The following is a 57,671-nucleotide window of genomic DNA, read 5'->3' on the forward strand; positions in this document are numbered from 1 at the left end:
GGTTAACCGTATAGGGGAGCCGAAGGGAAACCGAGTCTTAACTGGGCGTTAAGTTGCAGGGTATAGACCCGAAACCCGGTGATCTAGCCATGGGCAGGTTGAAGGTTGGGTAACACTAACTGGAGGACCGAACCGACTAATGTTGAAAAATTAGCGGATGACTTGTGGCTGGGGGTGAAAGGCCAATCAAACCGGGAGATAGCTGGTTCTCCCCGAAAGCTATTTAGGTAGCGCCTCGTGAACTCATCTTCGGGGGTAGAGCACTGTTTCGGCTAGGGGGTCATCCCGACTTACCAACCCGATGCAAACTGCGAATACCGAAGAATGTTATCACGGGAGACACACGGCGGGTGCTAACGTCCGTCGTGAAGAGGGAAACAACCCAGACCGCCAGCTAAGGTCCCAAAGTCATGGTTAAGTGGGAAACGATGTGGGAAGGCACAGACAGCCAGGATGTTGGCTTAGAAGCAGCCATCATTTAAAGAAAGCGTAATAGCTCACTGGTCGAGTCGGCCTGCGCGGAAGATGTAACGGGGCTAAACCATGCACCGAAGCTGCGGCAGCGACACTATGTGTTGTTGGGTAGGGGAGCGTTCTGTAAGCCGTTGAAGGTGTATCGTGAGGTATGCTGGAGGTATCAGAAGTGCGAATGCTGACATAAGTAACGATAATGCGGGTGAAAAACCCGCACGCCGGAAGACCAAGGGTTCCTGTCCAACGTTAATCGGGGCAGGGTGAGTCGACCCCTAAGGCGAGGCCGAAAGGCGTAGTCGATGGGAAACAGGTTAATATTCCTGTACTTGGTGTTACTGCGAAGGGGGGACGGAGAAGGCTATGTTAGCCGGGCGACGGTTGTCCCGGTTTAAGCATGTAGGCGGAGGTTCCAGGTAAATCCGGTACCTTTTAACGCTGAGGTGTGATGACGAGGCACTACGGTGCTGAAGTAACAAATGCCCTGCTTCCAGGAAAAGCCTCTAAGCATCAGGTAACACGAAATCGTACCCCAAACCGACACAGGTGGTCAGGTAGAGAATACCAAGGCGCTTGAGAGAACTCGGGTGAAGGAACTAGGCAAAATGGTGCCGTAACTTCGGGAGAAGGCACGCTGATATGTAGGTGAAGCGGTTTACCCGTGGAGCTGAAATCAGTCGAAGATACCAGCTGGCTGCAACTGTTTATTAAAAACACAGCACTGTGCAAACACGAAAGTGGACGTATACGGTGTGACGCCTGCCCGGTGCCGGAAGGTTAATTGATGGGGTTATCCGTAAGGAGAAGCTCTTGATCGAAGCCCCGGTAAACGGCGGCCGTAACTATAACGGTCCTAAGGTAGCGAAATTCCTTGTCGGGTAAGTTCCGACCTGCACGAATGGCGTAATGATGGCCAGGCTGTCTCCACCCGAGACTCAGTGAAATTGAACTCGCTGTGAAGATGCAGTGTACCCGCGGCAAGACGGAAAGACCCCGTGAACCTTTACTATAGCTTGACACTGAACACTGGTCCTTGATGTGTAGGATAGGTGGGAGGCTTTGAAGTGTGGACGCCAGTCTGCATGGAGCCATCCTTGAAATACCACCCTTTAATGGCTGGTGTTCTAACGTGGACCCGTAATCCGGGTTGCGGACAGTGTCTGGTGGGTAGTTTGACTGGGGCGGTCTCCTCCTAAAGAGTAACGGAGGAGCACGAAGGTTAGCTAATCCTGGTCGGACATCAGGAGGTTAGTGCAAAGGCATAAGCTAGCTTGACTGCGAGAGTGACGGCTCGAGCAGGTGCGAAAGCAGGTCTTAGTGATCCGGTGGTTCTGAATGGAAGGGCCATCGCTCAACGGATAAAAGGTACTCCGGGGATAACAGGCTGATACCGCCCAAGAGTTCATATCGACGGCGGTGTTTGGCACCTCGATGTCGGCTCATCACATCCTGGGGCTGAAGTAGGTCCCAAGGGTATGGCTGTTCGCCATTTAAAGTGGTACGCGAGCTGGGTTTAGAACGTCGTGAGACAGTTCGGTCCCTATCTGCCGTGGGCGCTGGAGAATTGAGGGGGGCTGCTCCTAGTACGAGAGGACCGGAGTGGACGCATCACTGGTGTTCGGGTTGTCATGCCAATGGCATTGCCCGGTAGCTAAATGCGGAAGAGATAAGTGCTGAAAGCATCTAAGCACGAAACTTGCCCCGAGATGAGTTCTCCCTGACTCCTTGAGAGTCCTGAAGGAACGTTAAAGACGATGACGTTGATAGGTCGGGTGTGTAAGTGTAGCGATACATTGAGCTAACCGATACTAATGAACCGTGAGGCTTAACCTTACAACGCCGAAGATGTTTTGGCGAAGAGACGACATTCAGCTTGATACAGATTACATCGACATGCCAAAGCGTGTTGATAAACAGAATTTGCCTGGCGGCTGTAGCGCGGTGGTCCCACCTGACCCCATGCCGAACTCAGAAGTGAAACGCCGTAGCGCCGATGGTAGTGTGGGGTCTCCCCATGCGAGAGTAGGGAACTGCCAGGCATCAAATAAAAGCGAAAGGCCCGGTCGAAAGACCGGGCCTTTTGTTTTATCTGTGGTCTGTCGGTGAGCGCTCTCCTGAGGAGGACAAATCCGCCGGGCTGAACGTATTTGCAGGCGCTGATAAGCGCAGCGCATCAGGCAGATCACGACATCGCACCATCGGGTGCAAAGCAATATCCAGAGCCTGCATAACACAAGCCATTCTGCGGCATACGCGATAAACACCCAATCTGAATTATCTGTATTACCTCCCGAAAATATCAGGATCTCCTGCGGCAGTTACGTGTACCTTTATCTATTAGTAAGGGTCAATCCGGAGAATAAAGTGTTCGGAAAAATGGTATTAAACTACATGCCGGGTCTAAAAAATTTATTAGCGTACGATAAAAGCTGGCTAAAACATGATGTTAAAGCCGGGTTATCCGTTGCTGCCGTAGCACTACCGGTTGCGATTGCTTACGCTGAGTTGGCGGGAGTCGGGGCTATCGTCGGGTTATATTCCTGCGTTTTGCCAATGCTAGCTTATGCACTGTTTGGTTCTTCCCGCCAATTGATTGTTGGCCCTGATGCCACGACCTGCGCGGTAATTGCGGCAGTTGTGGTTCCTCTTTCTGCCGGAAATCCAGAACTCCACTGGCAGTTAACAATCGTCATGACCGTGATGATGGGAGGATGGTGTCTACTTGCCAGTAAGTTTCGCCTGGGTGCGCTTGCTGATCTGCTTTCTCATCCCATTCTAACGGGGCTGCTTAACGGCGTTGCCGTGACGATTATTGTCGGGCAACTCGGTAAGGTGCTGGGGATTACGCTTGATGAAGAGCAAGTGATTGAGAAGATTATTGCCCTGCCAGGCCGACTCTCAGAAATTCATTTATTAACCTTAGGGATCTCCATCCTAACGTTAGCGATTTTAATAGCTATCAAAACGTTTCGTAGCCAATGGCCAGCACCGTTGATTGCAATTGTGATAACAACGGCGCTGGTATGGGTCACATCTGCACAGCAGTATGGTATTGCCACTATTGGGGGATCGGGCTTCCAGTCTGGTTTGCCTGTTGTTCACTGGGGCTCATTTCAGCCTGGTCTGGCGCGTGATTTATTGATCCCTGCGCTGAACCTGGCATTAGTCAGTTTTGTTAGCCTGATGCTAACCGCTCGCAGTTTTGCCGCGAAAAATGGATACGAAATAAATGCTGATGCTGAGTTCAGGGCTTTGGGTGTTGCGAATCTGATGTCTGGCTTATCTCAGGGGTTTGCGATTAGCGGAGCCGATTCCCGGACTGCGGTAAATGACTCCACCGGAGGGAAAAGCCAGCTGGTTTCCGTTGTTGCAGCCTTAATCATCGGAATTGTCGTGGTATTTTTCACGCAGCCATTACCATTTATTCCGGTATCTGCATTAGGCATTGTTCTAATTTATGCATCGTGGTCATTGATTGATTTACGCGGACTCTGGAATCTGAGGCGAAGAAATAAACCCGCATTTCGCCTGGCGTTCTTCACCTTTGGCTGTGTTCTGATTATTGGTGTTATTCAGGGGATCGGCCTTGCGGTATTGCTGGGTCTGTTGCAGTTCCTGCGCACAGTTTTTCGTCCTACTGAACACTTATTGGGAATTGACGAAAATGGGATGATTCACTCATTAGGTAATTCAACTGATGTGAAAATGATCCCTGGCGTGTTGATGTACCGATTTAACTCACCGCTGACCTATTTTAATGTGGCCTATTTTAAGCGCCGCGTTTTGAATTTAGTCGATGGTGCCGTACTACAACCTAAATGGGTGGTCATTGACGCCGTTTCTTGCTTTACCTATTCAGATATCAGCGTCCTGGCAACCATTAATGAGTTAAAGCGGGACCTGAAGGGGCGGCAGATTAAGTTAATTCTTGCGGGCCGGAAAACGGAGTTAACACGCTGGTTTAAAGAGAGTCGACCGACAATGAAGGACGACGACATGATTATGGCACCAGACCTTTATTTGGCGCTGCGGTTTATTCAAAGCAAAGAAAGCATGAGTGAGGGTGAATCTGGCGTTGTTGAATAAAGCAGATTTAGGTAGATGATCAGGCTGGATGGAAGGCGCTGAGGACGGATTTTTCGTCCAGCAGGACCTGACATCGACCAGAACCCCATGTTGCTAAAGGGGGGATCAGCATCCGCGCGGGGACGGTGAGTTCCCCGGCAGAGCATTGATATCGGCAAACTACCTGAAATATAAGCAGTGTGACTGTTGTTAACCTTACGCTGTGAATGCGACAGATCGCTTAAATAATATCCTTCCCATTGCTGGCTTCGAGCTCCCGAATCAGGCGCTTGTTGATCTTGCCAACGCTGGTTTTGGGAATATCCGGGACTATCCTTATCTGTCGTGGGATCGCCCATTTAGTGATGTGGCCGCGGTCGACGAATCCTTGTAGATGTGTCGCTATGGCTTGCGGCTCCAGGTCCTCCCCTTCCTTGCAAACCACCAGAGCCAGGGGGCGTTCGCCCCACTGCTCATCAGGTATCCCGACGACGGCTACCGACCTGACCGCCGCGTGTGAGCTGATGAGGCTCTCCAGCTCCAGTGTGCTTATCCACTCACCACCCGTCTTGATTACGTCTTTGATGCGATCCTTGATTTCCACTATCCCATGGGGATCGATAGAGGCTATGTCGCCGGTGTGCAGCCAACTGCCATTCCATAGCTCAGCCCCTTTCTCGGGTTCCTTCAGGTAGCCCTGAGTCAACCAAGGGGCTCGCACCACTATTTCGCCCAGGGCTTCTCCGTCGTGCACCACCTCCCGACCTTCGCCATCGACGATACGCAGATCCACCAACGGGACAGGCAGGCCGGTCCGAATCCGCAGGGGTAACTGTTCATCCATGGGAAGGGCCAGCTCGGCATCGCTTAAGTGGGTCATACAGAGCAGGGGACAGGTCTCAGACATGCCATAGCCGGCGTGAATGCGTATGCCCCTATGGTGGGCTTGTGTCGCCAGTCCAAGGGACAGTGAACTGCCACCCAGTAACATCTTCCATCCTGACAGATCAGTCTGCGTGGCTTCTTCGCACTCAAGGATCATCTGCAAAATGGTTGGCACACAATGCGAGAAGGTCACACCCTCATCGTGATAAAACCGCACCAGTTTGTTGGGTTCGTAACGACCGGGATATACCTGCTTCACACCCAGCATTGTTGCGACATAGGGAGCGCCCCAGGCATGCACGTGGAACATAGGGGTGATCGGCATGTAGACATCGTTCGATCGTAGCAGCGACTGTCCCTCGTGGGCTGCCAGGAGACCCAGCTCATTGAGCGTGTGCAGGACCAGCTGGCGATGGCTGAAGTAGACTCCCTTGGGATTGCCCGTGGTTCCAGTGGTATAGAACAAGGTAGCTATCGAGTTTTCATCGAAGTCGGGGAAGTCAAAGAGTTCTCCCGCTGCGGCCAGCAGGGTCTCATATTCCCCTAGCACCGGCAGGCTGGTCGCCTTCGATTCTTCGTCACTAAGCTGGATGTATCCCCGGACAGTGGTCAGTGTCTCTGCCAGTGACTCGACAACCGGCAAGAAGTCGTCGTGCACCAGTACCAGGTTGTCCTCGGCATGATTCATGGTGTAAGCGATTTGGTCCACCGAGAAGCGGACGTTCACCGTGTGCAGCACGGCACCAATCATGGGTACCGCGAAGAAACACTCGAGGGCACGATGGCTGTCCCAATCCAGCAAGGCGACGGTGTCTCCAGGCATGACACCGGCCGCTGTCAGCATGTTTGCCAGGCGATGAATGCGCTGTTTGAGGGTACGATAGTCGTAACGGAACTTATCGGCGTAGACGATTTCTCGCTCGGGATGAGAACGCCCACCCGACAGCAGTAGGCTCTTGATCAGCAACGGATAGGCATGGGCCCCCTGTGCTGACTGTATGATTCTTGTTTTCACCATCCAGATTCCTCGTTGACTCACTATTTGCTCGGTATGATGGCAATTGTAGATGAAGGTTGGCTTTTACTCCCTGGCGTTTGCTTCAGATGTCGAGGCGGAGACCAGTTCCAGCCCCTGGGGATGAATGTGCGTACCTTGCAACGCGATCGGGTTATTCGCTACCTGCAGAATCCAGGCTACTCTATGCCCAGTTCCTTCACCCGCTGGTTCAGTGCCCAAGGTTGTTCAGATAAATTACTCAAATCTGGCCTACGGTTAAGCACGCCAGAAAAAGAGGTGTTCCTGATACCGCTATATTTTTTGCAGTACCATCGTGGTCTCACTGAAAGGTTTAGCTGGCGTGATGAGGTAGGGTAGGAGTCGCAGTGGACAGAACGATCAGAAATCTAGCAGAACCCTGAAAGCAAAAAACCCGCCATAGGCGGGTTCTTCTGAATAGTGGTGCCCGGACTCGGAATCGAACCAAGGACACGGGGATTTTCAATCCCCTGCTCTACCGACTGAGCTATCCGGGCAACGGGGCGCATTAAACCGTATTCACGTCTGTCAGTCAATCAAATTTCTGGAAACATTGTTCAACCGCTTAATATTGCGGCAATCTGCATGGTTATGCCTGAAGTTTGCACAAATCATCCCCGACAGATGCGGCTAAAACAGATAATGCTCGCTTAGGTCAGCGCACCGCCCATTCGGCACTGGGCAAAGCGTAGGATATCTTCAGCCAGGTGGTGTGCCGTTTCGACATCAGCATGACTACGATTAACCAGCATGCGGCTCAGGCAGCCTTCCAGCACCAGTTCCATCTGTTTGGCGACCATTGCCGGGTCGTCAACTTCCAGCGTCGTGAGCAGTTCATGGGTGAAGTCATGTGCTGCCTTTTTTTGCTGATCGGCTAACTGATGGATCGGATGCCCGGGATCGGGGTAAAACGTACAGGCGGCGATGAACAGACAGCCGGGATAGCGATTATTGCTCACGCATTCGGACAGTGCGGTGTAGCGCGCCAGTAATTTCTGCTCAGCGCTCAGGGTGTCATCCAGCAAAAGCTGACGCCGCCAGATATCCACCCGCTGGCTGAGGTAACGTAGCGCATCGTACAGAATGGCCTCTTTATCGGGCCAAAAGCGCTGCAGTTCATCCAGAGGATAATCGATACGTTCGGCCACCATTTCCAGCGTGGTATTGGCTATCCCTTGCACCTCAAGTAATTTCAGGGCTTCTCCCAGGACATCTTCACGTTGCACGGTATTCTCCTCCGTATTTCCTGTTGCAAGTGTCGCTCACGGTTGGCGATCGCGCAAATGTGCGCTGAAGCTAGCGGCATCCATAAAACCCGTTACCCGGGCCTCCGGATGCTCTTTTCCCTCGGCATCAAAGAACAAGATAGTCGGCAAACCTAAAACCTGTAGATGTTTCAGCAGAGCGACATCCTGGGCATTGTTTGCTGTCACATCCGCTTGCAACAGCACCGTGTTGCCTAGCGCTTGCTGAACCTGCGGATTACTGAACGTGTACTTTTCAAATTCCTTACAGGCTACACACCAGTCGGCATACAGATCCAGCATGACTGGCCTGCCTTTAGCTTGCTCCAGCGCTTGATTTAACGCATCTACCGATGCCACCGGCGTGAAGTTAAGGTGTGCCTGGGGTTGAGTATGCGGCGCGCCGAACGCCCAGTCTTGCAGTGGACGCACGCATACCAGTGCTGCGGCTAACAGGACAATCTGCACGATACGCATCCAGGCGCGCTTTGCCTGCAGGCTGGTAATGAACGCCCAGCCAAAGAACGCGACGCCTAACAGTGACCATAAGCGAACGCTCCACTCGTCGCCAACGATACGTTCGAGTAAGAAGACGGGAAGCGCCAGAATGACAAAGCCAAAAGCGGTTTTGACATGTTCCATCCATGGGCCGCTTTTAGGCAACAGGCGATTGCCAAATACGGTAATCAGCATCAGAGGTAATCCCATCCCCAGCGCGTACAGATACAGCGTGCCGCCTCCCAGCCACATGTTCCCGCTCTGAGCGATATACAGCAAAATCGCGCTTAGCGGGGCCGTTGTGCAAGGAGAACAGATGAGGCCAGCAATCGCCCCCATCGCAAAGACGCTGCCGGGAGCTCCGCCTTGCTGGCGGTTACTCATTAGCGTGAGGCGCGTTTGCAGCGATGAAGGCAGTTGCAGTGTGAACAGGCCAAACATCGACAGAGCCAGCAGCGTAAAGATGACGGCAAGGCCAATCAGGACGTAGGGATGCTGAAGCGCAGCCTGGAACTGTAAACCGGCGGCTGCAACAACCAAACCCAGCGCGGTATAGGTGAGCGCCATCCCCTGGACATAGATAAACGTCAGCAACAGTGCGCGCCCGGTTGATAAGCGCTGCTTGCCGCCCAGCACGATGCCGGAAATCAATGGATACATCGGTAATACGCAGGGCGTAAACGCGATGCCTATTCCGATCAGCAATGCCCACAGTGCGGTAAAGGGAAGTTGAGCCGCGGGCTGCGGTTTCTCTTGCGGATCGACAGTGGCTGGCACCGGCGCAGGTGTCGCCTGGATATCGGCAGACACTTCACTTAACGGTACAGTTTTGGTTTCTGGCGGATAGCAAAATCCGGCGTCGGCGCAGCCCTGGTATGTGATCGTTAATGTTGCGCCAGACTTAGCCTGATTGACCGTGATCGGGATAGTCAGCTGTTTACGGTAAATCTCACTTTTGCCGTAAAACTCATCTTCATGCCAGACGCCTGGCGGCAGTTTTATCTCGGCAATATCGGCCTGAGATGGCGTAATGCTTATCTGTTTGCGATACAGATAGTAGCCATCTTTAACCTGCCATGTGAGGTTCAGATCGTGTTGGTTTTGCTGAAAATCAAAAACAAACGCCCGATCGGCAGGAACAAACTGCGAGCGGCCAGGCGCGTCAAATAATCCAGCAAAGGTAGATGTGCTGCACAGCAGCAGGATCAGCGTAAGGATGCGTTGAGCCATGAGCGGTAATCAAAGTCTCCGTGAGTGACGGGTAAAACCAGAAGTTCAGGCGTTTGATACGGATGATGTGACTTCAGGCAATCGAGAAGGGCTTGCTGGTGTGTGACGGTGGTTTTTAAAATCATCTGGACTTCATATTCCTGTTCCAGTTTACCTTCCCAATAGTAGAGGGAGGTCGCACCGGGTAGCAGGGTTACGCAGGCAGCCAGCTTTTCCGCCAGCACTTTGGCGGCGAGATCCTGGGCGGTTGCTTCATCCGGGGCGGTACAGAGCACCACAACGGTATCGGGGATGGAAATATCCTGACTCTTTACATCAAGCATAAACACCTCGAAAGAACAGAGTAACCAGCAAAAGAATGGTCACTATACAACGGACGAGGGAAGGATGTTAGTTAAAGCGGGGTGGGGAGTAGGAACTGCAGGGCGCCCAGGCACCCTGCAGGAAAAACTTACAGCATGAAGCTACCCAGCAAGAAGCCGAAGCAGACAGCCAGAACCACACCCAGAGTACCAGGGATGAAGAACGGATGGTTAAAGACGAATTTACCGATGCGGGTTGTACCGGTGTCATCCATCTGAACCGCCGCAACCAGAGTTGGGTAGGTTGGCAGAATGAACAGGCCAGAAACCGCGGCGAAAGATGCAACAGCCGTCAGTGGGGAAACGTTCAGAGCCAGAGCCATCGGCATCAGTGCTTTAGCGGTTGCAGCCTGAGAGTACAGCAGCGCAGAAGCAAAGAAGAAGATGACAGCCAGCAGCCACGGATGACCCTGAATTACGCTACCTGCAGTATCTTTGATCCAGTCAATGTTGTGAGATACGAAGGTATCACCCAGCCATGCAACACCCAGGATACAAATACAGGCGCTCATACCGGCTTTGAAGGTGCTGGAGTTCAGGATGGAGTCAGTTTCAACGCGGCAGACGATCGTTGTCAGCGTCGCGACGCTCAGCATGATGATCAGGATTGCGTTGGTGGTGTTCATCAGCGGTTTAGCCACCAGGCCAAGGCTTGGGCTGTTGATGATGGCGTATACAACTACGCAAACCACGCCCAGCAGGAACAACCAAACGGAGGTTTTCGCGCCAGCTTTGATTTCAACTTGTCTTTCACCGCGCAGTTCAACCAGGCCTTCTTCCAGACGCTTACGATAAATCGGGTCGTCAGACAGTTTGGAGTTGAACAGTGCGGTGATCAGGAAGGACATCACCAGAACGGCCAGCAGGGTGGACGGAATGACCACGGACAGCAGGTGAATGTAGCTGATGCCATGACCTTCCATGACGGAAGACATGTAAACCACGGCTGCGGAGATTGGAGACGCCGTAATCGCAATCTGTGCAGAAACCACTGCGGTAGAGAGCGGACGGCAAGGCTTGATACCTTGTTCCTTCGCAACTTCAGCGATAACCGGCAGCGTTGCCAGAGAGATGTTGCCAGTACCGGCAAAGATAGTCAGGAAATAGGTCACGATAGGTGCAAGGATCGTGATGTATTTCGGGTTCTTACGCAGCAGTTTTTCAGTTTGATGAACCAGATAGTCCAGACCACCTGCAATCTGCATAGCTGAAATGGCAGCGATAACCGCCATGATGATGGAAATAACATCGAACGGGATATTACCGGGTTTTACGCCGATAGCGGCAAGAACCAGAACACCCAGCCCACCTGCAAATCCAATACCGATACCCCCAAGTCTGGCACCTAAAAAGATTGCCAGCAAAACGATGATAAGTTCTAAAACTATCATATTAGCCTTCCTTGTTGTTTAACAAGTTGATATTAAATTGTTGTTTTTAAGTAACTTCGAGTAAGAAAAAAGGCACGTCATCATGACGTGCCTTCTCCGGTACTACCCTACACGATTACTGTTCGCTTTCATCAGTATAACGTTTTGCTTTATAAGCAGGGTGCATCAGGTTCTGTGCAGAGAAGATATCGTCCAGTTCAGACTCGGTCAACAGACCGCGTTCCAGGACAACTTCACGTACGCTCTTACCAGTTTCGGCACAAATTTTACCGACGATGTCGCCGTTGTGGTGACCGATGAACGGGTTGAGGTAAGTAACGATGCCGATGGAGTTGAATACAAACGCTTCACAGACTTCTTTGTTAGCAGTGATACCACTAACGCATTTTTCCAGCAGGTTGTAGCAAGCGTTGCTCAGAATGTGAATGGATTCAAACATTGCCTGACCAATGACCGGCTCCATTACGTTCAGCTGCAGCTGACCAGCTTCAGATGCCATGGTAACAGTGATGTCGTTACCGATGACTTTGAAGCACACCTGGTTTACGACTTCCGGAACAACCGGGTTCACTTTAGCTGGCATGATAGAAGATCCAGCCTGCAGTTCCGGCAGGTTGATCTCGTTCAGACCCGCACGCGGACCAGAGGAGAGCAAACGCAGGTCGTTACAGATTTTGGACATCTTCACAGCCAGACGCTTCAGTGCGCCATGCACCATAACGTATGCGCCACAGTCAGAAGTTGCTTCAATCAGGTCTTCTGCCGGAACACAGGCGAAGCCAGTGACTTCAGCCAGTTTCTGTACTGCCAGCGGAGAGTACTCTTTCGGCGTGTTCAGACCAGTACCGATTGCTGTTGCGCCGAGGTTAACTTCCAGCAGCAGCTCAGCGGTACGCCCAATGTTTTTCACTTCTTCTTTCAGCAGTACGCTGAAAGCACGGAATTCCTGACCGAGAGTCATCGGTACAGCATCCTGCAATTGGGTACGACCCATTTTCAGGATGTCCTGGAATTCATCGGCTTTTTTCTCAAAGCCTTCACGCAGCTGGTTCAGTGCATCAATCAGTTTGATGATGGATGCGTATACAGCGATACGGAAGCCAGTTGGGTATGCATCGTTGGTAGACTGACATTTGTTAACGTGGTCGTTCGGGTTCAGGTACTGATATTCACCTTTCTGGTGACCCATCAGTTCCAGACCGATATTGGCCAGAACTTCGTTGGTGTTCATGTTGACGGAGGTACCCGCACCACCCTGGTAAACGTCTACCGGGAACTGATCCATGCATTTTCCGTTATTCAGGACTTCATCACACGCCGCGATGATGGCATTTGCCACACTCTTAGGAATGGTTTGCAGCTCTTTGTTGGCCATTGCCGCTGCCTTTTTAACCATTACCATACCGCGAACAAATTCAGGAATATCGCTGATTTTGCTGTTGCTAATGTAGAAGTTTTCAATCGCTCTCAGAGTGTGGACACCGTAGTAGGCGTCCGCTGGAACTTCCCTGGTACCCAACAAGTCTTCTTCGATACGAATGTTGTTTAACATGTGAACCTTCTTTTTCAAGCTGCCAATGATTTGACTAAACACACAGGATATATGTGATTTCGATTGTTTCTCGACCGACGATTATCCCCTGCATCGGTCTGATACCCGAGATCATATGCTGGTTAAGGATTTCTACCGTAATCTGGATCACTTAAAGCGTGGAATTTACCCCTTATTTATTATTCTGTGAAATGGATCACCCCTTTGTGATTAACCCTAAATATTAGTGTACAAGCCACTTGAAATTTTGCTAACCACCACAATATCAAATCGATGCGATTAACATAATTTTTCGAACAGAAGTTGAACAAAACGGCTGTTATTAACAGGAGATCCCTTTGCGCTGGATACCATTACTTGCCATTTTTCTCTATGTTTACATAGAGATATCTATTTTTATTCAGGTTGCCCATGTGATGGGCGTCCTGATGACACTGATTTTGGTTATTTTTACGTCGGTTATCGGTATGTCTCTGGTTCGTAATCAGGGATTTAAGAACTTTTTACTGATGCAACAAAAAATGGCGGCTGGTGAAAGTCCGGCTGCAGAAATGATCAAAAGCGTATCGCTGATTATCGCTGGCCTGCTGTTGGTGCTGCCTGGCTTTTTCACCGATTTCCTCGGTCTTCTTCTTTTATTACCCCCGGTGCAAAAACATCTGACGATGAAACTGCTGCCACATTTACGTTTTTCGCGTATGCCTGGCGGTGGTTTTAGCGCCGGAACCGGTGGCGGTGAGACTTTTGATGGTGAATTTCAGCGCAAGGATGACAAGCGCGACAGCATCGAACATAAAGACGATCGTCGGGATTAAGCCTCAGTATGTAGGCCGGATAAGCGTTAGCGCCATCCGGCAAAAGTGTTTATAGGCCGGATGATGGCGTCAACGTTGCCTTATCCGGCCTGCGGGGTAAAAACAGCCACAGCCCTGCCAGCATAATCAACGCGTACAAACTCTTCCAGCCGACCATTGCCAGTAGTAGTAGGCACAGCAGACCACCAATGATCGCCAGTGCGCGGTAATGCCCTTTCAGTAATCGACAACCCGCCAACATGCACAGCAAATAAATCATAATAAAGATGCCGTTGGCGTAGACGATTAACGCATCGAGATTGATTTGCAGCATATAGATACACAGAGTACTGACTACGCAGCAGCCTAAGACGGCGTTTAGCGCATTGCGCGGAAGGTGGCGGGGGGACAGGCGAGCCAGATAACTCTCAGGCTTATACTGCGCTTGCGACCAGACCAGTCGAGCGAAACTTTGAATATAAATGTTGAGGCTGGCAAAACAGGCCAAATAACCAATGATGCAGGCGACCCACAGTGCCTGTACACCAAACAGTTGCACGACGATTTCTGGCAGCGATGCTGCGGCGGCCATTTGCTCGCCGTAGGCACCAAAATGGAGAACGACGACGGTGCATGCCCAATAAACAGATCCAGCCAGCAGCAGGCCAATCATCAGCGCGCGTGGGAAGTCTCGTTCCGGATTTTTGAATTCAGACGCCAGGTGAGCAAACGCTTCGAGGCCAACAAAACACCAGAACATCACCGACAGCGCGGCGAACAGACCGGGGAGTTCAATATCGCTAATTGCAGGGAAGGGGATTTCGCCTGGTTTCAGATCGCCCGCCCACCAGATAGCAACAATGAGGGCAACAATCAGTCCGGCAATGACCGTTTGCAGATTAGCGCTTGAGCTTGCGCCGCGGGAGCCGATGTACCAAACCAATGCCAGCGTACCCAGCTCAGCCAGCAGAAGCTGCTCGTCATGCCAGCCAAACATCGCCTGACCGAATCCGGCGGCGATGTGCAATGCCGCAGGCAAGCCGACAGGAATGACCGACAAAAATAGCCATCCGGTGACGCGCTCCAGTCGTGAACCAAAGGCCATGCCGACAAAATGCGCCACACCGCCTGCGCTGGGGAAATGACGACCCAGTACGGCGAAGACAATTGCCACCGGAAAGACCAAAACAATCAGCACCGGCCAGGCCCACAGGCTGTTATTGCCAGCCACCAGCGCAGCCAGCGCGGGGACGGCGAAAACGCCTGTACCTAACAATGATGTCGACAACAGGCCAACGCCCTGAGCCAGTCCCAGCTCTTGTTTCAGTCCGCTCATAAGTGGTTATCCGATTATGCCCATTGACCGGGCTACAACGCAGATTTTTGATGGTATCACAATCGGATTTGCTTATGACGACGTGACTGAAATCGTTATGGAATGTGAGGCAGGTCGGCATTTTGACGGGATTTTCTGCTGATAAAAAATTTTTTTCGCTTGCCCCCTTGAAGGCACAAAACCCCATCCCCATCTCTCTGGTCACTAGCCGGGAAACCGTTTACGGGCCGGCGTCACCCATAACTGATAAAGACTTTCTCAAAGGAGAGCTATCAATGAGTATTCGTCCGTTACATGATCGTGTGATCGTCAAACGTAAAGAAGTTGAATCCAAATCTGCTGGCGGCATCGTACTGACTGGTTCTGCAGCAGGTAAATCAACTCGTGGCGAAATCATCGCTGTCGGTAAGGGTCGCATCCTGGACAACGGTACCGTACAGCCGCTGGACGTGAAAGTCGGCGATATCGTTATTTTCAACGATGGCTACGGTGTTAAATCTGAGAAGATCGACAATGAAGAAGTGTTGATCATGTCTGAAAGCGACATCCTGGCAATTGTTGAAGCCTAATCCGCGAACGACACTGAACATACGAATTTAAGGGAAAGAGAAAATGGCAGCTAAAGACGTAAAATTCGGTAACGACGCTCGTGTGAAAATGCTGCGCGGCGTAAACGTACTGGCAGATGCAGTGAAAGTTACCCTCGGTCCAAAAGGCCGTAACGTAGTTCTGGATAAATCTTTCGGTGCACCGACCATCACTAAAGATGGTGTTTCCGTAGCACGTGAAATCGAACTGGAAGACAAGTTCGAAAACATGGGTGCGCAGATGGTGAAAGAAGTTGCCTCTAAAGCGAACGACGCTGCAGGTGACGGTACCACCACCGCAACCGTACTGGCTCAGTCCATCATCACTGAAGGTCTGAAAGCCGTTGCTGCGGGCATGAACCCGATGGATCTGAAACGTGGTATCGACAAAGCTGTCGCTGCTGCTGTTGAAGAACTGAAAGCACTGTCCGTACCGTGCTCCGACTCTAAAGCTATTGCTCAGGTTGGTACCATCTCCGCTAACTCCGACGAAACCGTAGGTAAACTGATCGCTGAAGCGATGGACAAAGTCGGTAAAGAAGGCGTGATCACCGTTGAAGACGGTACCGGTCTGCAGGACGAACTGGACGTGGTTGAAGGTATGCAGTTCGACCGTGGCTACCTGTCTCCTTACTTCATCAACAAGCCGGAAACTGGCGCAGTAGAACTGGAAAGCCCGTTCATCCTGCTGGCTGACAAGAAAATCTCCAACATCCGCGAAATGCTGCCGGTTCTGGAAGCTGTAGCGAAAGCAGGCAAACCGCTGCTGATCATCGCTGAAGATGTTGAAGGCGAAGCGCTGGCGACTCTGGTTGTTAACACCATGCGCGGTATCGTGAAAGTCGCTGCGGTTAAAGCACCTGGCTTCGGCGATCGTCGTAAAGCAATGCTGCAGGATATCGCTACCCTGACCGGTGGTACCGTTATCTCTGAAGAGATCGGTATGGAGCTGGAAAAAGCAACTCTGGAAGATCTGGGTCAGGCGAAACGCGTTGTTATCAACAAAGATACCACCACCATCATCGATGGCGTGGGCGACGAAGCTGCAATCCAAGGTCGCGTGACTCAGATTCGCCAGCAGATCGAAGAAGCAACTTCCGACTATGACCGTGAAAAACTGCAGGAGCGCGTAGCGAAACTGGCAGGCGGCGTTGCGGTTATCAAAGTTGGTGCTGCGACTGAAGTTGAAATGAAAGAGAAGAAAGCCCGCGTTGAAGATGCCCTGCACGCTACCCGTGCTGCGGTAGAAGAAGGCGTGGTTGCTGGTGGTGGCGTTGCGCTGATTCGCGTAGCGTCTAAAATTGCCGGCCTGAAAGGTCAGAACGAAGACCAGAACGTAGGTATCAAAGTTGCGCTGCGCGCAATGGAATCTCCACTGCGTCAAATCGTACTGAACTGCGGCGAAGAGCCGTCTGTAGTGGCTAACACCGTGAAAGCTGGTGACGGTAACTACGGTTACAACGCTGCAACTGAAGAATACGGCAACATGATCGACATGGGTATCCTGGATCCAACTAAAGTAACTCGTTCTGCTCTGCAGTACGCGGCTTCTGTTGCGGGTCTGATGATCACCACCGAGTGCATGGTTACCGACCTGCCGAAAGGCGATGCGCCTGACTTAGGTGCTGCTGGTGGTATGGGCGGCATGGGTGGTATGGGCGGCATGATGTAATTGCCCACACCCTGCATCCTTCAGGCTGCAGATGCGTTGGCTGCGTTTGCTAACCCCAGTCACTTACTTGAGTAAGCTCCTGGGGATTAACAAACTGGCCGCCTTCCTGCAACCAGAATGATTTGGGTGCTCATCTCCCAGAATTGAGAAACCCTCGGGCAGAAATGTCCGGGGGTTTTTCTTTTGGTCATCTTTTTAGTATATGATTCAGCTACGGACATAACGTCCAACTAATTGATCATGGGGAATGACATGCACGTGAAATATTTAGCAGGGATCGTTGGTGCCGCGCTACTGATGGCGGGTTGTAGCTCCAGCAACGAACTGAGTTCAGCCGGGCAAAGCGTACGCTTTGTCGAAGACAAGCCTGGCGCAGAGTGCCAACTGATAGGCACGGCAACCGGTAAGCAAAGCAACTGGCTTTCTGGCCAGCACGGCGAAGAGGGCGGCTCAATGCGTGGCGCAGCAAACGATCTGCGTAACCAGGCTGCGGCAATGGGCGGTAATGTGATTTATGGCGTCAGCAGCCCATCGCAGGGAATGCTGTCCAGCTTTGTTCCTACCGCCAGTGAGATGATTGGGCAGGTTTATAAGTGCCCTAACTGATTACACTTCATCCTTCAACCAGCCTCTTTGTTGGCTGCGCTGTGAAACCCCAGTCACATAGTTATCTATGCTCCTGGGGATTTTCTTCGCTTGCCGCCGCGATGCAGATTGAATGATTTTGTGTAATAAAGTGGCCTGGACAGGCTCATGCAATCGTAGGCCTGATAAGCGCAGCGCCATCAGGCATTCTGAGTCTTATGCGCAGACTGAACGCGTAAATGATGCAGCGCGCGCAGGCACTGATCCTGATTGAGCTTTTGCGTCTTATCACCCGTCAACGTTCTGACAAACACCTGGCACGGCACGCCGGCAAGTTTTTTCAGCCGTGGGCTGAAATCAAGAAGACGACGGGTAATGGCTTCGGCCTCTTTACTGCCGGAAGCAGCGCGAGTTTTTACTACCGAACCACAGTATTGGGATTTTCCTTTATCATCCGTATAGCGGTAAATAATCGCCAGATAATGATTAAACAGGTTATGTTTCCATTCGGGTTGTGTATAAGAGTCGTATTCCAGATTGTCGTTTTGCTGGCAATCCACATCGTACAGCGGCAGGAAATCCAGCAGCGATGTAATTCGTAGCGCTAAATCCCGCATGCCAGCATTATTTATTGTATGAATAATTGCATGCGCCAACACCTGAATCTGTAATTCATTAACCAGTAATTCATCTGTTTTCCCGTCATGCAACGTCAGAGAAAATGCTAAGTTCTCCCCTTTATCATCCACTAACGTCAGTGAATTTATGCGACGGTTAATATCCGCATTTTTTAGCTCATCTTCCTGAATTAACGGAATATTTTCGTGCATCTTTTTGCTGGCTTTGTCACGTTCTTTTTCATATTGCAAACGTGCGTCTTCGCTAAGCTGGTGCTTCTTATAGAGCCTGCTCTCGAGCGCGATAAGCAGATCTCTTAGCCCAAGCGGAGAGAGAAAAAACAGCGACTCTTTATTTCTTGGTTCTTTAATCTTCAATGCCAAAGCAACAAATTCATTCTTCTGACGAATAACACCGGTATTAATACCTTTAATACTTATAGCCATCAAAGGTTCTCCCTAACCATATATTTATTGAAAATCTAGATTTGACTTTATTTATGTTTTTTGCAAATAACTAATTGCGCGCTGCGAGTTAAAATAGCACATATTAAAAGTGCGGCTCCACCTGCAGGGATATTAAATAATCGTGATCGATAGCGAGTGTCCGGAATCGGACACTCAATAATGGTTATTGTTGGCGTAACTGCAGGTCCAACGGCGTTTTACTTGGCTCTCCACCAATTTCACGCGCCAGTTTGGGGACCATGTAACCGGAAACCAGTGTCAGCAGTTCACGCATAATGTGACGCGCTTCATCATCGCTGACCATAAAGTGGGCGGCACCCTGTACTTTATCCAGCACGTGCAGGTAATAGGGCATCACACCGGCATCAAATAGTGCGTTGCTAAGGTTAGCCAGGGTTTGTGCGTTATCGTTCACGCCACGCAGCAATACGCTTTGGTTGAGTAGCGTAACGCCCACGGCGCGCAGACTACCCATCGCCTGGCGAAACGTCTCATCAACTTCATTGGCATGGTTAATGTGATTGACCAGCAGAATCTGCAGAGAGGAGCGCGCAAAACGTTCGACCAGTCCTTCGGTAATGCGCGCAGGAATCACTATCGGCAAACGGCTGTGAATACGCAGGCGTTTAATGTGCGGAATGGCTTCCAGTTGCGTGAGCAACCAGTCCAGTTCGTGGTCTTTGGCCATTAACGGATCGCCACCAGAGAAGATGATTTCATCCAGCTCAGGATGCGCGGTAATGTAGTCGAGAGCGACCTGCCAGTTGCGCTTATTGCCTTGGTTTTCGGCATATGGGAAGTGTCGACGGAAGCAATAGCGACAATTCACCGCACAACCGCCTTTGACCAGCAACAGTGCCCGATTGCGATATTTATGCAGCAGACCGGGAACCACACTGTGCTGTTCTTCCAGCGGATCGGTTGAGTAGCCTGGCGCGGCAACAAACTCTTCCTGGGAGGTAAGTACCTGACGCAAAAGCGGATCGTCCGGGTTACCTTTCTGCATGCGGGCAATAAACGCGCGCGGCACGCGCAGGGCGAAAAGCCGTCTCGCATCGCGTCCGGCCAACAGTTTTTCATCTGCGTCTATATTCAAAAGATGCAGAAGTTCATCGGGATCGGTCACAACATCGGCAAGTTGCGATAACCAATCTTCTCTGGATGGGGTATTTAGGGTTACAATATGCGCCATTTTGTGGCTTAGCTACCAGTTAACAATTTTCAGAGGGCCTTATGGCAACGTACTATAGCAACGATTTTCGTGCTGGTCTTAAAATCATGTTGGACGGCGAACCTTATGCGGTTGAAGCCAGCGAATTCGTTAAACCAGGTAAAGGCCAGGCGTTTGCGCGCGTTAAGCTGCGTCGCCTGCTGACCGGTACTCGCGTAGAGAAAACCTTCAAGTCTACTGACTCCGCTGAAGGCGCAGACGTAGCCGACATGAACCTGACTTTCCTGTATAGCGACGGTGAGTTCTGGCACTTTATGAATAACACCACTTTCGAACAGCTGGCTGCTGACGAGAAAGCGGTAGGCGATAACGCTAAATGGCTGCTGGACCAGGCTGAATGTATCGTGACCCTGTGGAACGGTCAGCCGATCTCCGTAACTCCGCCGAACTTCGTTGAGCTGGAAGTTGTTGAAACCGACCCAGGTCTGAAGGGCGATACCGCTGGTACTGGCGGCAAACCGGCTACCCTGTCTACCGGCGCAGTCGTTAAAGTTCCGCTGTTCGTACAGATCGGCGAAGTGATCAAAGTGGATACCCGCTCCGGCGAATACGTTTCTCGCGTAAAATAAGTCTTCCATTTGATCTTATGGCGCAGGTTGCTGCGCCATACTTTTTCCAGGGCAGGAATGATGAAACGTCTTCTCGGTCTTGTAATGCTACTCCTTTTCACCAGCACCCTCCTGACGGGATGCAATACCGCGCGCGGCTTCGGTGAAGACATCAAACATCTTGGCAATTCAATCTCTCACGCTGCCAGCTAATCCTTTCATATAGTCTTAAAAACGATTGTTTATCCATCACACTCCCAGATCTTGTCTATTATTAAGTAGCTATACACAAACAATATTGGCTAGAAAAGGAAGACGTTATGGTTAAGAAGACAATTGCTGCGATCTTTTCTGTGTTGGTACTTTCTTCCGTTTTAACCGCGTGTAATACCACACGAGGCGTAGGACAGGATATTTCTGAAGGCGGTAGCGCCATTTCTGGTGCAGCGACAAAAGCTCAGCAATAATGAAGAACGGTACGACGTCGTGTCGTACCGTTAATCTCCCTTCCCTGGGAGTGACAGAAACGGCGAGAAGCGGTTCCCCAGGTGCAGTTTCATACGGATATTCCGCTTATAGGTGTAGACCGTTTTGCCATGAATACTGAGTGCGGCGGCAATGGCATTGTTACTCACACCATCCATCCACATTGATAATACTTTCTCCTCCTGCGGCGTAAGCAAAGGCGTGGCGTTTTTGGGTATTTCTAATGCGGGGCGAACCTGAAGTGCTTCCTGAATTGTGTGGGAGAGTGTGTTCAGCGTGGTGTGCTTGGTCAAGACCGAATGGGCGACGGATTGAGAGGGCGCGATGGGGGCATGCTGTCTATCTGCTGATTGCAGTAAAATCAGTGGGATGACGCCACAACTCATAAAAAAAGGGTTAATTGGCGGACTGGAGTGCGTCTCGCTAATAAAACTGTATAAATCCGCGATCACCAGATGCGGTTTCCATTGCAAAATATGCTCTTTTGCTAACAGGAGATTATTGATTCCTGATACCAGAAATGAAGAGCTGAACCTGCCAGAATGATTAAGCAAGGCCTCTATCCCTGTGCGGGTAAAGTGGCACCGGTCAATCACTAAAATTTTAAGCATAAACGTTTCGCATTCAGAAGAGGGGCAATCGACTTTCCGGTTTCAGAAAGCCCTTCATCATAGAGAACTCCGATGAGTGCCAAATGCGGGAACTACGCCGCTAATTATGCTTAATTCTTGCTTTTAGCAGGCAGTGAATAAAAAGGTTGAAATTCATTTTCTTCCGGGCAAAAATGCCATTTCACACATCAGTTTTGTAGGACGACCTGCAAACGCTTCTTTCACCGGGGACGGCCCCATTGTTCTGGAGCCTGATATGTCCTGGATCGTTTTATTAATTGCAGGTTTGCTCGAAGTCGTCTGGGCGATTGGCCTGAAATATACCCACGGTTTTACGCGTCTTACGCCAAGCATTATCACTATTGCGGCGATGATCGTTAGTATTGCCATGCTCTCCTGGGCAATGCGCACATTACCTGTAGGAACCGCTTATGCGGTCTGGACCGGCATTGGCGCCGTAGGGGCGGCCATTACAGGGATTTTGCTGCTGGGTGAATCTGCCAGTCCGGCACGTTTGCTGAGCCTTGGGCTGATCGTTGCTGGCATTATTGGTCTGAAGCTGAGCACTCACTAAGCGCCAGGCTGTTTCACCCAAATCAGCTTATTCACCTCAAACCCTTCCCGGGTCGCGATGGCTAACATTTGCTGTTTCATTTCATCTGAAATAGTTGGAGTCCGTGAAAGGATCCACAGGTAGTCGCGATCCGGACCACAAACCAGCGCGTGACGATATTCCCGGTCGAGTGCAATTACGTTATACCCACCATAGAAGGGGCCGAAGAATGATACTTTAAGCGCGGCCGTGCTTGGGTCGCCGGTGAAATAGGCTTTCCCTTCCGTTTTCTGCCACATCTCCCTGTCAGGGTTATAGCCCTTGTTAATAACGTTGATGCCGCCGTCGTCGCGCAAGCTGTACGTTGCGGTCACTTTATCCAACCCGCGCTCGAAACGATGGTCGAAGCGCGCAATTTCATACCATGTTCCCAGATAGCGTTTGGCATCAAAGTTATTCACCACGGTAACGCCTTTCGGCGGTGTTGGGGAGCTGCAAGCGACAACCAGGAATGCAGCCGTAACTGCAGCAACGACGGGCAGAATGCGCATAGTGTTTTCCTTACTGTTTTTTGTTAAGTGTAGATGACAGCAGGGAAAAAAGAGCAAGAAAGGAGGTCCGATTTACCGGACCCCTCTGTCAGTTATTGCAGTTTTTCAAGAATGCGCCAGGCCGCCTCGACGCGAGCCGGGTTGGGGTAGCTTTTGTTTGCCAACATTACGATGCCAAGGTTTTTTTCTGGAACGAAGGCAACGTAGCTGCCAAATCCGCCTGTGGATCCTGTTTTATGCACCCATGAGGCTTTCACGGCAGGTGCTGGCGGGTTTACCTCAACGGCGGGAAGCGCTGCCAATGCCACTTTGCTGTCGCTGCCGTTGATGATCGAATCAGCTTTCAGCGGCCAGTTCAGCATCTCCCAGCCTAATCCCTGGTACATATCACCAATACGCCAGTAGCGAGACTGCGCAAGCTCAATGCCCTGCTGGAGCGTTTTCTCCTGAACGAGGCTGGCGTCCATGTTGGCCTGAACCCAGCGGGCCATATCGATAACGCTGGATTTCACGCCATAGGCTTCGGCGTCAAGTTGCCCCGGAGAAACGTGTACAGGCTTCCCTTCGCGATAGCCCCAGGCATAATTTTTTTGTTCGCTTTGCGGAACCGTAATCCAGGTATGCGCCAGTTTTAATGGTTGCAGGACGCGTCTGGTCATTGCCTCTTCGTAGCTCATACCTGAAGGTTTTACTACCAGCGCACCAAACAGACCAATGCTGGAGTTAGCGTAAAGACGCTTAGCGCCCGGAGTCCATTGTGGTTGCCAGTTTTGATAAAAGCGCAGTAATTCGGTTTTATCCGTAACGTCATCGGGGATCTGCAGCGGCAGGCCACCCGCTGTATAGGTGGCTAAGTGCAGCAGGCTGATACCCCGCCACTGTTTGCCTGTCAGTTCTGGCCAGTATTTCGTGACCGGATCGCTGAGCTTAATTTCGCCGCGGGCGATAGCGTCGCCGCCCAACACGCCGTTAAACGTCTTACTGACCGACCCTAGCTCAAACAGCGTTTGCTGCGTGACTGGGTGGTTATTGGCGATATCGGCTTTACCCCAGGTAAAGTAATAAGGTTTCCCCTCGTAGATAATCGCCACGGCCATACCCGGAATAGCCCGCTCCTGCATCAGTGGTGTGATGGTGCGGTTAACGATATCGGCAATTTGTTGTTCTGTTTTTGCGGCAGCAAACGTGGAGAAAGAGGCTGTCAGCAGCAGTGCGCAGCATATCGATTTTTTCATCATGAAATCAGTTCCGTAATTAAAAGCAAAAGGGTGTCCGGGCCCGTCAGACGCAATCAGTGTGTTTGATTTGCACCGTGTTGACAAACGGTTAAATTTAGCAGCAGATATAAGTTTTTCTAACAGGCCGGATGATGACGCGTAGCTATATCCCTCTTAACTCGCTGCGGGCTTTTGAAGCCGCGGCCAGACATCTCAGCTTTACCCGCGCTGCGATTGAGCTCAACGTGACGCATTCTGCCATCAGCCAGCATGTAAAATCGCTGGAGCAGCAGCTGAACTGTCAGCTATTTGTGCGCGGTTCTCGTGGATTAATGTTGACGACTGAAGGGGAAAGTCTGTTACCTGTACTTAATGACTCCTTCGATCGTATGGCGGGGATGTTGGATCGTTTTGCCACTAAACAGACCCAGGAAAAACTTAAAATTGGCGTAGTGGGAACCTTTGCTATCGGCTGTCTTTTCCCGCTTCTGAGCGATTTTAAGCGCAGTTACCCACATATTGATTTGCATATTTCTACCCATAATAATCGCGTGGATCCCGCCGCCGAAGGGCTGGATTATACCATTCGCTACGGTGGGGGAGCCTGGCACGATACCGATGCGCAATATTTATGTAGCGCGCTGATGTCTCCACTGTGTTCGCCAACATTGGCTTCGCAGATTCAAACGCCTGCGGACATCCTGAAATTTCCGTTATTACGATCGTATCGGCGAGATGAATGGGCGCTTTGGATGCAGGCGGCCGGAGAGGCGCCTCCGTCACCGACGCACAATGTGATGGTGTTTGATTCGTCCGTCACCATGCTGGAAGCCGCTCAGGCGGGGATCGGTGTGGCAATTGCGCCAGTCAGAATGTTCACGCATTTACTCAGCAGTGAACGTATCGTTCAGCCGTTTTTAACGCAGATTGATTTGGGAAGCTACTGGATAACGCGTTTGCAATCTCGCCCGGAGACGCCCGCGATGCGTGAATTTTCCCGTTGGTTGACCGGGGTGCTGCACAAATAAAAAGGCCCGCCAATGGCGGGCCTGATAATTAACGCATGTACTTAGATGGTCAGAATACCAATCGCCGTTACAACGGTCAGGATAGCTGCCAGTCCGTAGAATACCCATTTGCCAGCCGGCACGTGGATTTTCAGGTCATGCATCGCGTGGTGCATACGGTGTAAACCACACCACAGCGGCAGAACGATCATCAGGAACAGAAACGCACGTCCGATGAAGCTCTGAGCGAATGCCAGTACGCGTTCATAGCTGAAAGCATCAGGAACAAAGCCCAGCGGCAGCATAATGCCTACCAGCAGGATCATTACCGGCGCAATGATTGCGCTCCACATACCGCCTGCACCAAACAGGCCCCAGAATACGGGTTCGTCAGAGCGTTTTGGATTTGGATTAATCATTCCGGACTCCTTACCAGAACAGGGCAACAAACAGTATGACTACTGTAGCAACCACAGTGACTGCCCAGAGACCTTTGATGATCGGCTCTGGCCCCATTTTTTCGTCTTTTACGATGATGTTGGCTGCTTTTGGTGCCAGCTCAAACCAGGTTTTGGTATGCAGCAGCGCTGCTGCCAGGGCGATAATGTTAAGGATTACCACCACCGGGTTTTGTAAAAAGGCGACAAAGCCCATCCAGGACTCTGCACCATGCTTGAGTGCAAACAGGCCGATAATCAGTTCAATGCTGAACCAGACTGCCGGGACTGCCGTGCCTTCACGCAGCATGTAAAAACGATAAAATGGCAGCTTTTTCCACCAGGTGGACGTCATTGGCCGCACATAGGCTTTACGTTTAGTCGTCATCGTGCACTCCTTAGCGTGGTTTCAGGGTAGCGATAAGAAAGTCTTTTGAACTTTCAACTTTACCCTGCTGAATGGCCGCAGCCGGATCGACGTGTTTCGGGCAGACTTCGGAGCAGTAGCCCACGAAAGTACAGGTCCAGACGCCGTTCGGGCTGTTCAATTGAGCCATACGCTCCTTCTTACCGTGGTCGCGGCTATCTTCGTTGTAACGATGCGCCAGCGTAATCGCAGCCGGTCCAATGAACTCAGGGTTCAGGCCGAACTGCGGGCACGCGGCGTAGCACAGACCACAGTTGATGCAACCGGAGAACTGATGATACTTCGCCATCTGCGCCGGAGTCTGGGTGTTTGGACCCTGATCCGGTGTACGCGGGTTACCGATGATGTACGGTTTGATCGCTTCCAGGCTTTCGATAAAGTGCGTCATGTCGACGACCAGATCGCGCTCAATCGGGAAGTTACCCAGCGCTTCAACCTTCATGCCGTTTGTGTAATCACGCAGGAAGGTTTTGCACGCCAGTTTCGGTACATTGTTGACCATCATGCCGCAGGAGCCGCAGATTGCCATACGGCAGGACCAGCGGTAGCTCAGGTCCGGTGCCAGGTTATCCTTGATGTAGCCCAGCGCATCCAGCAGTGACGTGGTTTCATCATAAGGAACTTCGTAGAAAGCACTGTGCGGCGCGGTATCGGTTTCCGGGTTATAGCGCACCACCTCAACTTTCAGGTTTTTCATCTCAGCCATTCGCCTTCTCCTTCTTATCGGCTGCTTCCGCTTCGCCACCGTAAACACGTTTAGCCGGTGGCAGAGTGGTGATTTTCACGTCGCTGTATTCCAGGCGAGTCGTGCCGTCAGCATCGCGGAAGGCGAGGGTGTGTTTGAGGAAGTTCACGTCGTCACGCTCGGTACAGCCTTCATCCAGACGCTGATGCGCGCCGCGGGATTCTTTACGCGCCAGCGCGGAGTGCGCCATACATTCAGCAACGTTCAGACCGTGACCCAGTTCGATGGTATACAGCAGGTCGGTGTTGAAGACGCTGGAGGTATCAGTGATACGTACGCGCTTGAAGCGTTCCTGCAGTTCCGCCAGCTTATCAACGGTTTTCTGCATGAGTTCCGGCGTACGGTAGATACCGCAACCTTCTTCCATGGAAATACCCATTTCGTCACGGATCTTAGACCAGTTTTCGTTACCTTCCTGGTTAACCAGATCTTTCAAGCGTTTTTCAACGCCAGCAACCTGTGCATCCAGAGCAGCACTGTTTGCAGCGCCAGCCGTTGCAGCGCGTTCCGCAGCTTGTTCACCGGCCATACGACCGAAGACCACCAGTTCCGCCAGAGAGTTGGAGCCCAGACGGTTAGCGCCATGCAGACCAACAGAGGAACATTCGCCGACAGCGAACAGACCTTTAATGCGGGTTTCACAGTGCTGATCGGTTTCGATACCGCCCATGGTGTAGTGTGCGGTCGGACGTACCGGGATCGGTTCTTTAACCGGATCGACACCCACGTAAGCTTTCGCCAGTTCGCAGATGAACGGTAAACGTTCGAGCAGTTTTTTCTCGCCGAGGTGACGCAGGTCCAGGTGAACCACATCGCCACGCGGAGTGGAAATGGTGTTGCCTTTGCGCCATTCGTGCCAGAAAGCCTGAGAAACTTTGTCGCGCGGACCGAGTTCCATGTATTTGTTTTTCGGCTCGCCCAGCGGGGTTTCCGGACCCATGCCGTAGTCTTGCAGATAACGGTAGCCGTTTTTGTTGACCAGGATACCGCCTTCACCACGGCAACCTTCTGTCATCAGGATACCGGAGCCTGGCAGACCCGTCGGGTGATATTGAACGAATTCCATATCACGCAGCGGAACGCCGTGGCTCAGCGCCATGCCCATACCGTCGCCGGTTACGATGCCGCCGTTGGTATTGTAACGGTAAACACGACCAGCGCCGCCCGTTGCCATTACGACTGCGTTAGCACGGATCTGCACCAGCGTGCCTTCCATCATGTTCATGGCAACCAGGCCGCGGGCATGACCCTCGTCCACCAGGATATCCAGAACGAAGTGTTCGTCAAAGCGCTGAATCTGCGGGAACTGCAAAGATGTTTGGAACAGCGTATGCAACATGTGGAAGCCGGTTTTATCTGCGGCAAACCAGGTACGCTCGATTTTCATGCCGCCGAAGCGACGTACGTTGACGCTACCGTCTTCACGACGGCTCCATGGGCAGCCCCATTGTTCCAGTTGCGTCATTTCAGTTGGGCAGTGGTGGACAAAGTAATCCACGACATCCTGCTCACATAGCCAGTCTCCGCCTGCTACCGTATCGTGAAAATGGTAGTCAAAGCTGTCATGATCCTGCGCGACAGCAGCAGAGCCGCCTTCGGCAGCAACGGTATGGCTGCGCATTGGGTACACTTTTGAGATCAGTGCGATTTTAGCGTTGGGATTTGCTTGTGCGGCAGCAATTGCAGCACGTAATCCCGCGCCACCGGCGCCTATAATGGCAAGATCGGCTTGAAAGGTTTGCACGACATTCCTCCAGATTGTTGTTATTTCATCCCCGCCTGAAATCAGATGCTTCATCGGCTTCAAACAGGTTATGAACGCGTTTCCACTGCTCCTTTATAGGTACAATAGTATAGTCTTAGGGATGTGCGGGAAATTTGACGTGTTCGATTTTTTTAGCGTGTCACAGGGGGGAATTATCATTGAATTTGATTAATTTAATTACTAAACCACCCTATGTCGCTTTTTTTATCCAATTGCCAGTGCTGATTACTGCTGCCTGAAATTTGTCTCGTTAGCGCGATACGAGTAGACTTCGTGCCCTTGTCTTAAATCGGAGAAACAACCATGAGCGAAACGGCAACCTGGCAGCCGAGCGCGTCCATCCCCAATCTGTTAAAACGTGCAGCAATTATAGCGGAGATTCGCCGCTTTTTTGCCGATCGTGGCGTGCTTGAGGTTGAGACCCCTTGTATGAGTCAGGCAACGGTAACGGACATCCATCTGTTCCCGTTCGAAACGCGTTTCGTTGGCCCTGGACACTCCCAGGGGATGAATCTCTATTTAATGACCAGCCCTGAATACCATATGAAGCGTCTGCTGGTGGCAGGGTGCGGCCCGGTGTATCAACTGTGCCGCAGCTTCCGTAATGAAGAGATGGGGCGCCATCATAACCCTGAATTCACCATGCTTGAGTGGTATCGTCCGCACTACGATATGTATCGGCTGATGAATGAGGTGGACGATTTGCTTCAGCAGGTGCTGGACTGTTCGCCTGCGGAAAGCCTCTCTTACCAGCAAGCCTTCCAGCGTCATCTGGAGATAGACCCGCTGTCTGCGGATAAAACCCAACTGCGGGAAGTGGCGGCGAAATTGGATCTCAGCAATATCGCCGATACCGAAGAAGACCGGGACACCTTACTGCAGCTGCTGTTTACGATGGGCGTTGAGCCGCATATTGGTAAAGACAAACCGACGTTTGTGTATCATTTCCCTGCTAGCCAGGCATCACTGGCGCAAATCAGTACCGAAGATCACCGCGTGGCTGAACGTTTCGAGGTTTATTACAAAGGTATTGAGCTGGCAAATGGTTTCCATGAATTGACCGACGCGCGCGAGCAGCAGCAACGGTTTGAACAGGATAACCGCAAACGTGCCGCACGTGGTCTGCCGCAGCAACCTATCGATACCAACCTGCTGGAAGCGCTGAAAGTAGGCATGCCGGATTGCTCAGGCGTGGCGCTGGGTGTTGACCGTCTGGTAATGCTGGCGCTGGGCGCAGAGAGCCTGGCCGAGGTTATCGCATTTACCGTCGATCGCGCATAACTTACTCTTCCGCAATACAAAGTGGCGGTTTAATCGCCACTTTGTAGCATATTTTTTCATTTCCCCCTCTAATAGCCACAATTTACACCTGGATATTTGATATCGTTTAGGTATCAATTCTGTGTTGATTTTTTTATCGCTGAACTCTGCAAAGAGAGCAGTGCCAACCGGTGAGCGGCGTTTGCTAAACGCTTGCCAGAGTAAGGGATGGTTTAATGACCCAAACAATAAAAAAGATGAGCCTGCCAGGTCTCATTCTCATGATATTTACGTCAGTTTTCGGTTTTGCTAATAGCCCCTCCGCATTCTATTTAATGGGGTATAGTGCAATACCGTGGTATATATTTTCTGCATTATTATTCTTTATTCCATTTGCTTTAATGATGGCGGAAATGGGTTCTGCCTATCGGAAAGAAGAGGGTGGAATCTATTCGTGGATGAATAATAGCGTTGGACCGCGCTATGCCTTTATCGGCACGTTTATGTGGTTTTCTTCTTATGTGATATGGATGGTAAGTACTGCGGCGAAAGTCTGGGTACCTTTTTCAACCTTCTTGTTTGGCGCAGACATGACGCAGCACTGGCGTATTGCAGGGCTTGAGCCTACGCAGGTTGTCGGGCTGCTCGCCGTCGGCTGGATGATCCTGGTGACCTGCGTGGCATCCCGGGGTATTAATAAGATTGCGCGTATTACGGCAGTAGGCGGAATTGCCGTAATGTGTCTTAATTTAGTTCTGTTGTTAGTGAGTGTCGCTATTTTGTTATTAACTGGTGGCCACTTTGCACAGGATATTAATTTCATCTCCTCACCTAATCCCGGATATCAGTCCGGGCTGGCAATGTTGTCATTTGTTGTGTTTGCCATTTTTGCTTATGGCGGAATTGAAGCTGTAGGGGGACTGGTTGATAAAACAGAAAAACCAGAAAAGAACTTTGCTAAAGGCATTGTTTTTGCCGCTATTGTCATTTCTGTTGGTTATTCACTGGCCATCTTTTTATGGGGCGTTAGCACCAACTGGCAGCAGGTATTAAGCAATAGCTCGGTCAACCTCGGCAATATTACTTATATCCTGATGAAGAGCCTCGGGATGACGTTGGGTAATGCGCTGCATCTTTCCCCTGAGACCGCGATGGTGATGGGCGTATGGTTTGCACGTATTACCGGGCTTTCCATGTTCCTTGCCTATACCGGCGCTTTTTTCACCCTCAGCTACTCACCGCTGAAAGCGATTATTCAGGGCACGCCGAAAGCGTTGTGGCCCGCGCCGATGACCAAACTGAATGCCGTAGGGATGCCGACGACGGCAATGTGGTTACAGTGCCTGCTGGTGAGCCTGTTTATCCTGTTGGTTTCATTTGGTGGCGATACGGCTTCAGCGTTCTATAACAAACTGACGCTGATGGCGAACGTATCCATGACGCTGCCGTATCTGTTCCTGGCGCTGGCGTTTCCGTTCTTTAAAGCCCGTCCGGGTCTGGAAAGACCGTTTGTTGTCTTTAAAACCCGAGCGGCGACGCTGCTGGCAACGGGTGTGGTCGTTCTGGTGGTGACGTTTGCCAACGTGTTCACCATCATCCAGCCAGTAATTGAAGCCCGGGACTGGAACAGTGCCTTGTGGATGACCGGCGGCCCGATCTTCTTCTCGCTGCTGGCGATGGCGATTTATCAGAACTACAGCCGCCGCGTTGACCGTCAGCCGGTTCTGGTGACAGAGTAAATTGGGCCGTGTAGGCCGGATAAGGCAATGCCGCCATCCGGCAATCAGTATCGAATTGCCTGATGGCGCTACGCTTATCAGGCCTACAAGACCCACACTGTAGCCCGGCCTAACGCAGTGACGCCGGGATTTCCCGGTGCGAGTGTTAGCGACGTTATTACTCATACACATCGTCCATAAATAATATGGTATTTATGGACGATAGATTAGTGTTGTAATTATTTTTTAGATAAATGCTATTTACTGTTAATTATATCTTTAATCAATTGCTTTAAATGTTTTTGATATTTTCTGTTTCTCGCTTAATGTAGTATCCAGTGGTTTACTTATCTTTTAAGCTAAGGACAGTGACATGCGTGATTCGGTTATTTTCTGTAAGGTCGACAGCTATGGTTTTCCACATTGGAATGGTGTGGATTTTCTTCGTTGGAAAACTCTTCCAACAAATTGGCGTTTTGATACAGGGACTGCACATTTATGGATATATAAAACAGCATGGTTAGTTTATCATAGAAATATGCTAAAAAAATCGGCTGAGGAAGCCCAAATCCCTCTATTGTTGTTGGCTGGTGTCGCTGCAGCAGAGGTGGGGGGGACGCCAGAAAGATTTAAGTCAGTGGGTGTATTACAAGTCAGACAAATTCTGGAAACTATCTCGCGAAGGGAGGATAAGGCCTTATCTAATGCTACTTCAGTTGGTTCTATCGCAATACAGCTGGGTGTGGCCGCTAGCACGATGGGCATCAGGCCCGATAAGTTGACCTCTTTTGAGCAGTTTCAGCTATCGAATTGTCTGCTGGATAATCGCTTTAATATTCGGGTTGTCGCGTTTCATTTGCGCGATCTTATTATGTTAAGTTACCCTGGGAAAGATACTGCTCATCTTACCGATGAGCAAATTATTATTATTGGCTCAAGATATAATCGTGGTACCCAACGAGAAATTCAAAGCATTACTGATTCTATTTCTGCTCCGGTTGGTACTAAACAGCGTGAATACAGTGAGTATGGGCGGCGAATTATTGAGAAAAAGACAGCAATAATGGAAATTATGCGAGGAGGATGAATGAATTCGAAAGCCATATCGCTGAATGTTATCTGGGGAACAGTAAGTTTCGTTCTGATTATTATTTTCTCTACCCAGGATAAAGAGTGGTTTATCGATGGGCTGGGGGTTAATAATATTTGTGACCTGATGACCTATGTTGAAAGTGATGATATCCGTGATGCTGGTATTATCTTCACGCTCCCGCTTTTTATTCCCTATATCTATGTCATTGCATACAGGAAGCAGCGTAGTTTCTGGCAGTTACTGACGGTGACGGTATTGGTTTGCTTTTGGCTATGGCGCTTCTTCCTGCGATACCAGTTCTGCCTGTAATCCAATAGTCTGGTAGCCCGGCCTAACGTAGTGACGCCGGGATTTCCCCGGCGTCGGTGCTAGCGCCCCTCGTCCGGGCTACTCAGGTATTACAAACTTCCCGCCGGGCGACTGCCTCTGCCCGCAGAACTTAACGTTCTCCCCGTTTGCTTACCGCCGAGGCTCTCCAGACGCATCTGGAACGGTGGGAACGGCATATCAATACCGTGCTCGCGGAAGCCTGCCAGAATCAGTTGGTGGATTTCATGGCGCAGCGGCATGCGATGCCCCATTTCAGCGGCATAAATACGCAGTTCGAAGATTTGAATTCCTTGTTGCAGGTCAACCAGGAAGACTTCTGGCGCCGGGTTATCGATAACCAGCGAGCAACGATGTGCGGCAGTCAGCAGGATCTGCGTAACCTCCTCGCTGTTAGCCTCCGACGGTGCCGGGATGGTTAACACCACACGGGTAACCGAATCGGATAGCGACCAGTTGATAAACTGTTCGGTGATAAAGGCTTTGTTGGGTACGATGATCTCTTTGCGGTCCCAGTCGCTGATAGTGGTGGCACGGGTATTAATTTTCGTCACGCTACCGGTAAGATCGCGAATTGTAACCGTGTCGCCAATGCGGATTGGCTTTTCAAACAGGATAATCAGGCCGGAAATAAAGTTGGCGAAGATCTCCTGCAAACCAAAGCCCAGACCGACACCGAGAGCCGCCACCAACCATTGCAGTTTGGACCACTCAATACCGATCATCGAGAAACCCACCAGGCCGCCAATCAGCATCAGAAGATACTTAGTGATAGTGGTGATGGCGTAACCGGTGCCGGGGGTTAAATCCAGATGTTGCAGTAGCGCCAGCTCCAGCAACGCGGGTAGGTTGCGCACTAGCTGGGTGGTGATGATAAACACCAGAATAGCAATGAGCACCGCGCCCAGCGTTATCGGTTCTAAGCTTTCCACGCCCTGCACCGTGGAGGTGACATCCCACAACGAGATGTTTTCCAGGAAGCCGAAAGCGGAATGAATTTCTGACCATAGCACAATGACCGAGAGCAGGGCGATAAGCATCAGGATAGAACGTACCAGGCGCAGCGATTGCGCGCTGATTGCATCCAGATCCACTTCGCTTTCATCTACATCGATCGTACCTTCAAGGCTGGTGGAATGAGGTGGTTCCTCTTCGCCCCGCGCACGTTGCGCCAGCATTTCGGCGCGTCGATGTTTGGCGCGGTCAAACGCAAGGCGGCGGCGCTGAATTAGCATCCAGCGGCGGATGACGTGATACACCACCAGCAATAAGAACCAAATCGCCACGGATGTTTCCAGGCGTGCCAGCAGGGCTTGCGATGTGGCGAGATAACCCACTGCCGCAGCGAGAATGGCAATCAGCGGCGCGCCCATCAGCATATTCCACAGCATACTATTGACCATGTTATCGCTGTTGCCCTCTTTATCGAGGTACAGCGGTATCCCGGCGCGTTTCAGGCTCAGGGTCACGACCGCCAGCGCACCGCAAATCAGAATAAAGCACAGACGTCCCAGTGAGGCGGAGAATTCTCGGTCATTGAGATTATCAAACATAATCACCGCCATGATCAGCGGGACAATCAGCCCGATGCTCATCAGGTAGTAGTGCATGGCTTTCGCGACGCGGTTACGTGGCCAGCCAAAGTGGGCAATGAACAGACCGTTGGGACGCGCAAAGGTGGCGCAAATCATTACCGCCCATAGCATAGGCACCGTGGCGGTAACGCCATCGCCGATAGCAACAGCCAGCGGGTAAGGCCAGGCTTCCTGCAGCCCGTAACCGAGCGTTGCCCATAACACCGGCAACGGAGAAGCGACGAGTATTGACCAGAATACCGTGCGTATTGTCAGCCAGAAATGGTCCTGGGTGACTTTCCCGACTCGCGCGGACGAGCGTTCAAGGAAACGGGTGAAGTGCTTGCGCGAAGAGAGGCTAAAGCCAACCAGCACCAACGCCGCGAACAGCGGCAATAGTGTTTCTTTGCTGGTCAGCATCATGATGCTGGCTTTACCCAACTGATTAAACGTATCTAATGAGATCAAACGCCGCAGATCCTGAACGATGTCGACAGGCCAGGAGAGCGAAATGGGACTGACGTCTGACGTCCAGAACAGATAGCGGTGCGTTGCTTCGTTGACCTCTTTTAGCGCATCTTCCAGTTGGCTGTTGGAGACTTTGAGCTTGGTCAGCTCAAGGATCAGCGTATCGCCGCCCTGTAACAATGAGTTCAGCAGCTCGCGCTGGGTGCGTAGCTGGGCGTTGAGAATACTGCTCTGTTCAGCGGTCAGCGGTTGCCCATCGGCCTGATGAATCTGACGCAGCTGCGGCTGTTTGTTGAGGAGATCCTCATAGCGCATACGGTGCACGCGAAGCTGCGCCATTTCGGTATCCAACTGCTGGGGCTTCGGCATTTCCGGCAGACGGGATACCTGCGCGCGCAGCGCTTCTCCCAGCATATTTGAAACCCCAAGCCACTGAGACTGCTCTCGCAGCGTATTCAAGGCCTGGCGGACCTGCAGCGTTTGGCTGGCAGCCTGACGCTGCTGCGAGGCGACCAGGTCCATACGTTGCGCCTGCTGGTTCAAAGCCTGAGACAGCTCGCGGTTAACCTTGAACTGATCGACAATACCTTCCGGCAGTCCCGCGCTGTTTTCCGCCAGCAGTTCGGTACTTTCCAGCGCTCGCTCTGCTTCACGCTGGCGCTGACTGTTGAGTTGATTGCGCAAAGCCTGCAGGTAAGTGTCGAGTTGTTGACTCTGCTTTTCCGCCAGTTCGGAGCGCATACGCGCCAGTTCCTGACGGTTATTGGCGGAAAGCTGTGCCAGCTCCAGTTCATCGACCAGGGCTTTAAGTTTGGCGGATTCAGCTTGCATCGCCTGATTCTGCGCGGAATTGCCATTGGAGGTACCAATGCGCCGCTCAAGCTCATTGAGCTGGCGGCGGGCATCGGTTTGCTGTTGAGGAAGCTGGCTTAACGAGTCGGCGATTTCCCGGGCGCGATCCTGCTCCTGCTGGGCCTGACGACTCTTTTCCAGCAGTTGGCTGCTAACCTGGAGGATCTCCTGGTTTAATGCATCGGTAGTGAGTCCGGTTGGCGCATTGCGCGGTTCATCGCGCAGGTTACTAAGCTGTGCGCGTAACGTTGCGGACAGCTTGGGGAAGTTATCAATAACCTGCTGATATTGCTGTGCGCGCTCGAGAGAGCCTTTCCGCTCCTCAAGGGCATTCAGCGCGGACTGGAGCGCCTCGACGGTTTCTGGCTGAGCGGGTTTTGCCGCTTTTGCCTGCTCCAGTTCCTGTGTGAGTTGTTTGGCATCGGGGGCCGTCGCAGCGTACGCCCCCAGGCTGAGGCACCAGGCCATCAGAAAAGTGATAATCAGGCGCACAGCAGCGATTCCTATGTTTAACTTTCGTCTTTTTTGTCGTCAACCAGCGGGCTGGCGTCGTGTTCTGCTTCGATCTCTTCTTTCGCCAGCGGGGCCGGTTCTGTCTCTGGCGTCACGAAAGTCTCGGTCGAGATGGCCATTGGTTGGCCGATTTTGGTCACGGAAAGATCCTGCAACTGCTCAACCAGGTTAACTTTGCCAGGTGCGAACAGGTTGATGACGGTGGAACCGAGCTTAAAGCGGCCCATTTCCTGACCTTTCAACAGCGCCACCGACCCTTCGCTTTCGCCTTCCGGCCAGGTCCAGCGCTTGATGACGCCCTCACGCGGTGGGGTAATGGTGCCAGCCCATGTGGTTTCAATGCTGCCGACGATAGTCGCGCCGACCAGAATCTGCACCATCGGACCAAATTCGGTATCAAACAAACAGATTACGCGTTCGTTGCGGGCAAACAGGTTCGGTACGTTTTGCGCAGTCAGTATGTTTACAGAGAAGAGATCGCCCGGCACATACATCATTTCACGCAGGATACCGTTACACGGCATGTGTACACGGTGGTAATCGCGTGGAGACAAGTAAGTGGTTACAAACGTACCGTTGCGGAATTTGTCCGCCATCTGATAGTTGCCAGCCAGCAGCGCTTCAAGGGTATAGCTGTGCCCTTTAGCCTGCAGCAATTTGTCTTCTTCGATGTTGCCTAACTGGTTGATCACGCCGTCAGCGGGCATGACCAGTACGTTTGGATCTGTATTAATCGGGCGAGCATCGTCGCGCAGCGGGCGAACAAAGAAGTCGTTAAAGGTGCGATAGCTGGCTGTGTCCGGCTTTTGCGCCTCTTTCATATCGACCTTGTAATATTTCACGAACAGATCGATAACCAATTTGGTCAGCCATCCCGCTCGTTTGCTCGCACCCCAACCCGCCAGGCGAGTGAGCCATAGTTTCGGCAGAATGTATTGTAGCGAAAGCTTAAATGAGTTTAACAAGGTAGCCTCCAGGCCATAATTTGTTCCCGATCCGGCATGTGGGCCGGATCCTGAAAAAAGGGGGACGATTCTAGCGATGCTTAGCTTAGTTGTCAGTTGTCTGTATCAGAAAAGTTTTTACGCGTTTTTACCTGCGCCATGCTTTCCAGGATGCGGTGATAATTTTCAAACCGGGTTTCGGCTATGGCCCCTTTTTCTACAGCCTCACGGATAGCGCAGCCTGGATCGGTATCATGCTTGCAGTCGCGGTATTTGCAATGGCCCAGGTAGTCATGAAATTCGACAAAGCCATGCGTGATTTGTTCCGGCTCCAGATGCCACAGTCCGAACTCACGTACGCCAGGGGAGTCGATAACGTCGCCGCCGTGCGGGAAGTGATACAGGCGAGAGGCCGTGGTAGTGTGCTGTCCAAGACCGGAGTTGTCGGAGACATCGTTGGTCAGGATCTCTTCCTGCAGGCCGAGAAGATTATTGAGCAGGCTGGATTTACCTACGCCCGACTGACCGGCAAAAATGCTGATGCGATCGGTTAATGCTTCTTCAAGCGGTTTCAGGCCGTCTTTAGTGCGGCTGGATACCATCAACACCCGATAGCCAATGTCGCGATAGATATCCATCTGTTCGTTAACGAAGGCCATGCCTTCATCATCCAGCAGATCGATCTTATTCAGTACGATAATTGGTTCAACATGTAGCGTTTCGCAGGCTACCAGATATCGGTCGATAATATTGAGTGACAGCTCGGGTAAGATGGCTGAGACAATAACGATCTGGTCGATGTTGGCGGCAATAGGTTTTACCCCGTCGTAAAAGTCGGGACGTGTCAGTACCGAGGTACGATCGTGTACCGCTTCAACGATACCTTTGACATTCACGCCTTCAGCCGCCGCTTTACCCGGGCGCCAGACTACGCGATCGCCAGTAACCAGCGAGCGAATTGTACGGCGGATGTTGCATCGGTGAATTTCACCGTCAGCAGACTCTACGTCGGCATGCATGCCAAAACGGCTGATAACGATGCCTTCAGCGGTTTCGCCAAACAGGTTGTCGTCGTAGTCGGGCTTCTCCGTGGACGTTTTAAGACGACGCTGGTGATTGGCGTTCACACGGCGCTGTTGGCCTTTGGAGAGTTTATTCTTACTCAATCGGACTGGCTCCTGGTCGCCCATGATGGGCAAAACATTTATGATACACACAATTTTAGATCAATGTAGTCACACTGAATGTGACGCTGAAGGGTGGAAAATAGCATGAGTGCCAATGAAAACAACCTGATTTGGATCGATCTGGAGATGACAGGTCTGGATCCCGAGCGCGATCGCATTATTGAGATCGCCACGCTGGTTACGGATGCCAATCTGAATATTCTGGCAGAAGGACCGACAATTGCGGTGCACCAGTCCGACGAACAACTGGCATTAATGGATGACTGGAACGTACGTACGCACACCGGTAGCGGGCTGGTGGAACGCGTGAAGGCGAGCACCATGGGCGATCGTGAAGCAGAACTGGCCACGCTGGCTTTTTTGAAAGAGTGGGTTCCGGAAGGGAAATCACCTATCTGTGGCAACAGCATCGGCCAGGATCGTCGTTTCCTGTTTAAATACATGCCGGAGCTGGAGGCGTATTTCCATTATCGCTATCTTGACGTTAGTACGCTCAAAGAACTGGCGCGTCGTTGGAAGCCGGAGATCCTGGCTGGCTTCACCAAGCAGGGAACGCATCAGGCGATGGACGACATTCGTGAATCTGTTGCTGAGCTTGCTTACTATCGCGAACATTTTATTAAGCTTTGATTTTGTTCTCCGGTGGCTTGCGTCACCGGCTTTTTGACGCTAAATTGTTCAGCTTGATTGCAAAGTAATCACTTGAACGAATTTTCGAAAAAAACGTATTCAAGGGGGTTGCAGCTAAACGGATTTCTCGTATAATGCGCCTCCCGTAACGACGCAGAAATGCGAATTACGACAGCAACAAATTTGCGGGAATAGCTCAGTTGGTAGAGCACGACCTTGCCAAGGTCGGGGTCGCGAGTTCGAGTCTCGTTTCCCGCTCCAAAATTTGAAATGCTTGTAAAGCAAAGACACACCCAAGCGGGAATAGCTCAGTTGGTAGAGCACGACCTTGCCAAGGTCGGGGTCGCGAGTTCGAGTCTCGTTTCCCGCTCCAAAATTTGAAAGTGCTTATAAGCACAGACCACCAATCGCAGGATTTCGAATTGCGACAAGGCGGCAACCGAATGAGTCCTTAGGAGCTTACTGAAGTAAGTGACTCAGGCGAATGAAGGCAGCCAACGCAGTAGCGGTTCGAAAGACGAAGATTATGCGGGAATAGCTCAGTTGGTAGAGCACGACCTTGCCAAGGTCGGGGTCGCGAGTTCGAGTCTCGTTTCCCGCTCCAAATTCTTACCCCAATAAAAATATCCACAACGAATAATCGCGTTGGGGACGTTTTGTTTCGTCATTGACATACTCTTGTAAACAGACTTATCCACAGGTTCGGGTATTATTCCTGGAATGCAAAAAACTTCGCCGGGTAAATAGTATCATTTTAACTATTTGAAATTATTGGTTTAATTATCATTTCAAATTGTTAGTGCGATCACTTGACGATTTTTTCCCTCTTGAATATCAATGTGTTTTTATTTTTATACACAAGCTGTGGATGACTTAAGCGTCGCGCGGCAGACCCTTCTCAATGACCCTGACCAAACGTTGTTTCTTCGGTAGCTGCACCTCAACTACGCAGGCATTTCGCTTCTCGATTTGCTGAGCAACCGCCCAGTCTATATGTTCGTCGAGAAGTGGGTGCTCACCTCTGCGACTTTCCAGCGCGTGAATAACTGCGTTATCCCAGGGGGCATTACCCAACGCAACGGCGATATTTCGCAGCCAGCGCAGGTGGCCAATACGACGAATGGCAGACCCCTCCGTGACTTTTAAAAACCACGCTTCGCTCCAGCTAAACAGCTCTATTAACTCCGGAGCATGAAGCTGCTTGCGCGGGTTGAAGTCATCCTCTGTCGTCAACTGTGAATAGCGGTTCCACGGGCAAATGAGCTGGCAATCATCGCAGCCGTAAATTCGATTCCCCAACAATGGACGAAACTCTTCCGGGATCGGGCCTTCCAGTTCGATAGTGAGATAAGAGATACAGCGGCGCGCATCTACGGTGTAGGGTTCAACGATGGCCCCGGTGGGACAGATGGTCATGCAGGCGACGCATTTCCCGCATCCTTCTTCTGCTGGTTGGTCGACCGGTAAGGGTAAATCGATCAGTAATTCCCCGAGGAAGAAAAATGAACCGGCTTCGCGATTGAGGATTAGTGAGTGCTTACCTGTCCAGCCAAGCCCGGCTTTTTCAGCCAAAGGACGCTCAAGAATGGGCGCAGAATCGACAAAAGGTCTAAAATTCAGCGAAGCGCAGTGCTGTTGAATCATCTCTCCCAGCTTTTTTAAGCGGTTACGTAGCAGCTTATGGTAGTCGCGGCCAAGCGCGTAACGGCTGACGTAACCCAGAGAAGGGTTCTTCAACGTGCTGGCAAAGGCCGCTTTGGCAGGAAGATAGTTCATACTTACGCTGATGACACGTAGCGTACCGGGCAATAATTCGTGGGGGCGGGCGCGCATCATGCCGTGACGGGCCATCCAGTCCATCTCGCCGTGGTATTGTTTATCCAGCCAGGCCTGCAGTTTGGGCTCTGCTTCGCTGAGGTCGGTATCGGCAATACCGACTTGCTGAAAGCCAAGCTCCAGCCCCCACTGCTTAATATTTTGCGCTAACTGATTGAGATCGAGGGGCTCTGACATGACGGACCATACAATGAAGAAAAACCCCGCAAGTATACCACACTCCATCTGGCACGCCGATGACATCAGGCGTATGGAGCGAGAGGCGGCAGACAGTTTAGGGCTGACGTTGTATGAGCTGATGCAGCGGGCGGGAGATGCGGCGTTTCAGGTCACCCGCGAGGCCTATCCGAACGCCCAACACTGGCTGGTGCTATGTGGTCACGGCAACAACGGCGGTGATGGTTACGTGGTGGCAAGACTTGCCAAAGCGCAGGGTTTTAATGTTACGTTGCTGGCGCACGAGGGTGATAAACCGCTCCCCGAGGAAGCGCAGCAGGCGCACGACGCTTGGCTTAACGCCGGTGGCGTTATTCATGCTGCTGATATTAACTGGCCAGACAGCGTGGACGTCATTATCGACGCGCTGTCAGGTACTGGCTTAAAAAACGCGCCGCGTGAACCTCTCCCGGCGTTGATCGAACGTGCCAATAGCCACCCAGCCCCTACAATTGCAATCGACATTCCCTCCGGCCTGCTGGCGCAGACGGGGGCGACGCCGGGGGCAGTCATCAACGCTGCGCATACCGTTACCTTTATTGCGCTCAAGCCAGGTCTGCTCACCGGTAAAGCACGCGATGTCACCGGACGTCTGCATGTTAATGCTCTTGGGCTGGACGACTGGCTGGCGGGGCAGAACGCGCCGCTGCAACGTTTTGATGCTCAACAGCTTGCGCACTGGCTAACGCCGCGTCTGCCCACCTCACACAAAGGCTCCCACGGTCGGCTGGTGATTATCGGTGGCGACCACGGCACGGCAGGTGCAATACGTATGGCCGGTGAAGCGGCGTTGCGTGCGGGAGCCGGGCTGGTCAAAGTATTGACGCGCAGTGAGAACATTGCGCCTGTTTTGACTGCCAGACCAGAACTGATGGTCGATGCGCTGACGCCGCAGACTCTGGAAGAGAGCCTGGCATGGGCGGATGTTGTGGTGATAGGACCTGGTCTTGGTCAGCAGGAGTGGGGCAAAAAAGCGCTGCAAAAAGTGGAGAATTTTCGCAAACCGATGCTCTGGGATGCGGATGCGCTGAACCTGCTGGCAATCAACCCCGATAAACGTCACAATCGCGTGATCACGCCGCATCCAGGTGAAGCCGCGCGACTGCTGGGCTGTTCCATTGCAGAAATTGAAGACGATCGCTTACTTTGTGCGCAACGTCTGGTAAAACGGTACGGAGGCGTGGTAGTGCTGAAAGGCGCGGGTACGGTTGTTGCTGCTGAACAGGCTGAGTTAGGTATTATTGATACCGGCAATGCAGGGATGGCCAGCGGCGGAATGGGAGATGTGCTTTCCGGTATTATTGGCGCATTGCTCGGACAGAAGCTTACCCCGTATGATGCAGCATGTGCGGGATGTGTTGCGCACGGAGCGGCGGCGGATGTGCTGGCGGCGCGTTTTGGTACGCGCGGCATGCTGGCGACAGATCTCTTTACCACGCTACAGCGTATTGTTAACCCTGATGTGATTGACGTTTATCATGATGAATCGAGTAATTCCACTACCTGATGAGCAGGCAACTTTAGACCTGGGACTGCGGGTAGCCAAAGCCTGTGACGGCGCGACGGTTATATATTTGTACGGCGACCTGGGGGCGGGTAAAACCACTTTCAGCCGGGGATTTCTGCAAGCGTTAGGTCATAAAGGTAATGTAAAAAGCCCCACCTACACGCTGGTTGAACCCTATTCACTCGATAACTTGATGGTTTATCACTTCGATTTATACCGACTTGCGGACCCGGAGGAGCTGGAATTTATGGGGATCCGCGATTATTTTGCCAATGATGCCATCTGCCTGGTGGAATGGCCGCAACAAGGTAAAGGTGTACTGCCAGACCCGGACGTCGAAATACACATTGAATATCAGGCGCAAGGTCGGGAGGCGCGCGTAAGCGCAGTTTCCTCATCGGGTGAATTATTGCTGGCGCGTTTAGCCGAATAACCTTAAGGGTGGCGGGATGATTTATCGCATCAGAAACTGGCTGATGGCAACCCTGGTCCTGCTGTGCGCGCAGGCAGGGGCCGCCAGCCTCTCCGATCTTCAGGTTTCCAATGGCAATCAACAGGCGCGGATTACGCTGAGCTTTATTGGCGAGCCTGAATACGCCGTGAGCCAGGACGGGAAACGCACCGTCGCGCTGGATATAAAACAAACCGGAGTGATTCAGGGATTACCGCTGCTGTTTAGCGGCAATAATCTGGTGAAATCTATCCGCTCCGGCACGCCAAAAGATGCGCAGTCCTTGCGTCTGGTGGTGGATTTAACCGAGAACGGCAAGGCCGAAGCCGTTAAACGACAGAACGGCGGCAATTATACAGTTGTGTTTACCATCAAAGCTGATGCGCCACCGCCACCGCCTCCACCTCCAGTGGTTGTTAAGCGTGTTGAAACGCCGGTTGTCGCCCCTCGTCCTGCCGAGCCTGCGCGTAACCCGTTTAAAGCAGAGAACGATCGCACCACGATGGTGACCAACAGTAATACCTCCACACGACCTGCGGCGCGCGCCAGCACCGGCAGCGGTGAAAAAGTGGTTATTGCCATTGATGCCGGACACGGCGGGCAGGATCCGGGGGCGATTGGCCCTGGAGGCACGCGTGAGAAAAACGTCACGATTGCCGTGGCGCGTAAACTGCGCAGCTTGCTCAATGATGACCCAATGTTTAAAGGCGTACTCACCCGTGATGGCGATTACTTTATCTCGGTGATGGGGCGTTCAGACGTCGCACGTAAACAAAATGCCAATTTCCTGGTTTCTATTCACGCGGATGCCGCGCCAAACCGTGATGCCACAGGTGCTTCCGTTTGGGTGCTGTCGAACCGTCGGGCGAACAGTGAGATGGCCGGCTGGCTGGAACAGCACGAAAAACAATCGGAGCTGTTGGGCGGCGCGGGCGATGTGCTGGCAAACAGCCAGTCCGATCCTTATCTCAGCCAGGCCGTACTGGATCTGCAGTTCGGTCATTCGCAGCGCGTCGGGTATGATGTGGCGACCAGCATGATCGGCCAGTTAGAACGTATTGGTTCGATGCATAAGCGCCGTCCGGAACACGCCAGTCTTGGCGTACTGCGTTCTCCTGATATCCCGTCTGTGCTGGTTGAAACCGGCTTTATCAGTAACAACAGCGAAGAACGTCTGTTGGCGAGCGATGATTACCAGCAGCAACTGGCTGAGGCGATATACAAAGGATTGCGTAACTATTTCCAGGCGCACCCGATGCAAACCGGACCGCAGGGCGCGCCGGCGCAAACCGCCAGCGCCATATCGCCGGGTAACACGTTAACAAATTAAGGATTAGCCATGCCGATTCAGGTTCTACCGCCACAGCTGGCGAACCAGATTGCCGCAGGCGAGGTGGTAGAACGGCCTGCGTCAGTGGTGAAAGAGCTGGTGGAAAACAGCATCGATGCCGGTGCGACGCGCATTGATATCGATATTGAGCGCGGCGGCGCGAAGCTTATCCGTATTCGTGACAACGGCTGCGGGATTAAAAAAGACGAGCTGGCGCTGGCGCTGGCGCGTCATGCCACCAGTAAAATAGCCTCGCTTGACGATCTTGAGGCCATCGTGAGCCTCGGATTTCGTGGCGAAGCGCTGGCAAGTATCAGCTCCGTGTCTCGTTTAACCCTGACATCGCGCACACAAGAGCAGCCTGAGGCCTGGCAAGCCTATGCTGAAGGGCGCGACATGGATGTGACGGTAAAACCTGCTGCGCATCCAGTGGGAACCACACTGGAGGTGTTAGATCTGTTCTACAACACCCCGGCGCGGCGCAAATTTATGCGCACCGAGAAAACTGAATTTAATCATATCGACGAGATTATTCGCCGCATTGCGCTGGCGCGTTTTGATGTGACGATTAATTTGTCTCACAACGGCAAAGTGGTGCGTCAGTACCGGGCAGTGGCCGTGGATGGGCAGAAAGAGCGCCGGCTGGGCGCGATTTGCGGCACGCCGTTTCTGGAGCATGCGCTGGCGATTGAATGGCAGCATGGTGATTTGACGCTGCGCGGCTGGGTGGCCGATCCTAACCACACAACGGCAGCACTGGCAGAAATCCAGTACTGTTATGTGAATGGTCGGATGATGCGAGATCGGCTGATCAACCACGCTATCCGCCAGGCCTGTGAAGATAAGCTGGGAGCCGATCAACAACCCGCTTTTGTGCTGTATCTGGAAATCGATCCGCATCAAGTGGATGTCAACGTACACCCAGCTAAACATGAGGTCCGTTTCCATCAATCCCGCCTGGTGCACGATTTTATTTACCAGGGCGTGTTGAGCGTCCTGCAACAGCAGCTTGAAACGCCGCTGCCGTTGGCTGATGAGGACGAACCTGCTCCAAGGCACATCCCGGAAAACCGTGTTGCTGCCGGACGTAACCATTTTGCCGAGCCGGCCCCCGCGCGTGAACCTGCAACACCGCGGTACTCAGCATCCGCTGGCGCTGGAAACGGCAGTAGTGGCGCAGGCCGTCAGGCGGGGGCCAGTTGGCCTCATGCCCAACCCGGATATCAAAAGCAGCAGGGCGAAATTTATCAGAAACTGATGCAGACGCCGGCTCCAACGCGTAAAACGCCGGTCTCTGAAACATCATCGGCACCTCTGAGTGGCAGCAGTCAGGGCTTTGGCCGGGTGCTAACGATTGTCGGTGCAGACTGTGCGTTACTCGAGTGCGATGGCCATATTCGGTTGCTGGCATTACCGGTGGCTGAGCGTTGGCTGCGTCAGGCGCAATTAACGCCGGACCAGGGGACCGTTTGCGCCCAGCCGTTGCTGATCCCTTTACGGTTAAAAGTCAACGCCGATGAAAAAGCGGCGCTGCAAAAAGGACAGAGCCAACTGGCTGAGCTGGGCATTGAATTTCAACTGGATGCGCAGCATGTGACCATCCGGGCGGTGCCTTTACCCTTACGCCAACAAAATTTACAAATCTTGATTCCTGAACTGATAGGCTACCTGGCGCAGCAATCCGTATTCGAGCCGGGCAATATTGCGCAGTGGATCGCACGTAACCTGATTAGCGAGCATCCACAGTGGAGTATGGCACAGGCGATTACGCTGTTAGCGGATGTTGAGCGGCTCTGCCCACAACTCGTGAAGGCACCGCCGGGTGGTCTGTTACAACCTGTTGATTTACATTCGGTAATGAATGCCCTGAAACATGAGTGATACCCGTAAGGCGAGCCTGCCAAAGGCGATTTTTTTGATGGGGCCAACGGCCTCCGGTAAAACGGCACTCGCAATTGAATTGCGTAAAGTTTTGCCCATAGAGTTGATAAGCGTTGATTCCGCCCTTATTTACAAGGGGATGGATATCGGTACAGCCAAGCCCGATGCAGATGAATTACAGGCCGCGCCGCACCGATTACTGGATATTCGCGATCCGTCGCAAGCGTACTCCGCTGCGGATTTTCGTCGCGATGCGTTAGCCGAGATGGCCGACATCACCGCCGCGGGGCGTATCCCGTTGCTGGTGGGCGGCACAATGTTATATTTCAAAGCCTTGCTTGAAGGGCTGTCGCCGTTACCGTCGGCGGACCCGGAAGTCAGGGCCAGAATTGAGCAGCAGGCGGCAGAGCAGGGTTGGGACGCGTTACACCGACAGCTTCAGGACATCGATCCGGTGGCTGCGGCGCGTATTCATCCAAATGATCCGCAAAGACTTTCCCGGGCACTGGAAGTTTTTTTCATTTCGGGTAAAACTTTAACGGAGCTGACGCAAACGTCAGGAGATGCTTTGCCGTATCAGGTGCATCAGTTTGCAATCGCCCCGGCGAGCCGTGAACTGCTCCATCAGCGAATTGAGCAGCGTTTTCATCAGATGTTAGCTTCAGGTTTTGAAGCAGAAGTCCGGGCGCTTTTTGCCCGTGGAGATTTGCATACGGATTTGCCTTCCATTCGTTGTGTAGGGTATCGCCAGATGTGGTCATACATTGAAGGTGAAATTTCATACGATGAAATGGTTTATAGAGGTGTTTGCGCCACGAGGCAGTTGGCGAAGCGACAGGTAACCTGGTTGCGTGGTTGGGAAGGGGTGCACTGGCTTGACAGTGAAAAGCCTGACCAGGCGCGAAACGAAGTATTACAGGTTGTTGGTGCTATCGCGAACTGAATGTGTACAATTGAAACGTATCGTGCGCAATTTTTCAGAATCGAAAGGTTCAAAGTACAAATAAGCATATAAGGAAAAGAGAGAATGGCTAAGGGGCAATCTTTACAAGATCCGTTCCTGAACGCACTGCGTCGGGAACGTGTTCCAGTTTCTATTTATTTGGTGAATGGTATTAAGCTGCAAGGTCAAATCGAGTCTTTTGATCAGTTCGTGATCCTGTTGAAAAACACGGTCAGCCAGATGGTTTATAAGCACGCGATTTCTACTGTTGTCCCGTCTCGTCCGGTTTCTCATCACAGCAATAATGCCACCGGCGGCGCTGGCAGCAACTACCATCACGGTAGCAACGCGCAAGGTTCATCTGCGCAACAGGACAGCGAAGAAACCGAATAAGGTTATTAGCTGTTTTACATACGGGGAGCCAGCGATCCTGCGTTCCCCGTTGATTTATATTAAGGGGTTGACGCTTGTTTGACCGTTATGATGCCGGTGAGCAGGCGGTACTGGTACACATCTATTTTTCGCAAGACAAAGATATGGAAGACCTCCAGGAGTTTGAATCTCTGGTTTCTTCCGCCGGTGTCGAAGCAATGCAGGTGATTACCGGGAGCCGTAAAGCACCGCACCCGAAGTATTTTGTTGGTGAAGGTAAGGCAATCGAAATTGCCGAAGCCGTAAAAGCGACTGGCGCTGCGGTGGTGATTTTTGATCATGCTCTGAGCCCCGCCCAGGAACGTAACCTGGAACAGTTGTGCCAGTGTCTTGTAATCGACAGGACCGGTCTTATTTTAGATATTTTTGCCCAGCGTGCACGCACCCATGAGGGTAAGTTGCAGGTTGAGCTGGCGCAGTTGCGCCATATGGCTACGCGTCTGGTCCGTGGCTGGACCCACCTTGAAAGGCAAAAGGGCGGGATTGGTTTGCGTGGTCCGGGTGAAACCCAGCTCGAAACCGACCGTCGTTTGCTGCGTAATCGCATTTTGCAAATACAGTCGCGCCTGGAAAAAGTTGAAAAGCAACGTGAGCAGGGGCGGCAGTCGCGCAAGAAAGCGGATGTCCCAACCGTATCACTGGTGGGATATACCAACGCCGGAAAATCCACCCTGTTCAACCAGATCACCGAAGCCCGGGTTTATGCAGCGGACCAGCTGTTTGCGACCCTGGACCCAACGCTGCGCCGCATAGACGTGGCGGACGTGGGTGAGACCGTGCTGGCGGATACCGTAGGGTTTATCCGCCATTTGCCGCACGACCTGGTGGCGGCATTTAAAGCCACCTTGCAGGAAACACGTCAGGCGACATTGCTGCTGCACGTTATTGATGCTGCAGATTTTCGTGTGCAGGAAAACATCGAGGCCGTCGACACGGTGCTCGAAGAGATCGATGCACATGAGATCCCGACCCTGCTGGTGATGAATAAAATCGATATGTTGGATGACTTTGAGCCGCGTATCGATAGAGATGAAGAGAATAAACCCATTCGCGTTTGGGTATCAGCGCAAACGGGGATTGGTATACCACAACTTTTTCAGGCTTTGACTGAGCGACTTTCCGGTGAGGTGGCGCAGCATACGTTGCGTTTGCCGCCGCAGGAAGGGCGTTTGAGAAGCCGGTTTTATCAACTTCAGGCAATAGAAAAAGAGTGGATGGAGGAAGACGGCAGCGTAGGTCTGCAGGTTCGTATGCCGATCGTAGACTGGCGTCGCCTCTGTAAACAAGAACCGGCACTGGAAGACTATGTTGTCTGATCTGACGGATATGGCCTGAAGATTTTTTCGCCTCTATACCTTGTGGATTTTGTGCGGCAGGAAGGCGGCAAGTCCTGAAATCTCCAGGAGCATAGTCAACTATGTGACTGGAGTTGAGGGACGCAGCCAACGCATCGGCAGCGCAAAAGACGCAGGTATAGCATCGCATAACAAATATGGAGCACAAAAATGGCGTGGAATCAGCCCGGTAATAACGGACAAGACCGCGACCCCTGGGGAAGCAGCAAACCTGGCGGCAACCCTGAGGGAAATGGAAACAAAGGTGGTCGCGAGCAGGGACCTCCCGATCTGGACGATATCTTCCGCAAACTGAGTAAAAAGCTCGGTGGTCTGGGTGGCGGTAAAGGTACTGGTTCTGGCGGCGGTAGTTCATCGCAAGGCCCGCGTCCGCAACTGGGCGGGCGAGTCTTTACTATCGCAGCGGCCGCCATCGTCATTATCTGGGCGGCTAGCGGTTTCTATACCATTAAAGAAGCGGAACGTGGCGTGGTGACACGCTTCGGTAAATTCAGCCATTTGGTTGAACCGGGTCTGAACTGGAAACCGACCTTTATCGATGAGGTGACACCGGTCAACGTTGAAGCCGTGCGTGAACTTGCCGCATCCGGCGTTATGCTGACCTCTGACGAAAACGTCGTGCGCGTCGAAATGAACGTACAGTACCGCGTGACCGATCCGCAGCGTTACCTGTTTAGCGTAACCAGTGCGGATGACAGTCTGCGTCAGGCAACTGACAGCGCCCTGCGTGGGGTTATCGGTAAATACACCATGGACCGTATCCTGACCGAAGGGCGTACCGTTATTCGTAGCGATACCCAGCGGGAACTGGAAGAAACAATCCGTCCGTACAACATGGGTATCACCTTGCTGGACGTCAACTTCCAGGCAGCACGTCCGCCGGAAGAAGTAAAAGCCGCGTTTGACGATGCTATCGCAGCACGTGAAAACGAACAGCAGTACATTCGTGAAGCAGAAGCGTACACCAACGAAGTTCAGCCGCGTGCAAACGGTCAGGCTCAGCGTATTCTGGAAGAAGCGCGTGCGTATAAGACTCAGACCATCCTGGAAGCACAGGGTGAAGTGGCTCGCTTCGCAAAAATTCTGCCGGAATATAAAGCCGCACCGCAAATTACCCGCGAGCGTCTGTATATCGAAACCATGGAAAAAGTGCTGAGCAATACCCGCAAAGTCCTGGTTAACGATAAAGGCAGCAATCTGATGGTTCTGCCGCTGGATCAAATGCTGAAAGGTGGTAGTGCGCCAGCAGCAAAGACTGACAGCAGTTCAAACCTGTTGCGTCTGCCGCCAGCAACGACTTCCAGCACTGGAGCAAGCAATACATCGTCCACCAGTCAGGGCGATATTATGGACCAACGCCGCGCGAATGCGCAGCGTAACGACTACCAGCGTCAGGGGGAATAACGATGCGTAAGTCAGTTATTGCGATTATCATCATCGTTCTGGTAGTTCTGTTCATGTCTGTCTTTGTGGTCAAAGAAGGCGAGCGCGGCATTACTCTGCGCTTTGGTAAAGTTCTGCGTGACGATGAAAACAAGCCGCTGGTCGTTGCACCAGGCCTGCACTTCAAGATTCCGTTTATTGAATCTGTGAAGATGCTCGATGCGCGTATTCAGACCATGGACAACCAGGCCGATCGCTTTGTTACCAAAGAGAAGAAAGACCTGATTGTTGACTCCTACATCAAGTGGCGCATCAGTGACTTTAGCCGTTACTACCTGGCAACGGGCGGTGGCGATGTTTCTCAGGCGGAAGTCCTGCTGAAACGTAAGTTCTCTGACCGTCTGCGTTCTGAAATTGGTCGTCTGGACGTGAAGGACATCGTTACCGATTCCCGCGGTCGTCTGACCCTGGAAGTTCGTGACGCGCTGAACTCCGGTTCTGCTGGCACGGAAGATGAAGTGGCGACTCCGGCAGCAGATAGCGCGATTGCCGAAGCGGCTGAACGTGTTCAGGCTGAAACGAACGGTAAAGTACCGGTCATCAACCCGAACAGTATGGCGGCATTGGGCATCGAAGTGGTTGACGTGCGTATTAAGCAAATCAACCTGCCTGCTGAAGTGTCCGAGGCTATCTACAACCGTATGCGCGCTGAGCGTGAAGCGGTAGCGCGTCGCCATCGTTCACAAGGCCAGGAAGAGGCGGAAAAACTGCGTGCAACGGCGGACTATGAAGTCACTAAAACGCTGGCAGAATCTGAGCGTCAGGGCCGTATCATGCGCGGTGAAGGCGATGCAGAAGCCGCTAAGCTGTTTGCCGATGCGTTTAGTCAGGATCCAGACTTCTACGCCTTCATCCGTAGCCTGCGTGCTTACGAGAAGAGCTTCGAAGGCAACCAGGACGTGATGGTCATGAGTCCGGACAGCGATTTCTTCCGCTACATGAAGACACCGAGTTCCGCGACACGCTAATCGCGTTCCAGCGGTTTAAAGCAGCAAAACCACCGGCATCCCCAGGGATGCGGTGGTTTTCTTTTTATATAAGGGCGATGGATGAATTCAACAATTTTGCTGGCGCTCGCGCTGGTTTTGGTGCTGGAAGGGCTGGGTCCGATGCTTTATCCCAGCGCATGGAAGAAAATGATCTCTGCAATGGCGCAACTTCCCGAAAATATTTTGCGTCGTTTTGGTGGAGGTCTTGTGGTTGCGGGCGTTGTGGTCTACTACATGTTGAGGAAAACGATTGGCTGATTAATAAGTAGACTAATTTGCGGATTTTCGCATGCAAAAAGTGCTGTATATCTGAAAAAGCGGTGGTAGAATCCATTTTTAAGCAAACGGTGATTTTGAAAAATGGGTAACAACGTCGTCGTACTGGGCACCCAATGGGGTGACGAAGGTAAAGGGAAGATCGTCGATCTTCTGACTGAACGGGCTAAATATGTTGTGCGCTACCAGGGTGGTCACAACGCAGGCCATACTCTCGTAATCAACGGTGAAAAAACCGTCCTCCATCTTATTCCATCAGGTATTCTTCGCGAGAATGTCATCAGCATCATCGGTAACGGTGTTGTTCTGTCTCCGTCCGCGCTGATGAAAGAAATGAAAGGACTGGAAGATCGTGGTATCCCGGTTCGCGAGCGCCTGCTGCTGTCTGAAGCTTGTCCGCTGATCCTTGATTATCACGTTGCGTTGGATAACGCTCGTGAGAAAGCGCGTGGCGAGAAAGCGATCGGTACTACCGGTCGTGGTATCGGTCCGGCTTATGAAGACAAAGTAGCTCGTCGCGGTCTGCGTGTTGGCGATCTGTTTGATAAAGCAACCTTCGCTGAAAAACTGAAAGAAGTGATGGAATATCACAACTTCCAGCTGGTGAATTTCTATAAAGTTGAAGCAGTTGACTACCAGAAAGTGCTGGATGATGTGATGGCTATCGCCGACATCCTGACCTCGATGGTTGTTGATGTTTCCGATCTGCTGGACCAGGCGCGTAAGCGTGGCGATTTCGTCATGTTTGAAGGTGCGCAGGGTACGCTGCTGGATATCGACCACGGTACCTATCCGTACGTAACGTCCTCCAACACCACCGCAGGTGGCGTGGCAACCGGCTCCGGCCTGGGCCCACGTTATGTGGACTACGTTCTGGGTATCATCAAAGCTTACTCTACTCGTGTAGGTGCGGGTCCGTTCCCGACTGAACTGTTTGATGACGTTGGCGAGTTCCTGTGCAAACAAGGTAACGAGTATGGCGCGACCACCGGTCGTCGTCGTCGTACCGGCTGGCTGGACTCCGTTGCTGTACGCCGTGCAGTACAGATTAACTCCCTGTCTGGCTTCTGCCTGACCAAACTGGACGTACTGGACGGTTTGAAAGAGGTGAAAATCTGTGTCGCTTACCGTATGCCGGATGGCCGTGAAGTAACGACTACTCCGCTGGCAGCAGACGACTGGAAAGGTATCGAGCCGATTTACGAAACCATGCCGGGCTGGTCTGAATCTACCTTCGGCGTGAAGGAACGTAGCGGTCTGCCGCAGGCTGCACTGAACTACATCAAGCGTATTGAAGAACTGACCGGTGTGCCGATTGATATTATCTCAACTGGCCCAGACCGTACTGAAACCATGATCCTGCGCGACCCGTTCGACGCATAATTCTGGTTATAGCGTGGCGTCGAATGGCGCTGCGCTTGCAATATCTCAAGCCGGATAAGGTGCTTTGCATCAGAATCCGGCTTAAAATCACGTAAGTTCCTCGCTTTTTTCCTTCCCGAACTGAAATAAATTAGCGACCTGGCTGGTGGCTGGTTTATCATCAATATAATTAATACCACCAGGTTTATCCGTTTTATCCCTTTTCCTGAGGTTGATGTGCAGTTAACAAGTTTCACCGATTACGGATTACGTGCGCTAATCTACATGGCGTCACTTCCCGAAGGACGTATGACCAGTATTTCTGAGGTGACAGAAGTCTACGGCGTGTCCCGTAATCATATGGTCAAAATAATCAATCAACTTAGCCGGGCGGGCTTTGTTACTGCTATTCGAGGAAAAAATGGCGGTATCCGCTTGGGTAAACCCGCTAAGGATATTGGTATTGGTGATGTGGTTCGCGAGCTGGAACCCTTATCGTTGGTCAACTGTAGCAGCGAGTTTTGCCACATTACCCCGGCCTGTCGACTCAAACAGGCGCTTTCTAAGGCAGTGCAAAGTTTTCTCACGGAGCTGGACAACTACACACTTGCTGATTTGGTTGAAGAGAATCAACCGCTTTATAAATTATTGCTGGTGGAGTAATGAAGTCCAAAGTACTTCGCGTCGCATCGCGGCGGCAACTGAGCGAGTCGCCAGGAGCTTACAAAAGTAAGTGACAGGTGGGAGCAAAGGCAGCCAACAAAGAGGCGTCGTGAAAGACGAAGGAATTCCATCAGAGCTGACAATGGAGGAACCTCAATGTCACAAGATCCTTTCCAGGAACGCGAAGCTGAAAAATACGCGAATCCTATCCCAAGCCGGGAATTTATCCTCGAACATTTAACTAAACGTGAAAAACCGGCCAACCGTGATGAGCTGGCCGCTGAACTCAACATTGAAGGTGAAGAGCAGCAGGAAGCACTGCGCCGCCGTCTGCGCGCGATGGAGCGTGACGGACAACTGGTCTTCACCCGTCGTCAGTGCTATGCGCTGCCGGAGCGTCTCGACCTGCTGAAAGGTACCGTTATTGGCCACCGTGATGGCTACGGCTTTCTGCGCGTTGAAGGCCGCAAAGATGACCTGTACCTGTCCAGCGAGCAGATGAAAACCTGCATTCATGGCGATCAGGTGCTGGCGCAGCCGCTGGGCGCGGACCGTAAAGGTCGTCGCGAAGCGCGTATTGTGCGTGTACTGGTGCCAAAAACCAGCCAAATTGTCGGTCGCTACTTCACCGATGCTGGCGTTGGGTTTGTCGTCCCCGACGACAGCCGTCTGAGTTTCGATATCCTGATCCCGCCGGAAGAGGTGATGGGCGCTCGTATGGGCTTTGTGGTCGTCGTTGAACTGACCCAACGTCCGACTCGCCGCACCAAAGCGGTGGGTAAAATTGTAGAAGTGCTGGGTGACAACATGGGAACCAGCATGGCCGTTGATATGGCCCTGCGTACTCATGAAATCCCATATATCTGGCCGCAGGCTGTTGAGAAACAGGTCGCCGGACTGAAAGAAGAAGTGCCGGAAGAGGCGAAAATAGGACGTGTCGATCTGCGCGACCTGCCGTTGGTGACTATCGATGGCGAAGATGCGCGTGACTTCGACGATGCGGTTTACTGCGAGAAGAAACGCGGCGGCGGCTGGCGTTTATGGGTGGCAATTGCCGACGTAAGCTATTACGTTCGCCCGCCGACTCCGCTGGACCAGGAAGCCCGCAGCCGTGGCACATCCGTTTACTTCCCGTCGCAGGTTGTTCCGATGCTGCCGGAAGTGCTGTCTAACGGATTGTGTTCGCTCAACCCGCAGGTGGACAGGTTGTGTATGGTCTGTGAAATGACCATTTCGTCGAAAGGCCGTTTAACCGGCTTTAAATTCTACGAAGCGGTCATGAGTTCCCATGCACGTCTGACCTACACCAAGGTCTGGCACATGCTGCAGGGCGACCAGGAGCTGCGTGAGCAGTACGCACCGCTGGTCAAACACATTGAAGAGCTGCATAACCTCTACAAAGTGCTGGATAAAGCCCGTGAAGAGCGCGGCGGTATCTCGTTTGAAAGTGAAGAGGCGAAGTTTATCTTCAATGCTGAACGCCGTATTGAGCGTATTGAGCAGACGCAGCGTAATGACGCGCACAAGCTGATTGAAGAGTGCATGATCATGGCGAACATCTCAGCGGCGCGATTCGTTGAGAAAGCCAAAGAGCCAGCGCTGTTCCGTATTCACGATAAGCCGACGACCGAAGCGATTAACTCGTTCCGTTCCGTCCTGGCAGAGCTGGGACTGGAGCTGCCAGGTGGCAACAAACCTGAGCCGCGCGATTACGCTGAACTGCTGGAGTCGATTGCTGACCGTCCTGACGCAGAAATGCTGCAAACCATGCTGCTGCGTTCGATGAAGCAGGCGATTTACGATCCGGAAAACCGTGGTCACTTCGGCCTGGCGCTGCAATCTTATGCACACTTTACTTCACCGATCCGTCGTTACCCGGATCTCTCCTTGCACCGGGCGATTAAGTATCTGCTGGCGCAGGAGCAGGGCCATAAAGGCAACACCACTGAAACGGGTGGCTACCATTATTCGATGGAAGAGATGCTGCAACTGGGTCAGCACTGTTCGATGGCCGAGCGCCGTGCTGACGAAGCCACACGCGATGTCTCTGACTGGCTGAAGTGCGACTTCATGCTGGATCAGGTGGGGAATGTCTTCAAAGGCGTGATTGCCAGCGTCACCGGATTTGGTTTCTTTGTCCGTCTTGATGAGCTGTTTATCGACGGTCTGGTGCATGTCTCCTCCCTGGATAACGACTACTATCGTTTCGACCAGGTTGGGCAGCGCCTGACGGGGGAATCCAGCGGTCAGATGTATCGCTTGGGCGATCGCGTGGAAGTTCGCGTGGAAGCAGTCAACATGGACGAGCGTAAGATCGACTTTAGCTTGATCTCCAGCGAACGTGCGCCGCGTAATGAAGGTAAAACTGCGCGCGAAAAAGCCAAAAAAAGCGATGCGGGTAAAAATACCGGTAAACGTCGTCAGATGGGCAAAAAGGTGAATTTCGAGCCGGATAGCGCTTTCCGCGGTGAGAAAAAAGGCAGAGCCAAACCTCAGGCGGAAAAGAATGCGGCTGAGAAGAAAGGCGACAAAAAAGCGAAAAAGCCATCGGCAAAAACGCTTAAAATTGCTGCCGCCACCAAAGCTAAACGTGCGGCGAAAAAGAAAGTCGCACAATAACTGCCATAAACAGTAAGTCGGGCAATCTCGTGTTGCCCGCGTTATGCATAAACTATTAACGAGTACATTCATGAGTGAAATGATTTACGGCATCCATGCGGTGCAGGCTCTGCTGGAACGTGCGCCTGAGCGCTTCCAGGACGTCTTTATTCTCAAAGGTCGTGAAGATAAACGCCTGCTGCCGCTGATCCACGCACTGGAAGCACAGGGTGTTGTCATTCAACTGGCTAACCGTCAGTTTCTGGATGAGAAAAGCGAGGGTGCGGTACATCAGGGGATTATTGCTCGCGTGAAGCCTGGGCGTCAGTATCAGGAAAACGATCTGCCGGATCTGATTGCTACGCTCGATCAGCCGTTCTTTTTGATCCTCGATGGCGTCACCGACCCGCATAACCTGGGGGCATGCCTGCGTAGCGCCGATGCCGCTGGCGTACATGCTGTAATCGTACCGAAGGATCGTTCCGCTCAGTTGAATGCGACGGCGAAAAAAGTGGCCTGCGGTGCGGCAGAAAGCGTACCGCTGATCCGCGTGACCAACCTGGCGCGCACCATGCGTATGCTGCAGGAAGAGAATATCTGGATCGTCGGAACCGCTGGTGAAGCCGACCATACTCTCTACCAGAGCAAAATGACCGGACGTCTGGCGTTGGTGATGGGAGCAGAAGGTGAAGGTATGCGCCGTCTGACCCGTGAACACTGTGACGAACTCATCAGCATCCCGATGGCAGGTAGCGTTTCGTCGCTGAACGTTTCAGTTGCGACGGGCATCTGCCTGTTTGAAGCAGTCCGCCAACGCAGCTAAGCTTAATTTTCGGAAAAAGCCATCCTGATTCGGATGGCTTTTTTTTATCTTAAACAAGTATGATAAAGGCTGAAAAATGATATTTATTTCTAATTAACTAATATATGGGAAATATATGGCATGGAATCCGCAGGTGCTTGCTGAAGCACTACAAACTCTTCAAGAATTAAATATAGATATTGAAAATGATGAGCGGTCATTAATTATTAAAATGAATGATTATGGCGATTTGCCGCTCAGTGTGTTATTTACATCCCGCCAGATTATTATTGAAACCATTATTTGTCCTGTCAGCAGTATTCATCAGCAAGATGAGTTTAATGTTTTCTTATTGCGTAATCAGAAACTCCTTCCTCTGTCTTCCGTGGGGATTTCACGCGTTCAGCAGGATGAATATTACGTCGCATTTGGGGCGCTTTCCCTGAACTCATCGTTGGATGATGTGGTCCTGGAGATGACGACGCTTGCGGATAACGCTCTGGATTTGGCTGAAATCACTGAAGAATACACTCACGAATAACAAGGAACGCTATTGATGGGAATTTTAAAAAGCCTGTTTACCCTCGGCAAGTCCGTACTTTCTCAGGCGGAAGAATCAATTGAAGAAGCGCAGGGTGTGCGGATGCTGG

At 51.9% G+C, this 57,671-nt stretch carries 51 protein-coding genes, 4 tRNA genes and 2 rRNA genes (1 of these 57 running past the window's edge); 36 read left to right on the top strand and 21 right to left on the bottom strand.

Going from position 1 to position 57,671, the window contains the following annotated elements:
• From OGV71_RS18510 to OGV71_RS18520, 3 genes are all read left to right on the top strand, one after another.
• Positions 1-2,304, top strand: a 23S ribosomal RNA gene (locus OGV71_RS18510); the annotation flags it as partial.
• Between the two features lie 90 nt (positions 2,305-2,394).
• Positions 2,395-2,510 (top strand): 5S ribosomal RNA (gene rrf, locus OGV71_RS18515).
• Between the two features lie 325 nt (positions 2,511-2,835).
• Positions 2,836-4,557, top strand: coding sequence for a SulP family inorganic anion transporter (locus OGV71_RS18520; RefSeq protein ID WP_177712755.1), 1,722 nt, complete (start codon positions 2,836-2,838; stop codon positions 4,555-4,557).
• 220 nt (positions 4,558-4,777) lie between these two features.
• Here the strand turns inward: OGV71_RS18520 and OGV71_RS18525 are convergent, their stop codons facing one another.
• From OGV71_RS18525 to aspA, 7 genes are all read right to left on the bottom strand, one after another.
• Entirely contained in the window at positions 4,778-6,439 is a 1,662-nt protein-coding gene (locus OGV71_RS18525) for a fatty acid--CoA ligase (RefSeq protein WP_286533822.1), read from the bottom strand.
• Between the two features lie 439 nt (positions 6,440-6,878).
• Positions 6,879-6,954 (bottom strand) — tRNA-Phe (locus tag OGV71_RS18530).
• Between the two features lie 153 nt (positions 6,955-7,107).
• Positions 7,108-7,683 carry a transcriptional regulator gene (locus OGV71_RS18535; RefSeq protein WP_003025441.1) on the bottom strand — a complete coding sequence of 192 codons (576 nt, stop codon included), beginning with the start codon at positions 7,681-7,683 and terminating at the stop codon, positions 7,108-7,110.
• A 36-nt stretch (positions 7,684-7,719) separates the two neighbouring features.
• Positions 7,720-9,429 carry a protein-disulfide reductase DsbD gene (locus OGV71_RS18540; protein ID WP_204584229.1) on the bottom strand — a complete coding sequence of 570 codons (1,710 nt, stop codon included), beginning with the start codon at positions 9,427-9,429 and terminating at the stop codon, positions 7,720-7,722.
• The gene (cutA, locus tag OGV71_RS18545; protein ID WP_003025447.1) at positions 9,405-9,752 is read right to left on the bottom strand and encodes a divalent cation tolerance protein CutA; all 348 of its coding nucleotides are present in this window, start codon (positions 9,750-9,752) and stop codon (positions 9,405-9,407) included. The genes OGV71_RS18540 and cutA overlap by 25 nt, the downstream gene beginning before the upstream one ends.
• A gap of 128 nt (positions 9,753-9,880) precedes the next feature.
• Entirely contained in the window at positions 9,881-11,182 is a 1,302-nt protein-coding gene (gene dcuA / locus OGV71_RS18550; protein WP_003025449.1) for an anaerobic C4-dicarboxylate transporter DcuA, read from the bottom strand.
• Between the two features lie 115 nt (positions 11,183-11,297).
• The gene (gene aspA / locus OGV71_RS18555; protein WP_003025452.1) at positions 11,298-12,734 is read right to left on the bottom strand and encodes an aspartate ammonia-lyase; all 1,437 of its coding nucleotides are present in this window, start codon (positions 12,732-12,734) and stop codon (positions 11,298-11,300) included.
• Between the two features lie 338 nt (positions 12,735-13,072).
• Here aspA and OGV71_RS18560 point away from each other — a divergent pair, with 338 nt between their 5' ends.
• Positions 13,073-13,549, top strand: a complete 477-nt coding sequence (locus tag OGV71_RS18560; RefSeq protein ID WP_003025457.1) for an FxsA family protein — start codon at positions 13,073-13,075, stop codon at positions 13,547-13,549.
• A gap of 49 nt (positions 13,550-13,598) precedes the next feature.
• Here OGV71_RS18560 and yjeH read toward each other — a convergent pair whose 3' ends face one another.
• Positions 13,599-14,864, bottom strand: a complete 1,266-nt coding sequence (gene yjeH / locus OGV71_RS18565; RefSeq protein WP_003025460.1) for an L-methionine/branched-chain amino acid transporter — start codon at positions 14,862-14,864, stop codon at positions 13,599-13,601.
• 275 nt (positions 14,865-15,139) lie between these two features.
• On the opposite strand from yjeH, the gene OGV71_RS18570 reads away from it, so the two are divergent.
• The 3 genes from OGV71_RS18570 (at position 15,140) to OGV71_RS18580 (ending at position 17,729) form a co-directional block, all read left to right on the top strand.
• Entirely contained in the window at positions 15,140-15,433 is a 294-nt protein-coding gene (locus tag OGV71_RS18570) for a co-chaperone GroES (protein WP_000027827.1), read from the top strand.
• A 43-nt stretch (positions 15,434-15,476) separates the two neighbouring features.
• On the top strand, positions 15,477-17,123 hold the full coding sequence (gene groL / locus OGV71_RS18575; protein WP_003025464.1) for a chaperonin GroEL: 1,647 nt from the start codon (positions 15,477-15,479) through the stop codon (positions 17,121-17,123).
• Positions 17,124-17,375: 252 nt separating this feature from the next.
• Entirely contained in the window at positions 17,376-17,729 is a 354-nt protein-coding gene (locus tag OGV71_RS18580) for a DUF4156 domain-containing protein (RefSeq protein WP_003025468.1), read from the top strand.
• 179 nt (positions 17,730-17,908) lie between these two features.
• Here OGV71_RS18580 and yjeJ read toward each other — a convergent pair whose 3' ends face one another.
• Together yjeJ and epmB are read right to left on the bottom strand one after the other, a co-directional pair.
• Positions 17,909-18,772 carry a YjeJ family protein gene (gene yjeJ, locus OGV71_RS18585; RefSeq protein ID WP_204584227.1) on the bottom strand — a complete coding sequence of 288 codons (864 nt, stop codon included), beginning with the start codon at positions 18,770-18,772 and terminating at the stop codon, positions 17,909-17,911.
• A 184-nt stretch (positions 18,773-18,956) separates the two neighbouring features.
• Entirely contained in the window at positions 18,957-19,985 is a 1,029-nt protein-coding gene (epmB, locus tag OGV71_RS18590; protein ID WP_204584225.1) for an EF-P beta-lysylation protein EpmB, read from the bottom strand.
• Between the two features lie 41 nt (positions 19,986-20,026).
• On the opposite strand from epmB, the gene efp reads away from it, so the two are divergent.
• The 3 genes from efp to ecnB all read left to right on the top strand — a co-directional run bounded on the left by efp (position 20,027) and on the right by ecnB (position 21,039).
• A complete protein-coding gene (efp, locus tag OGV71_RS18595) occupies positions 20,027-20,593 on the top strand; it encodes an elongation factor P (RefSeq protein WP_003025478.1) in 567 nt (188 codons plus the stop codon).
• Positions 20,594-20,650: 57 nt separating this feature from the next.
• Entirely contained in the window at positions 20,651-20,785 is a 135-nt protein-coding gene (ecnA, locus tag OGV71_RS18600) for a lipoprotein antitoxin entericidin A (protein ID WP_003830568.1), read from the top strand.
• Positions 20,786-20,892: 107 nt separating this feature from the next.
• A complete protein-coding gene (gene ecnB / locus OGV71_RS18605; RefSeq protein WP_003025482.1) occupies positions 20,893-21,039 on the top strand; it encodes a lipoprotein toxin entericidin B in 147 nt (48 codons plus the stop codon).
• A gap of 30 nt (positions 21,040-21,069) precedes the next feature.
• On the opposite strand, the gene OGV71_RS18610 is transcribed toward ecnB, so the two are convergent.
• A complete protein-coding gene (locus OGV71_RS18610) occupies positions 21,070-21,669 on the bottom strand; it encodes a helix-turn-helix transcriptional regulator (protein WP_003025485.1) in 600 nt (199 codons plus the stop codon).
• A 256-nt stretch (positions 21,670-21,925) separates the two neighbouring features.
• Here OGV71_RS18610 and sugE point away from each other — a divergent pair, with 256 nt between their 5' ends.
• Positions 21,926-22,243, top strand: coding sequence for a quaternary ammonium compound efflux SMR transporter SugE (sugE, locus tag OGV71_RS18615; RefSeq protein ID WP_000118520.1), 318 nt, complete (start codon positions 21,926-21,928; stop codon positions 22,241-22,243).
• Here the strand turns inward: sugE and OGV71_RS18620 are convergent.
• Positions 22,240-22,773 carry a lipocalin family protein gene (locus OGV71_RS18620; RefSeq protein WP_003025522.1) on the bottom strand — a complete coding sequence of 178 codons (534 nt, stop codon included), beginning with the start codon at positions 22,771-22,773 and terminating at the stop codon, positions 22,240-22,242. The genes sugE and OGV71_RS18620 overlap by 4 nt on opposite strands.
• A gap of 92 nt (positions 22,774-22,865) precedes the next feature.
• On the bottom strand, positions 22,866-24,011 hold the full coding sequence (locus OGV71_RS18625; RefSeq protein ID WP_063859772.1) for a class C beta-lactamase CMY-128: 1,146 nt from the start codon (positions 24,009-24,011) through the stop codon (positions 22,866-22,868).
• 131 nt (positions 24,012-24,142) lie between these two features.
• Here OGV71_RS18625 and ampR point away from each other — a divergent pair, with 131 nt between their 5' ends.
• A complete protein-coding gene (ampR, locus tag OGV71_RS18630; RefSeq protein WP_003025533.1) occupies positions 24,143-25,018 on the top strand; it encodes a LysR family transcriptional regulator AmpR in 876 nt (291 codons plus the stop codon).
• Between the two features lie 41 nt (positions 25,019-25,059).
• Here the strand turns inward: ampR and frdD are convergent, their stop codons facing one another.
• From frdD to frdA, 4 genes are read right to left on the bottom strand one after another with little or no spacing between them, the layout of a single operon-like run.
• Positions 25,060-25,416, bottom strand: a complete 357-nt coding sequence (gene frdD / locus OGV71_RS18635) for a fumarate reductase subunit FrdD (RefSeq protein WP_003025535.1) — start codon at positions 25,414-25,416, stop codon at positions 25,060-25,062.
• 10 nt (positions 25,417-25,426) lie between these two features.
• Positions 25,427-25,822, bottom strand: coding sequence for a fumarate reductase subunit FrdC (frdC, locus tag OGV71_RS18640; RefSeq protein WP_003025537.1), 396 nt, complete (start codon positions 25,820-25,822; stop codon positions 25,427-25,429).
• A 10-nt stretch (positions 25,823-25,832) separates the two neighbouring features.
• Positions 25,833-26,567, bottom strand: coding sequence for a fumarate reductase iron-sulfur protein (gene frdB / locus OGV71_RS18645; RefSeq protein WP_003025540.1), 735 nt, complete (start codon positions 26,565-26,567; stop codon positions 25,833-25,835).
• Positions 26,560-28,350 (bottom strand): fumarate reductase (quinol) flavoprotein subunit, encoded by a 1,791-nt coding sequence (frdA, locus tag OGV71_RS18650; RefSeq protein WP_003025543.1) that lies wholly within the window; start codon positions 28,348-28,350, stop codon positions 26,560-26,562. Before frdA ends, frdB begins: the two co-directional genes overlap by 8 nt.
• Before the next feature lie 324 nt (positions 28,351-28,674).
• On the opposite strand from frdA, the gene epmA reads away from it, so the two are divergent.
• The 4 genes from epmA to OGV71_RS18670 all read left to right on the top strand — a co-directional run bounded on the left by epmA (position 28,675) and on the right by OGV71_RS18670 (position 32,751).
• Complete coding sequence (gene epmA / locus OGV71_RS18655; RefSeq protein WP_003830517.1) at positions 28,675-29,652, top strand: elongation factor P--(R)-beta-lysine ligase; 978 nt, start codon at positions 28,675-28,677, stop codon at positions 29,650-29,652.
• 215 nt (positions 29,653-29,867) lie between these two features.
• Positions 29,868-31,370, top strand: coding sequence for a glutamate/gamma-aminobutyrate family transporter YjeM (gene yjeM / locus OGV71_RS18660; RefSeq protein ID WP_286533826.1), 1,503 nt, complete (start codon positions 29,868-29,870; stop codon positions 31,368-31,370).
• Positions 31,371-31,722: 352 nt separating this feature from the next.
• On the top strand, positions 31,723-32,436 hold the full coding sequence (locus tag OGV71_RS18665) for a hypothetical protein (protein WP_032948365.1): 714 nt from the start codon (positions 31,723-31,725) through the stop codon (positions 32,434-32,436).
• Entirely contained in the window at positions 32,437-32,751 is a 315-nt protein-coding gene (locus tag OGV71_RS18670; RefSeq protein WP_003025555.1) for a YjeO family protein, read from the top strand. It abuts the gene before it with no gap.
• An 89-nt stretch (positions 32,752-32,840) separates the two neighbouring features.
• Here OGV71_RS18670 and mscM read toward each other — a convergent pair whose 3' ends face one another.
• From mscM to rsgA, 3 genes are all read right to left on the bottom strand, one after another.
• Positions 32,841-36,155, bottom strand: a complete 3,315-nt coding sequence (gene mscM, locus OGV71_RS18675) for a miniconductance mechanosensitive channel MscM (protein WP_071696484.1) — start codon at positions 36,153-36,155, stop codon at positions 32,841-32,843.
• Between the two features lie 17 nt (positions 36,156-36,172).
• Positions 36,173-37,141, bottom strand: coding sequence for an archaetidylserine decarboxylase (asd, locus tag OGV71_RS18680; RefSeq protein WP_003844975.1), 969 nt, complete (start codon positions 37,139-37,141; stop codon positions 36,173-36,175).
• Between the two features lie 92 nt (positions 37,142-37,233).
• On the bottom strand, positions 37,234-38,286 hold the full coding sequence (gene rsgA, locus OGV71_RS18685) for a small ribosomal subunit biogenesis GTPase RsgA (RefSeq protein WP_003025561.1): 1,053 nt from the start codon (positions 38,284-38,286) through the stop codon (positions 37,234-37,236).
• Positions 38,287-38,391: 105 nt separating this feature from the next.
• On the opposite strand from rsgA, the gene orn reads away from it, so the two are divergent.
• From orn to OGV71_RS18705, 4 genes are all read left to right on the top strand, one after another.
• Positions 38,392-38,937, top strand: coding sequence for an oligoribonuclease (gene orn, locus OGV71_RS18690; protein ID WP_003839477.1), 546 nt, complete (start codon positions 38,392-38,394; stop codon positions 38,935-38,937).
• Between the two features lie 185 nt (positions 38,938-39,122).
• Positions 39,123-39,198, top strand: a tRNA-Gly gene (locus OGV71_RS18695).
• A gap of 36 nt (positions 39,199-39,234) precedes the next feature.
• Positions 39,235-39,310 (top strand) — tRNA-Gly (locus OGV71_RS18700).
• A 155-nt stretch (positions 39,311-39,465) separates the two neighbouring features.
• A tRNA-Gly gene (locus OGV71_RS18705) sits at positions 39,466-39,541 on the top strand.
• Between the two features lie 269 nt (positions 39,542-39,810).
• On the opposite strand, the gene queG is transcribed toward OGV71_RS18705, so the two are convergent.
• Positions 39,811-40,950: a tRNA epoxyqueuosine(34) reductase QueG gene (gene queG, locus OGV71_RS18710; protein ID WP_204584220.1), complete on the bottom strand. Its 1,140-nt coding sequence runs from the start codon at positions 40,948-40,950 to the stop codon at positions 39,811-39,813.
• Between queG and nnr the strand changes: the two genes are divergently transcribed.
• The 16 genes from nnr to OGV71_RS18790 form a co-directional block, all read left to right on the top strand.
• A complete protein-coding gene (gene nnr, locus OGV71_RS18715; RefSeq protein WP_204584218.1) occupies positions 40,949-42,496 on the top strand; it encodes a bifunctional ADP-dependent NAD(P)H-hydrate dehydratase/NAD(P)H-hydrate epimerase in 1,548 nt (515 codons plus the stop codon). The genes queG and nnr overlap by 2 nt on opposite strands.
• A complete protein-coding gene (gene tsaE, locus OGV71_RS18720; RefSeq protein WP_003025570.1) occupies positions 42,468-42,929 on the top strand; it encodes a tRNA (adenosine(37)-N6)-threonylcarbamoyltransferase complex ATPase subunit type 1 TsaE in 462 nt (153 codons plus the stop codon). Before nnr ends, tsaE begins: the two co-directional genes overlap by 29 nt.
• Before the next feature lie 16 nt (positions 42,930-42,945).
• Positions 42,946-44,277, top strand: coding sequence for an N-acetylmuramoyl-L-alanine amidase AmiB (amiB, locus tag OGV71_RS18725; protein WP_016149446.1), 1,332 nt, complete (start codon positions 42,946-42,948; stop codon positions 44,275-44,277).
• Between the two features lie 9 nt (positions 44,278-44,286).
• Complete coding sequence (gene mutL, locus OGV71_RS18730; RefSeq protein ID WP_008323056.1) at positions 44,287-46,158, top strand: DNA mismatch repair endonuclease MutL; 1,872 nt, start codon at positions 44,287-44,289, stop codon at positions 46,156-46,158.
• Positions 46,151-47,101 carry a tRNA (adenosine(37)-N6)-dimethylallyltransferase MiaA gene (gene miaA, locus OGV71_RS18735; RefSeq protein ID WP_003839486.1) on the top strand — a complete coding sequence of 317 codons (951 nt, stop codon included), beginning with the start codon at positions 46,151-46,153 and terminating at the stop codon, positions 47,099-47,101. The genes mutL and miaA overlap by 8 nt, the downstream gene beginning before the upstream one ends.
• Before the next feature lie 84 nt (positions 47,102-47,185).
• A complete protein-coding gene (gene hfq / locus OGV71_RS18740) occupies positions 47,186-47,494 on the top strand; it encodes an RNA chaperone Hfq (protein WP_204584214.1) in 309 nt (102 codons plus the stop codon).
• Positions 47,495-47,568: 74 nt separating this feature from the next.
• Positions 47,569-48,849: a ribosome rescue GTPase HflX gene (gene hflX, locus OGV71_RS18745; protein ID WP_003025589.1), complete on the top strand. Its 1,281-nt coding sequence runs from the start codon at positions 47,569-47,571 to the stop codon at positions 48,847-48,849.
• Positions 48,850-49,038: 189 nt separating this feature from the next.
• Positions 49,039-50,292 (top strand): FtsH protease activity modulator HflK, encoded by a 1,254-nt coding sequence (gene hflK, locus OGV71_RS18750; RefSeq protein WP_003025593.1) that lies wholly within the window; start codon positions 49,039-49,041, stop codon positions 50,290-50,292.
• A gap of 2 nt (positions 50,293-50,294) precedes the next feature.
• Positions 50,295-51,299 carry a protease modulator HflC gene (gene hflC, locus OGV71_RS18755; protein WP_003025595.1) on the top strand — a complete coding sequence of 335 codons (1,005 nt, stop codon included), beginning with the start codon at positions 50,295-50,297 and terminating at the stop codon, positions 51,297-51,299.
• A gap of 81 nt (positions 51,300-51,380) precedes the next feature.
• Positions 51,381-51,578 (top strand): DUF2065 domain-containing protein, encoded by a 198-nt coding sequence (locus OGV71_RS18760; protein WP_003025602.1) that lies wholly within the window; start codon positions 51,381-51,383, stop codon positions 51,576-51,578.
• A 102-nt stretch (positions 51,579-51,680) separates the two neighbouring features.
• On the top strand, positions 51,681-52,979 hold the full coding sequence (gene purA, locus OGV71_RS18765; RefSeq protein ID WP_003025606.1) for an adenylosuccinate synthase: 1,299 nt from the start codon (positions 51,681-51,683) through the stop codon (positions 52,977-52,979).
• A 216-nt stretch (positions 52,980-53,195) separates the two neighbouring features.
• Positions 53,196-53,621: a nitric oxide-sensing transcriptional repressor NsrR gene (gene nsrR / locus OGV71_RS18770; protein ID WP_003025609.1), complete on the top strand. Its 426-nt coding sequence runs from the start codon at positions 53,196-53,198 to the stop codon at positions 53,619-53,621.
• A gap of 156 nt (positions 53,622-53,777) precedes the next feature.
• Positions 53,778-56,240, top strand: coding sequence for a ribonuclease R (gene rnr, locus OGV71_RS18775; protein WP_003025612.1), 2,463 nt, complete (start codon positions 53,778-53,780; stop codon positions 56,238-56,240).
• A 70-nt stretch (positions 56,241-56,310) separates the two neighbouring features.
• Positions 56,311-57,042 carry a 23S rRNA (guanosine(2251)-2'-O)-methyltransferase RlmB gene (gene rlmB / locus OGV71_RS18780; RefSeq protein ID WP_003025615.1) on the top strand — a complete coding sequence of 244 codons (732 nt, stop codon included), beginning with the start codon at positions 56,311-56,313 and terminating at the stop codon, positions 57,040-57,042.
• A 115-nt stretch (positions 57,043-57,157) separates the two neighbouring features.
• Positions 57,158-57,562 carry a YjfI family protein gene (locus OGV71_RS18785; RefSeq protein WP_286533830.1) on the top strand — a complete coding sequence of 135 codons (405 nt, stop codon included), beginning with the start codon at positions 57,158-57,160 and terminating at the stop codon, positions 57,560-57,562.
• Positions 57,563-57,577: 15 nt separating this feature from the next.
• Positions 57,578-57,671, top strand: the beginning of a protein-coding gene (locus tag OGV71_RS18790) for a PspA/IM30 family protein (protein ID WP_286533832.1). Its footprint extends 605 nt past the window's final position; 94 of the gene's 699 nt are visible here — the first part of the coding sequence; the start codon lies at positions 57,578-57,580; its stop codon lies beyond the right edge, outside the window.

Origin of the sequence: Citrobacter sp. Cf088 (assembly GCF_030334295.1) — a bacterium.
In the GTDB taxonomy this organism is placed as follows: domain Bacteria; phylum Pseudomonadota; class Gammaproteobacteria; order Enterobacterales; family Enterobacteriaceae; genus Citrobacter; species Citrobacter freundii.

Coding starts and splice junctions, on each gene's coding strand:
- frdC (WP_003025537.1), bottom strand. CDS start 25,822: ATGACGACTAAACGTAAAGCCTATGTGCGGCCAATGACGTCCACCTGG.
- tsaE (WP_003025570.1), top strand. CDS start 42,468: ATGATGAATCGAGTAATTCCACTACCTGATGAGCAGGCAACTTTAGAC.
- OGV71_RS18665 (WP_032948365.1), top strand. CDS start 31,723: ATGCGTGATTCGGTTATTTTCTGTAAGGTCGACAGCTATGGTTTTCCA.
- hflK (WP_003025593.1), top strand. CDS start 49,039: ATGGCGTGGAATCAGCCCGGTAATAACGGACAAGACCGCGACCCCTGG.
- OGV71_RS18670 (WP_003025555.1), top strand. CDS start 32,437: ATGAATTCGAAAGCCATATCGCTGAATGTTATCTGGGGAACAGTAAGT.
- OGV71_RS18625 (WP_063859772.1), bottom strand. CDS start 24,011: ATGATGAAAAAATCGATATGCTGCGCACTGCTGCTGACAGCCTCTTTC.
- OGV71_RS18760 (WP_003025602.1), top strand. CDS start 51,381: ATGAATTCAACAATTTTGCTGGCGCTCGCGCTGGTTTTGGTGCTGGAA.
- nnr (WP_204584218.1), top strand. CDS start 40,949: ATGACGGACCATACAATGAAGAAAAACCCCGCAAGTATACCACACTCC.
- sugE (WP_000118520.1), top strand. CDS start 21,926: ATGTCCTGGATCGTTTTATTAATTGCAGGTTTGCTCGAAGTCGTCTGG.
- rnr (WP_003025612.1), top strand. CDS start 53,778: ATGTCACAAGATCCTTTCCAGGAACGCGAAGCTGAAAAATACGCGAAT.
- mutL (WP_008323056.1), top strand. CDS start 44,287: ATGCCGATTCAGGTTCTACCGCCACAGCTGGCGAACCAGATTGCCGCA.
- epmA (WP_003830517.1), top strand. CDS start 28,675: ATGAGCGAAACGGCAACCTGGCAGCCGAGCGCGTCCATCCCCAATCTG.
- yjeH (WP_003025460.1), bottom strand. CDS start 14,864: ATGAGCGGACTGAAACAAGAGCTGGGACTGGCTCAGGGCGTTGGCCTG.
- OGV71_RS18540 (WP_204584229.1), bottom strand. CDS start 9,429: ATGGCTCAACGCATCCTTACGCTGATCCTGCTGCTGTGCAGCACATCT.
- OGV71_RS18525 (WP_286533822.1), bottom strand. CDS start 6,439: ATGGTGAAAACAAGAATCATACAGTCAGCACAGGGGGCCCATGCCTAT.
- OGV71_RS18785 (WP_286533830.1), top strand. CDS start 57,158: ATGGCATGGAATCCGCAGGTGCTTGCTGAAGCACTACAAACTCTTCAA.
- frdD (WP_003025535.1), bottom strand. CDS start 25,416: ATGATTAATCCAAATCCAAAACGCTCTGACGAACCCGTATTCTGGGGC.
- OGV71_RS18620 (WP_003025522.1), bottom strand. CDS start 22,773: ATGCGCATTCTGCCCGTCGTTGCTGCAGTTACGGCTGCATTCCTGGTT.
- OGV71_RS18580 (WP_003025468.1), top strand. CDS start 17,376: ATGCACGTGAAATATTTAGCAGGGATCGTTGGTGCCGCGCTACTGATG.
- ecnB (WP_003025482.1), top strand. CDS start 20,893: ATGGTTAAGAAGACAATTGCTGCGATCTTTTCTGTGTTGGTACTTTCT.
- orn (WP_003839477.1), top strand. CDS start 38,392: ATGAGTGCCAATGAAAACAACCTGATTTGGATCGATCTGGAGATGACA.
- yjeJ (WP_204584227.1), bottom strand. CDS start 18,772: ATGGCTATAAGTATTAAAGGTATTAATACCGGTGTTATTCGTCAGAAG.
- epmB (WP_204584225.1), bottom strand. CDS start 19,985: ATGGCGCATATTGTAACCCTAAATACCCCATCCAGAGAAGATTGGTTA.
- efp (WP_003025478.1), top strand. CDS start 20,027: ATGGCAACGTACTATAGCAACGATTTTCGTGCTGGTCTTAAAATCATG.
- ampR (WP_003025533.1), top strand. CDS start 24,143: ATGACGCGTAGCTATATCCCTCTTAACTCGCTGCGGGCTTTTGAAGCC.
- aspA (WP_003025452.1), bottom strand. CDS start 12,734: ATGTTAAACAACATTCGTATCGAAGAAGACTTGTTGGGTACCAGGGAA.
- amiB (WP_016149446.1), top strand. CDS start 42,946: ATGATTTATCGCATCAGAAACTGGCTGATGGCAACCCTGGTCCTGCTG.
- dcuA (WP_003025449.1), bottom strand. CDS start 11,182: ATGATAGTTTTAGAACTTATCATCGTTTTGCTGGCAATCTTTTTAGGT.
- rlmB (WP_003025615.1), top strand. CDS start 56,311: ATGAGTGAAATGATTTACGGCATCCATGCGGTGCAGGCTCTGCTGGAA.
- hflC (WP_003025595.1), top strand. CDS start 50,295: ATGCGTAAGTCAGTTATTGCGATTATCATCATCGTTCTGGTAGTTCTG.
- hfq (WP_204584214.1), top strand. CDS start 47,186: ATGGCTAAGGGGCAATCTTTACAAGATCCGTTCCTGAACGCACTGCGT.
- frdB (WP_003025540.1), bottom strand. CDS start 26,567: ATGGCTGAGATGAAAAACCTGAAAGTTGAGGTGGTGCGCTATAACCCG.
- ecnA (WP_003830568.1), top strand. CDS start 20,651: ATGATGAAACGTCTTCTCGGTCTTGTAATGCTACTCCTTTTCACCAGC.
- OGV71_RS18570 (WP_000027827.1), top strand. CDS start 15,140: ATGAGTATTCGTCCGTTACATGATCGTGTGATCGTCAAACGTAAAGAA.
- miaA (WP_003839486.1), top strand. CDS start 46,151: ATGAGTGATACCCGTAAGGCGAGCCTGCCAAAGGCGATTTTTTTGATG.
- cutA (WP_003025447.1), bottom strand. CDS start 9,752: ATGCTTGATGTAAAGAGTCAGGATATTTCCATCCCCGATACCGTTGTG.
- groL (WP_003025464.1), top strand. CDS start 15,477: ATGGCAGCTAAAGACGTAAAATTCGGTAACGACGCTCGTGTGAAAATG.
- queG (WP_204584220.1), bottom strand. CDS start 40,950: ATGTCAGAGCCCCTCGATCTCAATCAGTTAGCGCAAAATATTAAGCAG.
- OGV71_RS18610 (WP_003025485.1), bottom strand. CDS start 21,669: ATGCTTAAAATTTTAGTGATTGACCGGTGCCACTTTACCCGCACAGGG.
- purA (WP_003025606.1), top strand. CDS start 51,681: ATGGGTAACAACGTCGTCGTACTGGGCACCCAATGGGGTGACGAAGGT.
- yjeM (WP_286533826.1), top strand. CDS start 29,868: ATGACCCAAACAATAAAAAAGATGAGCCTGCCAGGTCTCATTCTCATG.